This is a genomic window from uncultured Blautia sp. (assembly GCF_902497045.1).
Classification (GTDB): Bacteria; Bacillota; Clostridia; order Lachnospirales; family Lachnospiraceae; genus Blautia_A.
On the sequence record NZ_CABVDF010000005.1, the window covers coordinates 1 to 40,688 of the forward strand.

The 40,688-nt window shown below is 44.1% G+C and carries 41 protein-coding genes and 1 riboswitch; of the genes, 2 read left to right on the forward strand and 39 right to left on the reverse strand.

The window, feature by feature from the left end; all coding sequences use genetic code 11:
* Positions 1–25 precede the first annotated feature (25 nt).
* From RDS42_RS01145 to RDS42_RS01155, 3 genes are read right to left on the reverse strand one after another with little or no spacing between them, the layout of a single operon-like run.
* Complete coding sequence (locus RDS42_RS01145; RefSeq protein WP_308781980.1) at positions 26–799, reverse strand: ABC transporter permease; 774 nt, start codon at positions 797–799, stop codon at positions 26–28.
* A 1-nt stretch (position 800) separates the two neighbouring features.
* A complete protein-coding gene (locus RDS42_RS01150; protein ID WP_331682950.1) occupies positions 801–1,607 on the reverse strand; it encodes an ABC transporter permease in 807 nt (268 codons plus the stop codon).
* Entirely contained in the window at positions 1,591–2,514 is a 924-nt protein-coding gene (locus RDS42_RS01155) for an ABC transporter ATP-binding protein (RefSeq protein ID WP_308781982.1), read from the reverse strand. Before RDS42_RS01155 ends, RDS42_RS01150 begins: the two co-directional genes overlap by 17 nt.
* Before the next feature lie 171 nt (positions 2,515–2,685).
* On the opposite strand from RDS42_RS01155, the gene RDS42_RS01160 reads away from it, so the two are divergent.
* Together RDS42_RS01160 and RDS42_RS01165 are read left to right on the forward strand one after the other, a co-directional pair.
* Positions 2,686–3,381, forward strand: a complete 696-nt coding sequence (locus tag RDS42_RS01160; RefSeq protein ID WP_308781983.1) for a response regulator transcription factor — start codon at positions 2,686–2,688, stop codon at positions 3,379–3,381.
* Positions 3,378–4,757: a HAMP domain-containing sensor histidine kinase gene (locus RDS42_RS01165; RefSeq protein WP_308781984.1), complete on the forward strand. Its 1,380-nt coding sequence runs from the start codon at positions 3,378–3,380 to the stop codon at positions 4,755–4,757. Before RDS42_RS01160 ends, RDS42_RS01165 begins: the two co-directional genes overlap by 4 nt.
* A 144-nt stretch (positions 4,758–4,901) precedes the next feature.
* Here the strand turns inward: RDS42_RS01165 and RDS42_RS01170 are convergent, their stop codons facing one another.
* The 36 genes from RDS42_RS01170 to ftsE all read right to left on the reverse strand — a co-directional run bounded on the left by RDS42_RS01170 (position 4,902) and on the right by ftsE (position 40,580).
* The gene (locus RDS42_RS01170; RefSeq protein ID WP_308781985.1) at positions 4,902–6,134 is read right to left on the reverse strand and encodes an ATP-binding protein; all 1,233 of its coding nucleotides are present in this window, start codon (positions 6,132–6,134) and stop codon (positions 4,902–4,904) included.
* A gap of 220 nt (positions 6,135–6,354) precedes the next feature.
* Positions 6,355–7,557 (reverse strand): SpoIVB peptidase, encoded by a 1,203-nt coding sequence (gene spoIVB / locus RDS42_RS01175; protein ID WP_308781986.1) that lies wholly within the window; start codon positions 7,555–7,557, stop codon positions 6,355–6,357.
* Positions 7,558–7,636: 79 nt separating this feature from the next.
* Positions 7,637–9,322, reverse strand: coding sequence for a DNA repair protein RecN (gene recN / locus RDS42_RS01180; protein WP_308781987.1), 1,686 nt, complete (start codon positions 9,320–9,322; stop codon positions 7,637–7,639).
* Between the two features lie 12 nt (positions 9,323–9,334).
* Positions 9,335–9,787, reverse strand: a complete 453-nt coding sequence (argR, locus tag RDS42_RS01185; RefSeq protein ID WP_308781988.1) for an arginine repressor — start codon at positions 9,785–9,787, stop codon at positions 9,335–9,337.
* A gap of 21 nt (positions 9,788–9,808) precedes the next feature.
* A complete protein-coding gene (locus RDS42_RS01190) occupies positions 9,809–10,669 on the reverse strand; it encodes an NAD(+)/NADH kinase (protein WP_308781989.1) in 861 nt (286 codons plus the stop codon).
* 12 nt (positions 10,670–10,681) lie between these two features.
* On the reverse strand, positions 10,682–11,491 hold the full coding sequence (locus tag RDS42_RS01195; protein ID WP_308781990.1) for a TlyA family RNA methyltransferase: 810 nt from the start codon (positions 11,489–11,491) through the stop codon (positions 10,682–10,684).
* Positions 11,488–13,371 carry a 1-deoxy-D-xylulose-5-phosphate synthase gene (gene dxs / locus RDS42_RS01200; protein WP_308781991.1) on the reverse strand — a complete coding sequence of 628 codons (1,884 nt, stop codon included), beginning with the start codon at positions 13,369–13,371 and terminating at the stop codon, positions 11,488–11,490. The genes RDS42_RS01195 and dxs overlap by 4 nt, the downstream gene beginning before the upstream one ends.
* A gap of 16 nt (positions 13,372–13,387) precedes the next feature.
* Positions 13,388–14,287 (reverse strand): farnesyl diphosphate synthase, encoded by a 900-nt coding sequence (locus RDS42_RS01205; protein WP_331602350.1) that lies wholly within the window; start codon positions 14,285–14,287, stop codon positions 13,388–13,390.
* Positions 14,265–14,501 (reverse strand): exodeoxyribonuclease VII small subunit, encoded by a 237-nt coding sequence (xseB, locus tag RDS42_RS01210; protein WP_308781993.1) that lies wholly within the window; start codon positions 14,499–14,501, stop codon positions 14,265–14,267. Before xseB ends, RDS42_RS01205 begins: the two co-directional genes overlap by 23 nt.
* Positions 14,498–15,709, reverse strand: coding sequence for an exodeoxyribonuclease VII large subunit (xseA, locus tag RDS42_RS01215; RefSeq protein ID WP_308781994.1), 1,212 nt, complete (start codon positions 15,707–15,709; stop codon positions 14,498–14,500). The genes xseB and xseA overlap by 4 nt, the downstream gene beginning before the upstream one ends.
* Positions 15,710–15,711: 2 nt before the next feature.
* On the reverse strand, positions 15,712–16,233 hold the full coding sequence (gene nusB, locus RDS42_RS01220; RefSeq protein WP_308781995.1) for a transcription antitermination factor NusB: 522 nt from the start codon (positions 16,231–16,233) through the stop codon (positions 15,712–15,714).
* Positions 16,234–16,264: 31 nt separating this feature from the next.
* Complete coding sequence (locus tag RDS42_RS01225) at positions 16,265–16,651, reverse strand: Asp23/Gls24 family envelope stress response protein (protein WP_308781996.1); 387 nt, start codon at positions 16,649–16,651, stop codon at positions 16,265–16,267.
* Positions 16,652–16,808: 157 nt separating this feature from the next.
* On the reverse strand, positions 16,809–18,398 hold the full coding sequence (locus RDS42_RS01230) for a peptide chain release factor 3 (protein WP_308781997.1): 1,590 nt from the start codon (positions 18,396–18,398) through the stop codon (positions 16,809–16,811).
* 142 nt (positions 18,399–18,540) lie between these two features.
* Positions 18,541–19,266, reverse strand: coding sequence for a SpoIIIAH-like family protein (locus RDS42_RS01235; protein WP_308781998.1), 726 nt, complete (start codon positions 19,264–19,266; stop codon positions 18,541–18,543).
* A 10-nt stretch (positions 19,267–19,276) separates the two neighbouring features.
* Positions 19,277–19,552, reverse strand: a complete 276-nt coding sequence (locus tag RDS42_RS01240; protein WP_308781999.1) for a hypothetical protein — start codon at positions 19,550–19,552, stop codon at positions 19,277–19,279.
* Between the two features lie 28 nt (positions 19,553–19,580).
* Positions 19,581–20,150, reverse strand: a complete 570-nt coding sequence (locus tag RDS42_RS01245) for a stage III sporulation protein AF (protein WP_308782000.1) — start codon at positions 20,148–20,150, stop codon at positions 19,581–19,583.
* A complete protein-coding gene (locus RDS42_RS01250) occupies positions 20,147–21,325 on the reverse strand; it encodes a stage III sporulation protein AE (RefSeq protein ID WP_308782001.1) in 1,179 nt (392 codons plus the stop codon). Before RDS42_RS01250 ends, RDS42_RS01245 begins: the two co-directional genes overlap by 4 nt.
* Positions 21,322–21,708: a SpoIIIAC/SpoIIIAD family protein gene (locus tag RDS42_RS01255; protein ID WP_177276034.1), complete on the reverse strand. Its 387-nt coding sequence runs from the start codon at positions 21,706–21,708 to the stop codon at positions 21,322–21,324. The genes RDS42_RS01250 and RDS42_RS01255 overlap by 4 nt, the downstream gene beginning before the upstream one ends.
* A 47-nt stretch (positions 21,709–21,755) precedes the next feature.
* On the reverse strand, positions 21,756–21,950 hold the full coding sequence (spoIIIAC, locus tag RDS42_RS01260; RefSeq protein WP_177276035.1) for a stage III sporulation protein AC: 195 nt from the start codon (positions 21,948–21,950) through the stop codon (positions 21,756–21,758).
* A 22-nt stretch (positions 21,951–21,972) separates the two neighbouring features.
* The gene (locus RDS42_RS01265) at positions 21,973–22,491 is read right to left on the reverse strand and encodes a stage III sporulation protein AB (RefSeq protein ID WP_308782002.1); all 519 of its coding nucleotides are present in this window, start codon (positions 22,489–22,491) and stop codon (positions 21,973–21,975) included.
* Positions 22,485–23,405 (reverse strand): stage III sporulation protein AA, encoded by a 921-nt coding sequence (gene spoIIIAA / locus RDS42_RS01270; RefSeq protein ID WP_308782016.1) that lies wholly within the window; start codon positions 23,403–23,405, stop codon positions 22,485–22,487. The genes RDS42_RS01265 and spoIIIAA overlap by 7 nt, the downstream gene beginning before the upstream one ends.
* A gap of 58 nt (positions 23,406–23,463) precedes the next feature.
* A complete protein-coding gene (locus tag RDS42_RS01275; RefSeq protein ID WP_308782003.1) occupies positions 23,464–24,012 on the reverse strand; it encodes a 4'-phosphopantetheinyl transferase superfamily protein in 549 nt (182 codons plus the stop codon).
* The gene (locus tag RDS42_RS01280; RefSeq protein WP_308782004.1) at positions 24,000–25,838 is read right to left on the reverse strand and encodes an ATP-dependent helicase; all 1,839 of its coding nucleotides are present in this window, start codon (positions 25,836–25,838) and stop codon (positions 24,000–24,002) included. Before RDS42_RS01280 ends, RDS42_RS01275 begins: the two co-directional genes overlap by 13 nt.
* A 12-nt stretch (positions 25,839–25,850) precedes the next feature.
* The gene (gene gltX, locus RDS42_RS01285) at positions 25,851–27,299 is read right to left on the reverse strand and encodes a glutamate--tRNA ligase (protein ID WP_308782005.1); all 1,449 of its coding nucleotides are present in this window, start codon (positions 27,297–27,299) and stop codon (positions 25,851–25,853) included.
* A gap of 125 nt (positions 27,300–27,424) precedes the next feature.
* Positions 27,425–27,658, reverse strand: coding sequence for an acyl carrier protein (gene acpP / locus RDS42_RS01290; protein ID WP_177276040.1), 234 nt, complete (start codon positions 27,656–27,658; stop codon positions 27,425–27,427).
* A gap of 100 nt (positions 27,659–27,758) precedes the next feature.
* The gene (locus RDS42_RS01295) at positions 27,759–28,931 is read right to left on the reverse strand and encodes a putative peptidoglycan glycosyltransferase FtsW (RefSeq protein WP_308782017.1); all 1,173 of its coding nucleotides are present in this window, start codon (positions 28,929–28,931) and stop codon (positions 27,759–27,761) included.
* 197 nt (positions 28,932–29,128) lie between these two features.
* On the reverse strand, positions 29,129–30,223 hold the full coding sequence (locus RDS42_RS01300) for an ABC transporter ATP-binding protein (RefSeq protein WP_308782006.1): 1,095 nt from the start codon (positions 30,221–30,223) through the stop codon (positions 29,129–29,131).
* Positions 30,220–31,239 carry an iron ABC transporter permease gene (locus RDS42_RS01305; protein ID WP_308782007.1) on the reverse strand — a complete coding sequence of 340 codons (1,020 nt, stop codon included), beginning with the start codon at positions 31,237–31,239 and terminating at the stop codon, positions 30,220–30,222. Before RDS42_RS01305 ends, RDS42_RS01300 begins: the two co-directional genes overlap by 4 nt.
* A 25-nt stretch (positions 31,240–31,264) precedes the next feature.
* Positions 31,265–32,407, reverse strand: coding sequence for an ABC transporter substrate-binding protein (locus RDS42_RS01310; RefSeq protein WP_308782008.1), 1,143 nt, complete (start codon positions 32,405–32,407; stop codon positions 31,265–31,267).
* A 1-nt stretch (position 32,408) separates the two neighbouring features.
* Complete coding sequence (locus RDS42_RS01315; RefSeq protein WP_308782009.1) at positions 32,409–33,287, reverse strand: hypothetical protein; 879 nt, start codon at positions 33,285–33,287, stop codon at positions 32,409–32,411.
* Positions 33,288–33,409: 122 nt separating this feature from the next.
* A complete protein-coding gene (locus tag RDS42_RS01320; protein WP_308782010.1) occupies positions 33,410–34,693 on the reverse strand; it encodes a sirohydrochlorin cobaltochelatase in 1,284 nt (427 codons plus the stop codon).
* Between the two features lie 205 nt (positions 34,694–34,898).
* Positions 34,899–35,090, reverse strand: a riboswitch (cobalamin riboswitch).
* A gap of 125 nt (positions 35,091–35,215) precedes the next feature.
* A complete protein-coding gene (locus RDS42_RS01325) occupies positions 35,216–36,532 on the reverse strand; it encodes a fibronectin type III domain-containing protein (protein WP_308782011.1) in 1,317 nt (438 codons plus the stop codon).
* 179 nt (positions 36,533–36,711) lie between these two features.
* A complete protein-coding gene (locus RDS42_RS01330) occupies positions 36,712–37,581 on the reverse strand; it encodes a DegV family protein (protein ID WP_308782012.1) in 870 nt (289 codons plus the stop codon).
* A gap of 152 nt (positions 37,582–37,733) precedes the next feature.
* Complete coding sequence (locus RDS42_RS01335) at positions 37,734–38,906, reverse strand: S41 family peptidase (protein ID WP_308782013.1); 1,173 nt, start codon at positions 38,904–38,906, stop codon at positions 37,734–37,736.
* Between the two features lie 95 nt (positions 38,907–39,001).
* A complete protein-coding gene (gene ftsX, locus RDS42_RS01340; RefSeq protein ID WP_308782014.1) occupies positions 39,002–39,907 on the reverse strand; it encodes a permease-like cell division protein FtsX in 906 nt (301 codons plus the stop codon).
* Positions 39,897–40,580: a cell division ATP-binding protein FtsE gene (gene ftsE / locus RDS42_RS01345; RefSeq protein WP_308782015.1), complete on the reverse strand. Its 684-nt coding sequence runs from the start codon at positions 40,578–40,580 to the stop codon at positions 39,897–39,899. The genes ftsX and ftsE overlap by 11 nt, the downstream gene beginning before the upstream one ends.
* Positions 40,581–40,688 lie beyond the last annotated feature (108 nt).

A 40,688-nucleotide genomic window follows, 5' to 3' on the forward strand; every position in this document is an offset into this window, starting at 1 on the left:
ATAAAAATGTGGCAGGAAATTTTTCCTACCACCCCTTTTTTACAGGGGATTTCTTTCTTCCTTTTCCTGCCTCCTGTATTCCTCTGTCCTTCATGCACAAAATCATTCCTGCGGATACCGCCTGTACCGCCGCCATAGTGGCGCAGCACACAGGCAGATTCCAGTATGCATCGTAGCTTCGATAGCCAGCCATTCCAAGACTGGCAGTAATCGGATAAATCTGGGAAAGCCTGCTGCTCCCTGCCACAAAAAGTCCGGCATATCCATAGACAAACGCCACTGCCACTCCTCCAAGGAATCCATTCCTGGAGCGGCTGGTTGCAATAATGATCGGCAGTACAGAGATATAAAGGAACAGATTTACCACAACCTGCTGGTAAAGAGAAAGAATCGCCCCGTCCACGGTAAATCCGGGAATCCCTGCGGCAAAACATCCGGCAGCTGTAAATACAGCACAGACAAAGCCAAGCGCCGCAGAAAAAATCCCGGCAACAACCAGTTTTGCCGTCAGGATGGCACGAAAAGACACCGGAACCGTGAGAAGACTTTTCAGGGTATCGTTTTTTATTTCACAGTTAATGATATATCCTGTAATTAAAGTAATACACATGGGAAAAATCATAAGCATATTATTTTTGATCACCTGTTCGGAAAAAAAACTGTATGTCCAGACGGTGCCGTCTTCCGCCAGGGTGGTAAACAAAGTCAGAATTACCGTTAAAAGCATCAGCGCCACCCCTGCCCAGAGAATGTGATAGCGCTTCATTTTCATAAGCTCTGTTTTGATCAGACGTATCATATTATTCTCCCCTCCTCTGATAAAGCTTTACCATAAAAATCACAGAAATAAAAGCAACTGTAAAAAGAATTACAGCCACTTCAGCTTCAGCAGGAATCAGCGCTCTAAGAGATTCCAGATCCTTCGGATCACTGACCACCATATGCTTCTGCATGTCGTCTGCGCTCCATAAGGTTGTCAGAGGAACCGGCATCAGATATACCACAGCCTTTGGAAGCGCTCCCATTACAAAAGCTCCCGCCTCATTAAGCACGCTGTAAAAGACACACAAAAGAATAGAAAAAATATAGGATTTGCTGCAAAAAACAATCACTGCTACCAGAGGCAGAGTCCCTGCCGTAATATAAATTCCCATTTTTACCGACATCCACAGCTTATATCCAATCCCCTGTACCTCAAAGACGATCCCTCCGCAAAACACAGAAGTAATTGTAGACGCTACACAAAATACGACACTGAAAAGGAACAACAGTATCACTTTTGCAAGTACCAGCTTTGTACTTGATACCGGAATGGTTTTCAGACTTTTGAAGGTGTCATTGTCGCGTTCCATAAAAAACAGAAGCGCCGCAATGATTCCAAGAATACAGGGCATGAAAAGCTGGATTCCATATCCCAGCACTGACTGCCACATCATGTCAAATACCTCCGCCTGAGTACTGCACTTTTCCCAGATCGGATCCCAGTTCAAAAAAAAGAACGTCAGCAGAACCGGAAACAAAAATGCCGCCGCAATCACAAGCTGAACAAATCGTTTTCTCTTTAATTTCCATAATTCACATCTGAGCAGTCTAAGCAATTCCAACACCTCCGGTCACTTTTTTGAAGTAATCCTCCAGGGTATCTTCACACATATGAACATCCCTGATCTCAATTCCATTTTCTACAAAGCAACGGTTGATACACTCCACCGGAAGGGAGGTATCAAGCAGCCGCAGACTGTGGGGATCCTCTATCTGAAAATACTCTGTTCCAAAATTTTGATAGAGAAGTCCCGATGCTCTTTTTGCATCGGACAGGACAAACCGGACATACTTCCTGTTCTTTTCCTCCAGCTCCTTCAGGCTTTCTTCTTCCAGAAGCACTCCATGGTCAATAATTCCAATATCGTCCGCCAGAAGCGCTATTTCCGAAAGAATATGGCTGGAAATCAGAACCGTTTTTCCCTGTACGTCACAAAGCTCACGGATAAAAGAACGGATCTCCGCAATGCCAATAGGATCCAGACCGTTAATCGGTTCATCCAGAATCAGAAGCTCCGGATCATGCATCACTGCCAGAGCAATGGACAGCCTCTGTTTCATACCAAGAGAATACTGGGAATAAAGCTTCTTATCCCTGTATGGCAGTCCCACAAGCTCCAGAGCCTTCTGAATCGCTTTTGGATCTCTGATCCTGCGAAGCTCTGCAAAAATCTTCAGATTCTCTGTTCCTGTCAGATTCGGATAAAAGCCCGGGGCTTCAATCAGGCTGCCCACCAGAGGAAGAACCTTTTTTTCGTTGTCGTGAAACGCTTCCCCAAAGATACGGATTTTTCCTGAAGTGGGTTTTGTCAGTCCAAGAAGCATTTTCATTGTCGTTGTTTTTCCCGCGCCGTTTCTTCCCAAAAGCCCGTAGATACGTCCCCGGCGTACATGAAGACTCAGTTCGGAAACACTCTTCTGGTTCCCGTAAATTTTTGTCAGTTTTTTTGTTTCAATTATCAGATCATTCATGAAAACAGCCTCCTTTATTTTTAATATCATCTTAACTCACTTTCCTTGAGCTTTTATGGAGACTGCCTTGAGTTTACCTTGAGATTTAACAGGGAATACTATGCAGAAACTGATGGCAGATGTATAATATAAGAAGCTTTTTTAGAAATTCTAAAATCAGGAGGAACTTCTATGTATGAAAAACCAATCCTCATTGTGGATGATGAACAGGAGCTTCTGATCATGATACGCAAAATTTTTGAACGGGCAGGATTTACCCAGATCATGACTGCCGCCTCCGCTGAAGCGGCTCTGAAAATTCTTTCTGTCAAAATGCCGGCTATGGCTGTCCTTGATGTGATGATGCCGGGAATGGATGGGTTTGCGCTTTTAAAAGAAATCCGTAAAGTCAGCAGTATGCCGGTTTTAATGCTGACTGCAAAAGGCGAGCCGGAAGACCGCTGTACCGGACTGGAATTAGGTGCAGACGACTATCTGGTAAAGCCATTTTTGCCCAGAGAGCTTCTGCTTCGGGTTACCGCAATCCTGAAACGTGTCTATCCGGAAGGAAACCGTATTGTCACGCTGGCAGCCTCCCAGGTGGATCTGGACAAAGCCGAAGTACGAAAAGGAAAAGAAGTCTTTCGGCTTACTGCAAAAGAATACGCCGTATTTCTAAAGCTTGCAGAAAATGCAGATCGGATCGTTACTATTGGTTCTCTCTGCCAGACTGCCTGCGGAGAGATCTGGCAGGGCTATGAATCTACTCTGATGACCCATATCCGTCATTTGCGCGAAAAAATCGAATCCAATCCGTCTGCCCCTGTCTCTCTTATCACCATCAAAGGACTGGGCTACAAGCTCATAACCAGGGAGGAAAACCGATGAATTCCATACAGCGTTTTTTTCGTAAATATTTTCTGTCCACTATGGGACTGCTGCTGCTGTTTTTATCCATAAATATTTTTCTTGCTCTTACCGTCCTTATTATCTCCTACAAAAGCTCCTCAGCTCCGAAGCTGCCTGTTGCACAGCTTGCTGAGAGAATAACCGAAAGTAACGGAGTCATCTGCGCTGATCCTCAGGTAAAAAAAATCCTCACTGAAAATCACTGCTGGGCCATGCTTCTGGATGACAATGGTACTGTCCTGTGGGATGAGGGAATGCCAGAACCCCTTCCTCGAAGCTATACAGCCACAGAAATCGCCAAATTCAGCCGATGGTACCTGCAGGAATATCCGGTCTATGTATGGGAACATCCTCTGGGGTTATTTGTGACCGCTTATCCGAAAGGCAGTATGCAGAAATATAATTTCTCCATGGACAGCCGTTACCTTTCCTCCTGTCTTCTTGGAATTTTTGTAATTTTGTCTGCCAATCTTCTTTTCATGCTTCTTCTGTTCTGGAAAAACACTCATAACGTAGAAAAAGCCATAGGCCCCATCCTTACAGGAATCAGCGCCCTGGCTAAAGGAAAAACTGTTTCATTAGAAGAAAAGGGAGAACTTGCAGAAATCAGCGCAGAAGTAAACCGCACAGCAAAAATGCTTCAAAGCAAAGACGCATCAAGAGCCCAGTGGATCAGCGGTGTTTCCCATGATATACGAACGCCTCTTTCCGTCATTCTTGGTTACGCAGGCAGTATGGAGGATGATTCTTCTCTTTCATCTGATATCCGGAATCAGGCTGCAATAATTCGTATGCAGGGCGAAAAGCTGCGGCAGCTTATTTCGGATCTTAATCTTGCCTCCAGGCTGGAATATGCCATGCAGCCTTTAAAGAAAACTTTTATAAATCCTGTGGAACTGGTTCGCCAGTGCATCAGTGATTTTTTTAATAACGGGCTGGATCCAAAATACGGGCTGGAACTGGATATCAGAAACGCTGCAGACTCGCCACCGATTGAGGGAGATCACTCACTTCTTACGCGTATGCTTGACAATCTAATTGGAAACAGTATCCGTCACAATCCAGAGGGCTGTCAGATCCTTGTATCTGTAACAGCAGAAAAAGAAAACTGCCGGATCACCGTTGCCGACACAGGACGGAGTGCAGACGCTGCCCTCCTGAAAAAGCTGAACCATATGGAATCCATTGCCATTACCCAGAATGACAAGGGAGAAATCATTCACGGAAACGGGCTGAAGCTTGTAAAACAGATCGTGAAAGCCCATGGAGGAAAGATTTCCTTTTCCACAAACACTCCCCGGGGAATGACCGTAACCGTGGAACTGCCATTATACATTCCTGCTATTTTGGAATAATCCTGTTGCTGTACATCACGTATTATATATTTTCCCATCTCTCTCTATACCTCATTACAAATTCAGATTTTTTGCCACAATTGTATCAAGTACCTGTGCGTTTATAGCTAAAAAACAGGGGCGCTGTTCCATATTCTGCATTGCTTATTCTTGTAACAACCAATCAGCTATATCGTAAATTTCAATTCCTTCGTAGCTATATTTCGGATGCCTGGTTCTGGCAATAATCATTTTTGGATAAGCATCTCGAATCTGAAGCAGAGGCAAATATTCTCTCTCAAATGTTTTCTGCTCTGAGATATTGTCACTTACCTGAATATAAATCTTTTCACTGCCGCGCTGAGCAACAAAATCGATTTCTTTTTGATAGAGCTTGCCAACATAAACATCGTATCCACGGCGAAGAAGCTCAATACAAACCATGTTCTCGTAAACTCTGCCATAGTCCATGTTCCTGCTTCCAAGTATTGCATATCGAATGCCACTGTCACACAGATAGAATTTTTCAGAGCTTTCGAGGTACTTCTTGCCACGAATGTCATATCTCTTAACATCATAAAACACGAAGGCATTACACAAGTATTTGATGTACTTGCCAACGGTTACATGATTAGTGGGTGTTTCCTTCGCTGTTAGCAGCTGACTAACTTTATTAGGGGATGTCAGATTGCTGATATTGTCCATTAGGAACTCGCTCAAACGCTGTAAAACCAAAGTGTCAGGCAACGCGTATTTCTGTACCAGGTCCCTTGTTACAATTGTTTCATACACCTCTTTGATATAATTTCTTCTATCTTTTTCGGTTCTATATGCATAGGAACCCGCTAAGCCACCCTTGATGGAGTAATCATCGAAGAGCTTATCTTTATCGCTAACATCATCGTAATATTGGCAATACTCCTGGAAGCTGAAAGGAAACACATGAATTTCAATATAGCGTCCAGTAAACAAAGTTGCCAAATCCGCACTTAGCAGAAAAGCATTGGAGCCGGTTACATAGATGTCGTATTTTCCTTTTGCGTACAAGCTATTGATTGCCAACTCAAACCTTGGACACATCTGAATCTCATCCACAAACAGATAATTTGTTTTATCTGCCTGATAATGTTCTTCTACATAAGCGTGTAGCGCATGGTATTCTTTAATCTCTTCATAAGCCAAATCCATGAAGTCAATAAAGATAATATTGATGTTTTCAAAATGACTTCTCAGGTATTCCATATATGCCTGCATCAATTTCGATTTGCCAGAACGCCGAATACCCGTGATGATCTTAATGTCAGGAGTTCCGTTCAGTTCAATGATTCTACCAAGATATTTTGCTCTCGTAATTGTTTTCATATGAACACCCACTTTCAAAAGTTGAATTTTTTTCATTTTTTGAAATCGTTTAGATGTCTTTATTATACTGTCTGCTAATAGTATATGCAAGCTGCCACTTTCAAAAACATAAATATTTTTATTTTTTGAAAGTGGCAGCTATGTAAAAGCAATCCATATAATTCGAAGCACGAGTTTCTATTTTTTTCTCATAATTAGAATTACCAGTCAACCTCAAATCAGGCAACGCAATTTTTCCTTGCATTGCCTGACTCTATTATTCCGCCGCTTCCAGCATATTTTCAATAAAAATCCCATATCCTCTCGTGGGATCGTTAACTAAAACATGGGTTACCGCTCCCACCAGCTTCCCATCCTGAATGATCGGGCTGCCGCTCATTCCCTGGACGATGCCTCCGGTTGCTTCCAAAAGTTCCGGATCTGTTACATGGAGCACAAAGCTTTTATTTGTATCCTCGTGGTTCATATCAATCCGGGTTATCTCTGCCTGATACTCCTGTACCTTTCCATTTACACAGCATAAAAGAGAGGCCGGACCTGTTTTCAGTTCCTGTTTATATGCCACAGGCATTTTTTTCAGAAACATCCCTTCCTTTCCGGCAAATATATGTCCATAAATTCCATTTTTACTGTTTATATCAATATTTCCCAGAACTCTTCCCGGTTCATAACGTATCAGGCCGGAAAGTTCTCCCGGACTTCCGCTTTCTCCTTTTTGTATGCCCAAAACTTCTGCCTGGTAAAGAGAACCTTCACTGATATGAAGAAGCTCACCTGTATCCACATCACTGATTCCATGCCCTAAAGCACCGTAATTTCCTTCTTTATCTACAAAAGTCAGTGTACCGATCCCCTGGGTATTATCCCGTACCCAGATCCCAAGCTTATAATCTCCGTTTGTATCCTTTACCGGTGTCAGAGAGACCGGAACCTCCTGTCCCTCTCTTAATAGGTCAAGAGTCACATCATCTCCATCCAAATGAGAGATATCTTCTATCAGTTCCTGTTTACTTGTGACCTTCTGTTCATTAAATGCCACTATATAATCTCCAGGCTTTACAATGTTTTTGGCAGGATCCTGAGAGGTTCCCTGCTCTGTCATTATCTCACCGGTATCAATGATCAGGACTCCTTCTGTTTCCATATAAATCCCTACTGTATTTCCGCTTGCATAGACAGTTCCATTCTCTGCAGGCATTACCTTTATATCTTTAAAGGGAATAAATCCCAGCAGCCTGCATGGAAGAAGATAACTTCCTTCTCCGGATACAGCTATGGCGTCCTCAAATTTCAGAAGAGGATGTTCCAGAAGCTGCGCTACCTTCTGGTCTTCTCCTTCTGACACATATATTTCATCGGGAACCTTACGGTCTATATAACGATATCCCAGCCATCCCATAGCAAGGATATCCAGTCCCAGACACCACAGAAGAAATTTTCTGTACCTTCTTCTGTTCATTCTGTCACATCCTTTCCGCATAATTTAAAAGAGAGGACGACGTCTCCTGTCATCCTCTCTTATTATGCGGTGAAACATTTTATTTCAGTCTTGTATTTTTATGTACCAGTGCCAATTCTTTCATCTCTTTTGCATTGCCAAAAACAGCATCTGTGATCTCCGCTCCTCCAAGAAGCCTTGCAAGCTCCCGTACAGATTCATCACCTTCCAGAGGATGGATCTCCGTAATAGTTTCCGTCCCTTTCTGATGTTTTTCAATTTCAAAATGAGTATCTGCCATAGCAGCAATCTGAGGAAGATGTGTAATGCACAAAACCTGATGGCAGGCTCCGATCACAGCCATTTTTTCCGATACCTTCTGAGCAGTCCTTCCACTGATACCTGTATCGATCTCATCAAAAATCAGTGTCTCAATCTGATCCCGGTCTGCAAGAATGGCCTTGATGGCCAGCATGATCCTGGAAAGCTCACCTCCTGAGACGATCCTTCCCAACGGCTTTACATCCTCTCCGGGATTTGTGGAAATTTCATATTCTATCTCATCTGTTCCATTATCAGAAAATTCTTTCTTCCGTTGAAAATCAATACGGAATTTCACATCCAGGAAATTCATATCACGAAGGCCTTCTATGATTTTTTCTGTCAGTGTTTTACTATATTCTTTCCTGATTTCTGACAAAACATGTGAGGCTTTTTCAAGCTGTTCTTCTGTTTTTTTCAGATCTTTCTTTGCTTTCAGGAAATTTTCTTCATATCTGGAAAGTTCTTCCAGCTTTTTCTGCTGACCCTTCTGATAGGCGTGGATTTCCTCTATGGTACGTCCGTATTTTGCCTTCAGTCCGTTGATCAGATCAAGACGCCTTTCTGTCTCATAAAAAGTTTCATCATCAAAACTTAAATCCTCCACATAGGAAGAAATTTCTCTGTTAAAATCATTTAAAAGAGCATCTATCTCCTGCAGGGACTGTGACATAATTTCCAGCTGCGGGTCATATTCTGTTACCTTTGAAAGCTCTCTGACCGCAGTACCTGCCGCATCTCCCGCTCCCTGATCGTATCCGGTCAGGCTGTGAACAGTCTGAAGTGTCTCGAGAATCAGCTTTCCGTTATTCAGCTTACGGTACAAGTTTTCCAGTTCTTCATCTTCTCCGGATAACAGATGCGCTTTTTCAATCTCTTCTATTTCGAATTCCAGAAAAGCTTTTTCCCTGTTTCTCTGCTCTTCATCTGTATCCAGTTCTTTCAGCCGCTGCACACAGCTGCGATAGGTGCCGTAAATTTCCCTTACCTTTTCTTTCGCCGGCTGTATTTTTTCCTTTCCATATGCATCCAGGATTTCCAGCTGCTTATCCTGATATAAAAGAGACTGATGCTCATGCTGTCCATGGATATCCAGAAGACAGGAAGCCGCCGCTTTCATCTGACTTACTGTACATGTCTCTCCGTTGATCTTGTTGATACTTCTTCCATCTGTGACCTTTCGTGAAAGAAGCACCTGCCCATCCTCCAGTTCAATCCCCAGATTCTTCAGAGAAGCCTCCGCCTTTTGATTTTCCACCTGAAAAAGAAGCTCTACCAATGCATAAGGTGCTCCTGCCCGTATCATATCTTTTGCGATCCGTCCTCCCAGAATCAGCTGCATAGAGCCAAGGAGAATTGATTTTCCCGCTCCGGTTTCTCCTGTAAGGATATTCAGCCCCGGTCCAAATTCCACTTCGATGTCCTGGATCAGTGCAAGATTTTTTACATGCAGATGAACTAACATTTTACCGCCTTTCTATTTCTTCAGAATGCTCTTCAGACGCTTTACTACGCCTGATGCCTCCTCTGTTGTCCGCGCAGCACACATTACCGTATCATCACCGGCAATGCAGCCCAGGATTTCTTCCCATTCCAGGGCATCCAGCGCTGCAGCTACTCCCATAGCCATACCAGGAACTGTCCTTATGACTACAAGGTTTTGTCCCTGATCTATTGTAAGAAGTGCATCATGAAGCACTCTGGTATATTTATCACCTAATCCGGACGGCAGTTCCTGAAGAATGGCATATCGGGATTTTCCTTCACCATCTGCTACCTTTGTCATCTTCAGTGCCCGGATATCTCTTGACACAGTTGCCTGTGTTACCTTAAATCCTGCCGCATTCAGACGGGCAGCCAATTCCTCCTGCGTATCAATATCATACTGCCGGATCAGTTCCTTTATTTTTTCATGTCTTGCTACCTTCACAATAACCCCTCCGTCTGGTGCTTAATTATCGCGCATTTTCTGTCTTAGGACCTCTACAAAGCTCAAATGGTTCAGCTTCAGAATCCGGCAGCTGACCGCTGCTTTTCTTATGATGATCCTGTCTCCTGTTACCATTGGTATCACCGTATCCCCGTCAAAAGAAGCCAGCCCCTTTTCCTGATCCTGTCTTCTTCCTTCTCCAAGTTCCACCGTGATTACATCTTCTGCCGGAAATATGATGCTTCTGGTATTCATAGTATGAGGCGCCACCGGTGTCATCAAAGTCATTGCCGCATTGGGTGATATCACCGGTCCTCCACATGACAGACTGTAGCCTGTGGATCCCGTAGGTGTGGAAATAATGATTCCATCCGCATTATAAGAATTCAGATATTCATTATTCACATAATTTTTGAACCTTACCACTCTGAGAGGGCCATCTCTGGAGATTACAATGTCGTTTAAGGCAACATCTTCCCCGATCAGTGTATCTCCCCTCCACACGCTTCCGGTAAGCATCATGCGTTCTTCTATCTCATAGTCATCTGACATCAGCTGATCCAGAGACGGGTATATGGAATAGCGGTCTACCTCTGCCAAAAATCCCAGCGTGCCCAGATTCATTCCCAAAAGAGGGATTTCTCTGTGGACAACATCCCTTGCTGCCTGCAGAAGTGTTCCATCTCCTCCCAAAACCAGAATACACTGTGTTCCCTCCGGAATCAGATCCGGATTCGTATAGTGATAACTTCCCTCCAGTTTTCTCTCTGCCTGCTGGACCATACATTCTTTTCCATGGCTTCTGAGATAGGAAACGATTTCTCCCGTCAGTTTCAGTTCTTTATCCTTGGCGCTGTTTGTGATTATATAAAACCTGTCCATAACAAACCTTTCTTAATCCAGCTGTGCATGTGCATCCCGGACTATTATTTCCGGGGCTGTTTCCAGACAGGAAACCACTGCTGTACCTTCCGGTCTTTTTTTCAGATGAAGGAGATATTCAATATTTCCCTCAGGTCCTTTAATCGGTGAAAAGGAAAGATGTGCCGGTTCCAGGAAAATGGACATTGCATATTCCATAACTTTTTCTATCACCTCAAGATGTACTGCCGGATCACGGACCACACCTTTTTTTCCAACTTTTTCTCTTCCTGCTTCAAACTGAGGTTTGATCAGGCAAACGATCTCTCCTGTTTCAGTCAGAAGTTTTCTTACCGGAAGCAGAACTTTTGTAAGGGATATAAATGATACGTCTATGGAAGAAAAATCTGCCGCTTCCTGGATATCATCAGGAACCACATATCTGATATTTGTTTTTTCCATACAGATTACTCGAGGGTCGTTTCTGAGCTTCCAGTCAAGCTGACCGTATCCCACATCAATAGAGTAAACTTTCACAGCCCCATTCTGCAGCATACAGTCTGTAAATCCGCCAGTGGAAGCTCCTACATCCATACAGACTTTTCCATCCAGAGCAACTCCAAAATGATTCATTGCCTTTTCCAGCTTCAGCCCTCCGCGGCTTACATAAGGAAGGGTATTTCCCCTCACTTCAATTTTTACAGTTTCCGGAAACATAGTCCCTGCTTTATCTTCCTTCTGTCCGTCCACATAAACATCCCCGGACATAATATATGCCTTTGCTTTTTCTCTGGAGGGGGCAAGCGCCCTCTCCATCATCAAAAGATCAAGTCTTTTTTTCATTTTACTTCCTCATACCCGTTTTCTTCTGATAATTCATTGTCTATGGCACTGAGGATCTCCACAGGAGAAAGCCCCACTCTGGCTCTCAGGCTGTCTACCTCCCCGTGCTCTACAAAACGGTTCCAGATAGCAAGAGAAAGAACTCTTGTGTTAGGATGGCAGGCTTCCATATAGGATGCCACATGCTCCCCGAAACCGCCGTTCTTTACATTTTCCTCCACAGTCACAAAAAGGCTGTGGTCTTTTGCCAGCTCATCCAGAAGAGCTGTATCCAAAGGTTTTACAAATCTTACGTTTACAAATGTAGGATCGTCCCCTCTGTCCTTCATCTCATGGAAAACCTGCTCACAGACAGCAGTCATGCTCCCCACGGATAAAATCACCGTTTTGCTTCCTCTGGAAATAACCTCACTTTTTCCATACTGGATAGGTCCGTTAAATTCTTTCAGACCCTGGTATGCATTGCCTCTGGGATAACGGATCGCACATGGTCCGGCTGCACATACAGCAAATTCCAGCATTTTTTCCAGTTCCCATTGATTTTTTGGCGCCATCACCGTCATATTCGGCATCATGGTCAGATAGGAAAGGTCAAAACAGCCCTGATGAGTCTCGCCGTCAGCGCCTACCAGACCCGCCCTGTCAATGGCAAAAACCACATGAAGATTCTGCATGCATACATCATGCAGGATCTGATCGACTGCTCTCTGAAGAAAAGATGAATAAATGGCCACTACAGGGGTGACACCTCCAAGAGCAAGACCTGCCGCAAAGGATACTGCATGTTCTTCCGCAATTCCTACGTCAAACAAACGCTCCGGGAACAGCTTGCCGAATTTCTTAAGTCCTGTCCCGTCCGGCATGGCAGCTGTGATGCCTACCAGTTTCTTCTGCTCTTTTCCAAGGGCTGCCATTGTCTCTGAAAAAACATCCGTATAAGTAGGAATCTTTTTTTCTGACAATGATTTTCCCGTTTTTATATCAAAGGGACCTGTTCCATGAAATCTGTCCGGATGAACACAGGCCGGAGTATAGCCTCGTCCCTTTTCTGTCAGTACATGTACCAGAACAGGGCCTTCTACTCGTTTTGCCTCATTAAAAAGCCTCATCATCTGCCGCATATTATGGCCGTCTACCGGTCCCAGATAAGTGATTCCCATATTTTCAAAAAACATGCCCGGTATGATCAGCTGTTTGATACTGCTTTTTGTCTTTCGCATAGTATCTACAATAGCCGGTCCCACTTTCGGTATTTTTTTCAGCGCCTTCGTAGTGTTCATTTTCATCCCGGTATAGGCTTCTGCTGTCCTTAGTGCACTTAGATAAGAGGAAATGCCTCCTACATTTTTTGAAATGGACATATTATTGTCATTCAATACAATAATAAAATTCGTCTTCAGCTCTGCTGCATTATTCATAGCCTCATAGGCCATGCCTCCTGTCAGAGAACCATCTCCGATCACAGACACTACCCGGTAATTCTGGCCTTGAAGGTCTCTTGCACGTACATATCCAAGACCTGCGGAAATGGAATTTGAGCTGTGGCCTGCATCAAAGGAATCACAGTCGCTTTCCTTTCTTTTTGGAAATCCGCTCATGCCGCCTTCTTTCCGAAGATTGGCAAAGCCGTCTTTTCTTCCCGTAAGTATTTTATGTGTATATGCCTGATGCCCCACATCCCAGATAATTTTATCCTGTGGAAGATCCAGAACGTTATGAAGGGCAAGAGTCAGCTCTACAACACCCAGATTTGATGCCAGATGACCGCCTGTATGGCTTACAGACCGGATCAGAAACTGCCGGATCTCTGCTGCCAGTTCTGGAAAATCTGCCAGTGCGATCTTATGAATGTCATTTGGCTTATTGATCTTTTCCAACATCCTCCGTATTCCTCTCTTACTTCCTTCGGCCTGCCATCTCCTTTATGAGGGCCATCAGGAATTCATTTTTTCTGTTCAGCTTTTCCAGATATGCAACAGCCCGGGCAGAAAGCTCCTCTGCCTGGCGTGCCGCCTCTTCTATACCAAAAAGCGTCACATATGTAACTTTATTGTTCTTTTCATCACTGTGTACCGGCTTTCCAAGCTCCTGGCTTGTAGCTGTCACATCCAGGATATCATCACGGATCTGAAATGCCAGTCCAATATTAGAAGCTGCACTTTCTACAAGGGCAAGCTCTTCTTTTTCCGCGCCGCCCAGCACTGCCCCGGTCATCATAGATGCCTCCAGAAGAGCTGCTGTCTTATGCTCATAAATATAATCAAGCAATTCTTTTGTCAATGGTTTCCCGTCATTTTCCACATCTACGCTCTGACCACCAAGCATTCCGTATATGCCTGTTTTTTCTGCCATAATACGAACCGCCCGGATCACCCGTTCATTTCCCGGCGCCAGTTCAAACGCCCGGAACATGGTTTCGTAAGCGTAATTTAAAAGAGCCGCTCCGCCCAGAACCCCCATCGCTTCTCCATATACTTTATGAGTCGTCAGGCGTCCTCTTCTGTAGTCATCATTATCAATAGCCGGAAGATCATCATGAATCAGAGAATGGGTATGGATCATCTCTATCCCTGCCATAAATGGTTCTGCCAGCTTTTCATCTCCGCCGAAAAGACGGAGTGTTTCAAGAAGAAGAACTGGTCTCAGACGTTTGCCGCCTGCACACATGCTGTAATTCATGGCTTCTGCCATAGTCTTTGCAAATCCCTCTTCTTTTGGAAGCCATAAACGGATCACCTTTTCTGCATGATCGGTCTTTTGCTTCAGTTCTTCTTTAAAATTCCCGTAATGTTCCATCTTCATCCATCTGGAGCATCTTTTTTTCTACTGTATCCAGCTTCTGGCTGCAGTATTTCAAAAGCTCCATTCCCTTTTTATAAAAACGAAAGGAATCCTCCAGGGAAGTCTCACTGTCTTCAAGCTTCTGTGCCAGTTCCTCAAGCTTTGCAAAAGCTTCTTCCAGTGTCTGCTCCTCCTGAAGCATTCTTTCCTGATCAGCTGTGTCTGTCATATATTCCATTTTTCCTTTCTGGATCCTGTGATCCGGGCTTCGATCACCCCGTCTGTCACAGAAATATCCAGCATTTCGCCAGGTCCGGCCTGTGAAACAGACTTCACGGCACAGCCTTTTTGGTCTGAAACAAAGGCATATCCCTGATTCAGTTTTCCAAGAGGAGACAGTCCTTTATATCTCTCCAGAAAAATTCCAAGCCTGTGTCTGTTCTCCCGGATCTTCCATTCCATTGCCCCGCGGACAGCATTTTCATAATCCAGCAGCATCTGGCGCTTTTCTCTCAGACGGCTTTCCGGGCTGAGATACTGAAACCGCAGTTTTTCCTGTTCCAGCCTGAGATTGTACAGGTCGATTCTTGCCTGCATCCCTCTTCTGAGACGCTCCCGGTATCCTTCTGCCGTTTCCATTATCTTTCTGCGGTTTTCTACTGCCAGTTCCGCTGCTGCAGAAGGTGTAGGAGCCCGCAGATCGGCCACAAAATCAGCAATGGTAAAATCCGTCTCATGCCCCACTGCAGAGATCAGAGGTGTCCTGCATTCAAAAATGGCTCTGGCTACTTTCTCTTCATTAAAGGCCCAGAGATCTTCCATGGATCCGCCCCCTCGGCCCGCAATGATCACATCCACGCCATAGCGGTCAAGCATCTGTATTCCCTTTACAATACTGTCTGCAGCACCCTCTCCCTGTACCAAAGCAGGGTACAGAATGATCTGAAGATAGGGATCTCTTCTAAGGGATATGTTCCGTATATCCTGAACAGCAGCTCCTGTAGGCGCTGTCACCACTCCCAGTTTTTTTATAAATCTTGGAATGGGCTGTTTATATTCCTGGGCAAACATCCCCATTTCTTCCAGTTCGCTCTTGAGGGCAAGAAAGCGTTCATAGAGAACGCCTGATCCTTCCTGGGTAATCTCCCTGGCATAAAGCTGATAACGCCCGTCTCTTTCATAAACGTCAACAGCTCCGCCTGCCACCACCTGGTCTCCGTCTTTCATTCGAAAAGCCAGACCTCTTCTGTGCCCTGCAAACATCACACAGGAAAGAACTCCTGTTTCATCTTTCAGAGAAAAATAAATATGACCGCTGGGATGATATTTACAGTTGGACACTTCTCCCTTCACATATATCTTCTTCAGAACAAAATCCTGAACAAACATATTTTTTACATATCGGTTTACCTGTCCTACTGAATATACTGTTTTCATTTTCAGTTCTTGCTTTCTTCAGATCCCGGTGCTTCTTTTTTCTTCTGATCTTTTTTTGACAGAATAATATGCTTTGCCTGATGTGTCGGACGCTGTGGTCTTTTTACTGTACCGGGAGTTTTATTTCCACTTGCGATCCTGCCAAGTATGCCGTTTACAAACGAGCCCGAATCTTCCCCGCCAAAAAGCTTGGCGATCTCTACTGCCTCGTTGATGGCAACTCCCACCGGAATATCATCGTCGAATTTCATTTCATAAACTGCCAGACGAAGTGCCGTCAGATCCACTCTGTTCATACGGCTGGTCTTCCATCCCTGGCTGTACTCATTCAGTTCCTGATCGATCTCAGGGAGTTTTTCAAGGATATGATCGTACTTCTGCTTCATATCCGACTGCTCATCTTCAGTCATCTCCTCAAGAGTATCAAAGTAAAGTGAAAGCTGCTCCGGCATCTCTCCTTCTTCATTAAACTGTGTCATAAACAGCAGCTTAAAGATATGCTCTCTCTGTTCGTGTCTTCGCATAATTCCTCCTCATAAAGAAAAAAGGAAAGGTTTACTTTCCTTTTTCATTCTCCATATCTACGCCTGCAATGCGGATATTTACATCTGCAACTTCAAGGCCTGTCATATTTTCAATAGATGTCTTGACTTTGTCCTGAACCATTCTGCTGACATCCAGGATATTCTTTCCAAAATCAATATTCAGTGTCAGATCCACGGTAACAACACCCTCCAGGATCGTTACTTTTACGCCTTTGGACAGGTTTTTCATTCCCAGCTTGCCCACCAGTTCATTGGTGATATTGCCGCCCATGGAAGCAACGCCTTCCACCTCAGTGGCAGCCAGACCTGCAATGATCGTTACCACCTCATCTGCGATCTTCACTTCACCGATCCCTCCGACATCCTGTATTTTATAAGTTGTTCTTTTTTCTGCCATATTAACTCCTCCTAAGGATCCAGAATCTGATTCATTGTTACTGTTTACTTCATTACAGTAACGATTCGTTGCTCTTATTATGGACATTCCTGTTCTCAGAAATCCATCTACATTCATAGGATTAGTATATCAAATTTCCACAGAAAATAAAAGTATTTTATTTACTGAATTCAGTCAGCACCAGATCCGGATTACGATCCTGTGTCATGCCCACACTCCATGCGTTGACAAACAGCAGCAATGGATTTCCCTTAAGGTCTGTTACCTTCTTCATATCTGAAGTCCCTGTGATCTTAGCTACGTCCACTTCTTCTTTATTTGCGATCCAGCGGATGTGTTCATAAGGCAGATTTTCCAGACGAATCTCCACATTATATTCATTTTCCAATCGGTATTTCAGGACGTCAAACTGCAGGACACCTACAACGCCTACAATGATCTCCTCCATACCCGTATTAAATTCCTGGAAGATCTGGATGGCGCCTTCCTGTGCGATCTGGTTGATTCCTTTTACAAACTGTTTACGCTTCATGGTATCAATCTGGCGGACTCTTGCAAAATGCTCCGGCGCAAAGGTAGGGATCCCCTCAAAGGCAAATTTATTGCCTGGAGAGCAGATAGTATCTCCGATAGAAAAAATACCCGGATCGAATACACCGATAATATCTCCTGCATAAGCTTCGTCTACAACATGACGGGATTCCGCCATCATCTGCTGCGGCTGGAGAAGACGCATCTTCTTGTCTCCCTGTACATGATAAACCTCCTGTGAAGCATCAAACTTACCGGAACAGATGCGCATAAAGGCAATCCTGTCACGATGTGCTTTATTCATATTTGCCTGGATCTTAAATACAAAGGCTGAAAAATCATCAGACATAGGATCGATCTCCTGATCCTCTGCTTTTCGCGGCAAAGGGGAAGAGGTCATTGACAGAAAATGCTCCAGGAATGTTTCCACACCGAAATTGGTAAGAGCAGAACCGAAAAATACCGGTGTCAGTTCTCCTTTGCTTACCAGCTCCTGATCGAAGTCTGCGCTGGCTCCGTCCAGCAGCTCAATTTCTTCCATCAGCTGTTCTTTCTGTTCTTCATCCACGATCTCATCCAGATGTGGATCATCTATGTCGATTTCTTCTATGCTGCCTTCTTTTGTTCCTTTCTGAGTATCAGAAAAAGTAAGTACCTTATGGGTATTTCTGTCGTACACTCCACGGAATTTTTTACCGGAACCGATAGGCCAGTTGATGGGACATGTAGCAATCCCAAGCTCTTTCTCGATTTCGTCAAGAAGATCAAAAGTATCGTTTGCATCTCTGTCCATTTTGTTGATAAATGTAAAAATCGGAATATGGCGCATTACACAGACTTTAAACAGCTTCCTTGTCTGTGCCTCTACACCCTTGCTTCCGTCAATCACCATCACTGCTGAATCTGCTGCCATCAATGTACGGTAGGTATCCTCAGAGAAATCCTGATGTCCCGGAGTATCCAGAATGTTGATACAGTAACCGTCATAGTGGAACTGAAGTACAGAGGAAGTAACAGAGATACCTCTCTCCTTTTCGATCTCCATCCAGTCAGAAACCGCATGGCGGGCAGTTGCCTTTCCCTTTACACTTCCTGCCAGATTGATCGCTCCTCCATAAAGAAGGAACTTCTCTGTAAGAGTCGTCTTACCGGCATCCGGGTGGGAAATAATGGCAAAGGTTCTTCTTTTTTCTATCTCTTTCGCATACTTGGACACGTTAAAGCCTCCTGTTATTTTTTCTGTTTCATGATATTTTACGTTCTTTTGCACAACAAACACATTCTAGTATACAAAAGGAGGCAATGTCAAGAGGAGGGAGGCGAAAAACACAGCCTCCCTCCAAAAAAACACCTGTCTGTCAGTCATAAATCCCTTCTGTTTCAATCGTCGGTTCTTCTATTGTATCCGCATTCGTTTCCTCTGCCGGGGTCTCCTCCTCTGCTGTTGGTTCCTCTGCTTCGGAAATTTCTTCAGAAGATCCGTTTAACGGTGTGATCACAATATTTTCTGCCGCGATCCCTGTCTTACGTTTGACGATATCCTCAATCTGAGCCCGTCTGGAATCTTCAAGATCTGCATCCGGCACAACAACATCCGCTGTTTCTCCGGTCAGGTTCACGATCACATTTTCAAATCCTTTTGCCTCCAGAAGAAGCTCTGCCGCCGCCTCTTTTTCTGTAAGTTCTGTCATAGAAACCATGGTACTGATAGCTTCCTGCTTCTTCTCTTCACTGATATCTGCATTTCCTATGATCTCCTGAAGATCTGCCTTATTCTGAGAACGTATCTGCTCTCTTGAAAGTCTTGCCTGAGCGGCAAAATCTGTAGCCCCTGTAAGTACGGCTTCTCCTGGAGTACCTGTGGTTTCAAGCTCCTCAGCGCCATTTGCCCCGTTCTCATCCAGAAGGGCTGTTTCATCTGTAATATCGTACTCTGTCTCTTCCAGGATACTGCTGCTGTCTGTACTTGCCTCCTGATCTTTAAAGCCCAGATCCACATCTGCAAAGTTCAGATAACCTGCAACTGCGATCAGGATCGCCAGCGAGGTGATGATCACCTGATTTTTCTTCATGATCTTTTTCACTTTACTCTCCTCATTTCATTTTCATTATTTTAATTTTATGGGCTTCAATCTGAAATAATGCCATGACTGCCTGCTGAATGTTCCGTACAATAACAGGATCATCTGCTCCTTCTGCTGAAATAAGCACACCGGTTACCTCTATCTTTCCGGATCCGTAAAACCCCTGCTGCTGTCCGGTCATCAGAAGTACCTGCACCTGTCCGGCGCCTTCTGTATTTTCCAGGATGGATTCCAGCTTCGCCTCCAGTTCTGTTCGGTCTGTCATATCTTCTTCTGCCTCTTCCAATATCCCGCTCCTTGTTCTTTTTTCCTTTTTACTGTCTGATACAGGAAGAGAGATCACTGTCAGAAGAAGTCCCAGAAGAAGAAGCATCGTCCACTGCTGCCCCGTCATCCCCTTCAAAAAAGATCTGACAGTTTTCCTCTGTGATCCCGAAGTTCTCCTGGAGTCCATGGCGGATCCCTCCTTCCTGTTCCTCCGTCAGATTTATGCTTACAGTCAGTTTTAAAAATATCTGCTCTCCTTCTATATCTACGACTGCCTGTGCATGATTTATTCCTGTTTTTTTCAGATAACCGGTGATTTCTGACGACAGCGCCTTTTCATAGCCCTGTTCCAGATAAAATGCCTGTAGCTCCCTGTTTTCCATTTGTTCCATTCTTTTCTGCTCCTGCCGGAAATACTCTTCAAAACCTGCTAAAAGCTCCGTACTTTTTCCGAACACAGAAAACACAGGGACGCATATCATATAGATCAGAAGAAGCCCCATAAAAGAGCGGACATAGCGTTCATATTTTTTATCCGGTATCAAATGAAGCAATGATGTAAAGATCAGGTAGAACACAGCCAGATTTCTTGTCCACTGACAGATCTGTTCTTTCATATCCCGCCTCCCCGAGTTCCTGCCATAACGATCAAAAACGTCAGGATACAAAGGATCTCCGCTGAAAAAAGAATCTTCAGAAAAATACCATATCCCTCTCCCATAGTAGACAGGCATTCTACAATGCGCCTGTCCGACACAGGCTGAGCTGCCGCTGCCAGAAAACGATAGACAAACGACAGTATTCCATAATGGATCACAGGTCCGGCTCCTGCCATCAGCAGTACGATCAGTATTACAATACCAAGGCAGTTTCTCACAAGCACTGCACTTGCAAGAACCAGCTCCGTCACCGTATTTACTGCATTTCCTACTCCCGGCAGAGAACTGGCCGCCCTTCCGATAAATGTTCTCTTTAAAGAATCCATAGCCGGAGCCGACAGACTTTTGATGATCTGCAGACCTGCCACTGTTCCTAAAAGCGTTTTCAATCCCCAGCCTGTCATTACCGCCAGAAGGTCTGAAAGCTTCCCCAGCATCTCCTCCCTGGAAAGATGATTAACAAGACAGAGCAGCACATAAAGATCCGCCGCCGGCAAAAGAATATTGAGGAGGATCCATTGGAGCAGCCACACCAGAATAAGAACCCCCTCATAAAATACAGCGGCTGATACAGCTCCGGAAGCTGCTGCTACCGTAATAAAGTATGCCGGAGCAAGGGCTTTCATAAATTCCATCATCCAGGAGATGGTCTGATACAGTTTATTTCCCGCCTCAAAAAAAGAGTCTGCAAGAAGTGTGAATAACAGCAGATATACAATATAAAAGCTGATATCCCCTACCTGGCTGTTTTCAAAAACAGAAGAAAAATTCAGCAAAAGAGCTGCTGCAAGTATAAGGAGCAGCAGCTTTACAAACAATTCTCTCTCCTTCTGGAGGCCGGAAAAAAAGAGACTTTTCAGGAATCTCCCTACGGTCTCTTTTGATATTGCCTCTTCTCCATGGATCATTTTATTCAAAGCCTCACGAAAAGAAAAGCTGTCCTCTCCCAGTATTTCATTTACCATCTCCTGTATTTTGCTCAGATCAAGTTCCATAAGAAGATCTCCCTGTATCTTCTCCGCTGTTTCTTCTCCTTCTGATTTTCCAGATTCTGCCAGGACCGTATCGGTTCCGCTCAAAAAAACCAGAACCATACAAAGTATGATTCCTGTTTTTTTTATAAACAGACTCATACAAAAAACTTCTGGATAGTTTCCAGAAGAGCCATAAGTACCGGAAGACTCAGTACCATGATCGAAAGCCGGCAGAACAACTCGATCTGTCCGGCTGTTGCCTGATGCCCGGCATCTCTGCAGATTCCTGCAGAAAACTGTCCGATATAGGCAATTCCCAGCATTTTGACCAGAGAAGACAGATAGCTTTTTTCAAAGCCCACACTTTCTCGAAGTTCTTCCATAACTTCATAGATATACCTGATTTTTCCCACAGCCAGTCCCAGGATCACAACGCCTATACCCATTGTCACAAAAGCTGCATATTCCGGTTTTGTTCCTTTTAATAAAAAACCAAGGATCACTCCGCAGATCCCCAGAAGAGAAATTTTTATGATATCCATATCATCCTCCGGTCTCCCCCAGTATAACAAAAACTCCAATCAGCAGACTACATAACAAAAAGCGACTGTATACTCTCAAAAAGATCATAGATATAAGGAACGATCCAGAACAGTACGATCAGAAGCCCTGCCAGGCTTACAAGAAATGCCTGCTCGTCCCTTCCGCTGTGCTTCAGTATCTGGGAAAGAACGGAGACCAGGATTCCCACTGCCGCGATCTTAAATATTATACTGACCTCCAATTCCTCCCCCTTTCCGGTATCTTTACCATAACAGCACTCCCAGAAGGATACCGCCCAGGATTCCCATACTCCTGCACAGTTTTTTCTTTTCCGGAAGCTCTTTTTTCAGATTCTCCAGCTCTTCTGACAATTCCGTCTCAAATACTTCTATCTGACGGATCTGCATTTCCCTGTCCAGATAACCAAGACGGCCGCCAAAAGAAAAGGCTGTTTCCTTTTCTTCTGCAGAAAGAGCTGTCTCGGTCAGGATTTTTTCCGCACAGTCCCGAAATATACTTCCAAAAGGTCTGCCCTGAGCGTCTTTCATAGAAGCGGACACACACATAAGAAAATCCCTGTAGGCGCCTTCCATTTTACCGGCGGTTTCCAGAAAAGCCTCCGGAAGAGACGAATTTCCACATCTTACAGCTCCCTTCAGATATGCTGCAATCTGAAGAAAAATCCTCAATTCCTGCTCTCTTCTTGTAAACTCCATGCTTTTTGAAAAACCAATGCCTGTTCCTGCCAGAAAAATCAAAAAAATCCCTGCCGCCTTCAGCATGGATTTCCTCTTTCGTCATAAATTCCCCGGATGATCCCGGCTCTCTGCTCTTTTCCAAGAAGGATATACCTTTCAAACACTTTCATCTTTCTGAGACGTCCAAAAAAAGGAGTAGAAAAAATCTCCTCCAGGCTTGCCCCATGAGCAGTGGCAATCAGCTTACATCCGCTGTAGATCACAGATTCCACCGCCTTAAAATCCTCTTCCCTTCCAAGTTCATCCACTGCGACTACAGAAGGGGACATAGAGCGGATCAGCATCTGCATCCCATGAGCTTTTGGGCATCCGTCCAGCACGTCTGTCCGGATTCCAAGATCATTCTGGGGTATTCCCTGATAACAGCCTGCAAGCTCGCTTCGCTCATCCACCACTCCTACCGTTACTCCCGGAATCTTTCCGGATCCGTTGCTGAGCTGGCGGATCATATCTCTGAGCAAAGTAGTTTTCCCACATCTTGGCGGAGAGATCAAAAGTGTATGGGCTGTCCAGTTTTCTTTCCGGATGTGTTCCATGACCGGATCTGCACATCCTTGTATTTCATGAGCCAGCCGGAGATTGATGCAGGATATATATTTCATTCCCCTGATTCTGTCTCCATCCAGGATCACCTTTCCGGTAACGCCGACCCTGTGTCCTCCCTGTACGCTCATATAGCCCTGGCGGAGCTCATCTTCATAAGCATACAGGGAATATCCGCTGACATACTCCAGCGTTTCTTTCAGATCCTCTCTGGTAACCAGATACGGTTCCCGTCCTCTGGTACGCAGAAAGCATTCTCCTCCATCGTAGATCAGAAACATCGGACGTCCTGCCCGCAGACGGATCTCGTACAGCTTTTCATAATCCAGATCCGCCTGAAGAAGAAGCCTTCGGATATTTCCGGAAAACAGATTCTGAATCTGGTTTGCCTCTATGGTCCTCACCCCTCTTTACACATAATATATGTGGGCGTTCCCATTTTAGTACAAGTTTTTATGGAAGACTGATCTCAACTTTTTCCCAGCGGATATCCAGAGGATCTGCAGACCACAGCGCCCCGCTGTAGCCCGTCTCCATATCCAAAATCACATGATGTCCTTTTTCCATAGGTATTTTTCGGAAATCTTTATAAAATCCCTCTCCGGTCCATTTCGTGTAAGCTTCTCTCAGAACCCACTGTTCAAAAAAGGCAGCTGAAACATCCTCTGCTGCGATTATTTCCGAAACCATCTCAGAAGGAACAAGTTTCTGCAGCATTTTTTCAAAATTAACCTGTTTATGCTGCTGGATATCGATTCCAACCTCCTGATCCGCCATAACGCACACCACATATTTTCCTGAATGACTGATATTATAATGAAGTTTCGGACGCAATGTAAAAAACGGTTTCCCATGCTCTCCCTTTGCTCTTGGTTCAAAAGACAGCTTCAGACCATACTCTCTGTACAGAGCCTCCTCCAGAAGTTTCTCACCTGTCATATGCTCCATATTTTTTTTCTCATACTGCCCTGGTATTTCTGTTATGTAGATCACTGCTTCCATCTTCCTGCCTCCTTTAAAAATCTTGATGCTTCCCTTTCTTTTTCGTATTGCTGCTTCATCCAGCAGAGAGTCAGCTGCTTTCTTGCCCGTGTCATTCCCACGTAAAACAGTCTTCGCTCTTCTTCAATGGCTGATTCCAGAACAGCTTTTTTATAGGGAATGCTTCCCTCATTTATATTCAGGATATAAACCTTATCATACTCCAGGCCTTTTACTCCGTGCATGGTAGAGATCAGAACTCCCTCCTGCTCTCTGGACTGTTTTTTTGCCTGTTCACTGAGTTTTCTTGTGTAATCTTCTATATGATCTTCCCATTCCTTCAGACTGTTCATGCCCCTGGCACTTTCTGACAGCCGGTCCAGGATCTCCAGCAGTTCTTCTGGTTTTATTTTACGATACTGCGCATATTCATGCAAGTATTCTTCATACCCCATACCTTTCCTGATAAAATTTATGGCAGCAAAAGGAGGCAGACCTTTCAGTATCCTTAAATGTGTTTCCAGTGTGGTGATACGGTCGCACATCCAGTCTTTGTCCTTATAGAACTCTTTCAGCTGAGAAAAAGACAGTTCATAGGAGACTGCAAGAGCATCCCGGGAAATATATCGGTTCGGCCGGTTCATGATCTCAAGAAAGTTTTTCCTGCTGTTCTCTCCTGCTGCCAGCTTCATATAGGCGATCATGTTTCTGCAGATCCAGTGCCTGAAAAGATTGGGAAGAGTCTCTTTCATGGTAAAAGGCACCTGTCTTTCCATCAGTGCTCCCACCAGTCCTTCCGCCTCCTGATTTGTCCGGAGCAGTATCGCCGTATCCCGGATATCCTCTCCTCTGTCCATCCTGTCCTTCAGCTCTCCGGCAATGGTCATATATTCTTCTCTGGGATTGGGAAATTCCTGAAACTTTACCGGAGTCCCTTCTTCGTTTGGAGTAGAAAGATCTTTTTGAAAACGGGTCTTATTGTTTTCTATGACTTTTATAGCAGACGCCAGGATCCGCTTCGTACAGCGATAATTCATATTCAGCACCACTGTTTCTGCTTTTGGATAATCCTTTGTAAAATTCAGCATGATCTCCGGCCTGGCTCCCCGGAAATGATAAATAGACTGATCGTCATCCCCCACAATAAAAAGATTGTCTTCCGGCTTTGCCAGCAGTTTTACAATATCATATTGAAGCTGATTGATGTCCTGAAACTCATCCACCAGGATATAACGGAATTTTTTCTGCCAGGCCGCCAGGATATCCGGTCTTTTTATAAAAAGATCGTAGCAGTACAGGATCATATCATCAAAATCCAGCTTTCTCCTTGCAGTGCAGATGCTCCGATATCCCTGATAAATACGCCGGAATATTTCATCCGGACAGCAGGAAGAATAATAGTGCTCCAGCGAGATCCGATTTCCCTTTACCACACTGATCTCTTTGGCGATCTCTTCCGAAAAATCACCTTCCTCTGCCAGTTCCCCTCCATGCTCCAGGAGCAGTTCCTTCAGAATTCCGTATTTTTCCTCATCAGAAAGAATATTCTCTGCCGTAAATCCATACGCCTGCTTCAAAATACCATAAAACACACCATGGAAAGTACCAAATGTCACTGGCGTCCGTTCCTGTCCGGTAAATTTCAAAAATCTTTCTTTCATTTCCCGGGCTGCTGCTCTGGAAAAAGTCACAACAAGAACAGAGGCCGGTGAGATCCCGCCTTCTCCTGTCATATATGCAGTTCTTTCTACGATTACTGAGGTTTTCCCCGAGCCGGGGCCTGCCAGAACCATCATCGGTCCTGACAGGTGGGCGATCGCCCGTTTTTGAGATGGGTTACGTTCCATATAAGTCCGTTCTTAACTGAGTTTTTCGATTGCTGCTTTTACGCGTTTAATAGTTTCTTCTTTGCCAATGATCTCCATGATCTCTGTCGCACCGGCAGGTGTCATCTGTTTGCCGGATACTGCAGTACGCAGCGGCCACATCACATAACCGTTTTTATATCCTTTTTCTTTCACAAAAGCGCTTAAAGACTCAAAAAGAGGATCATTCTTATAGTCTTCCTGGGCTTCCAGAACAGGAAGCACTTCTTTCAGAACTGCAAGCGCAGTTTCCTCTGTTGTTTTCATTTTCTTATGGCAGTACATAGAAGCATCATACTCCGGAACCTCTTCAAAGAAATCAATCAGGGCCGGAATGTCCGGGAATACTTCGATCCTGGTCTGTACCATTCCTGCGATCTTACGGAAGTCATACTCTTTTTTCAGAACTTCCTTCATATAAGGCAGAGCCTTTTCATAAAAAGCTTCCGGATCCATTTTTTTGATATACTCTCCATTCATCCAGCGAAGCTTCTGAATATCAAAGACTGCCGGAGATTTGCTGATATGATGATAATCAAATGCTTCAACCAGCTCCTCAAGAGAAAAGATTTCTCTGTTTTCCTGGGGACTCCATCCCAGAAGCGCCACAAAGTTTACAATAGCTTCTGTCAGAAATCCCTGATCCAGAAGATCTTCATAGGAAGAATGTCCGGAACGTTTGCTGAGCTTCTGATGATCCTCATTGGTGATCAGAGGACAATGTACATACACCGGGATATCCCAGCCAAATGCCTCATAAATGCGGTTGTATTTCGGTGCGGAGGAAAGATACTCGTTTCCACGTACCACATGGGTAATTCCCATCAGATGATCGTCTACCACATTAGCAAAATTATATGTTGGATATCCATCAGATTTGATCAGGATCAGGTCTTCCATCTCCTCATTATTTACCGTAATATCTCCATAGATCACATCATGGAAAGTTGTGGTTCCTTCTGTAGGCATATTGAATCGGATCACATGAGGTTCTCCTGCAGCAAGCCGTCTCTCGACTTCTTCTTTCGGAAGATTCAGACAACGTTTGTCATAAATAGAAATTTCCTTTCCTGCAACCACTCTCTTCATGGATTCCAGCTCTTCCTGACCGCAGAAGCAATAATAAGCATCTCCCTGCTGGATCAGCTGCTGTGCATATTTCAGGTAAATTCCGGATGCCTGACGTTCACTCTGTACATAAGGGCCTACTCCGCCGTCCTTGTCCGGTCCCTCGTCGTGAAGCAGCCCTGTTTTTTCCATGGTGCGGTAAATAATATCTACTGCCTCCTCCATGTAGCGTTCCTGGTCTGTATCCTCAATACGAAGGATAAAATCTCCGCCTTCATGCTTGGTGATCAAATATGCATAAAGAGCTGTACGCAGATTTCCTACATGCATCCTGCCTGTTGGGCTGGGTGCAAATCTTGTTCTTAATTTAGTCATGCTATCTCTCCTGTTCCCATTTTTTATTACAGCAGCTGCTCAAAAATTTTGCCGCAGCCGCTATGTAATTACGTCTTATCAATGAAAGACCCTGAGACATCTCTGCCTCAGGGAATTTTTCTCAATTATGCTTCGATGCCACGGTTTTTCAGATATTCGATCACATCGCCAACGGTAGCCAGATCTGCAAGCTCTTCTGCCGGGATTTCAATATTGTACTCATCCTCCAGAGCCATTACCAGCTCAAAAAGATCCAGGGAATCTGCTCCCAGATCATCTTTAAAAGAAGTATCTGCTGTAATTTCATTTTCATCACAGCTTAACTGCTCTGCGATCATTTTTCTCATTTCTTCTAACATTGCTCTCTTCTCCTTTTATCAAACATGATACTTTGATGTGGAAAGTATATATTCTACAGAACTTTTTGTCAATAGATTTCAGGGATTTTCTCCCCAGGCTTCATACATCCTGAAACCGTATCTGCCGGGCGACGCTCAAGGCAAGTCCCATCTCTGCCATCAAAAACATGATGGACGTACCTCCATAACTGATAAACGGCAGGGTGACACCCGTATTAGGCATCATATTTACCACGACCGCAATATTAAAGATCACCTGCAGTGAAATATGAATAAATACTCCGCTTACCATCAGCGATCCAAACATATCCGGCGCATTCTGTGCAATAAAAAACAGTCTGTAAAGAAGATAGGAAAACAAAAGCAGCACCATAATTCCACCTGCAATTCCAAGCTCTTCACATACAATGGAAAAGATCATATCGTTCTGTGCTTCCGGAACGCTGCCCAGTTTCTGGATACTGTTTCCCAGACCTCTTCCCAGAAAACCTCCGGATCCAATGGCATAAAGAGCCTGAAGAGTCTGGTATCCGTCTCCATCAGCAAAGTCCTCCGGATGCAGCCATACAAGAATACGGCCAATACGGAAGTTTTCATTGGTTTCCGGATCTACCGTTGCATACAAAAACAGCACCAGTCCCAGTATCAGCACGACTCCCACTGCACCTATAAGCAGAAAAGGCTTTACTTTGGGATGTGATACAAAGATCAGCCCTGCCGTAATGCCAAAGATAATGATAGCGGTACTCAGGTTGTCGGTGAAGACATAAGCGCCTCCTGCCAGAACAAGTCCTGCCAGTCCCAGTATCATACATGCCTTCAGTGTCTGGACCTGCCTTCCCATCTTTATGATCATATAAGGCAGACAGACAATCACCGCGATCTTGGCGATTTCCGAGGGCTGAAACTGGATTCCGATCTTCAGCCACCTTTTTGCACCGTTTACCACAACCCCCAGAGGAGTAAAACGTACCAGCGCCATCAGAATAAAAGCCGCTCCATACAGAACTGTTACAAATTTTGTAAGAATATGATAATCTATCTTGGATATGAGGATCATAACTACAATACATCCTGCACTGATAAATGCCTGCTTCTTGAAAAAATACATATCGTCCCCATACCTTACTTCAGCCATATAAGCGCTGGTACTGTAAAGCATGATAAGACCGAAGCAGGTCAGAAGGATCACCACTGCCAGAAGGCTGTAATCATAATAATCTGCTTTTTTTCTGCTTACGGGTTTCTTTTTTCTTTTTTTCTGTTCAGCCAGCTTTTTCCGCTGTACTGTATCTGCCATGAAAACACCTGTTTCTTTCTAAAAAACTCTTTCTGCTGCCTGATTCCTGGTAAAAAAAACAGAAGCTCCTGTTTTTCTTTACCTTCTGATTTTTCATTATAACAAAATCCCCTGCACTGTACAAGTCTGTGAGAAATTGTTCACAGATTTGTAAAAAGCAGGGATTTTTCTTATACCAGTTTTCCGGAAGCTTCTGCAATCTCCAGCAGCTGCCGGTTTTTTTCATTTGCAGGGCCAAATATATCTACGCAGCAGATTACACGGCTGCAGGTTTCCATTAATTTCTTAGCTTTCTGAAAATTTTCCTCACTGATCACAGAAAACGGCTCTTCCTCCACTACTTCTGCTGCCAGAACCTTTGCCACCTGGTGATCCAGGTCATTTTTATGAAGAACTCCTGCCGCAAAAGGAATTCCGGCACGCTGCAGTTTCCGGTAGACAGGAATCCCTTTTCCGTTGCCTCCGATCACAAAAATATCCGGTTTTCCATTAGGCGGCTCCATTTCCAGGCAGCCAAATGAAGCATTGTAGCTTCCTGCTGTGATCCCATACAGATGATGGATATATTCTGAAGTAAAAATATCTTCCGGAGTGCCATATTTTTCGATCTGGTCTCCATGAACACAGATCACCGAATCTGATATCTTCTGTGCCAGATCCAGTTCGTGCAGAGACATCAGGACTGCTGTATTTTTCTTTACTACCATATCCTTAAGGATCGTCAAAAGCTCCAGCTTATGACGGATATCCAGAAAAGACGTGGGTTCATCAAGAACAATGATTTCCGGTTCCTGGCAGATTGCCCGGGCCAGAAGGATTCTCTGTCTCTGGCCATCACTGACAGCTGTAAAATCCCGGTCTTTAAAATCAGCGGCATGGACTAATGCCATAGCCTCATGAACCTTTTCCCAGTCTCTTTCACTGAGGATTCCCAGCGTTCCTGTATATGGATAACGGCCGGTGGCTACAATATCCTCACAGGTCATAAGTTCCGGACGCAGTCTCTCCGTCATAACTACTGCCAGCTTCTTTGCAACTTCTTTGCCTGACATACGGTTCATCTGTTCACCGCCCAGGTATACGGTTCCGCCCACCAGCTTCAGCTGTTTTGTCATACTTTTCAGAATTGTAGATTTTCCTGCGCCGTTTGGACCGATCAATGTAAGGATCTCGCCTCGTTTCAGACGGATTTCTATATTCCGGATCAAAGGCTTTCCGTCATATCCCACTGTCATCTGTTCTGTCTGTACATAAAATTCATTCATTGCGCTGTCCTCTTTCTTCGGATCATGATATAAATGACAACCGGCGCCCCAAACACTGCAGTCACCGAACTGATGCTGAGCTCTGTAGGGGCAAATGCAGTTCTGGCGATCAGATCACAGAAAAGACAGAATACGGCTCCTCCCAGGAAGCATGCCGGGATCACCAGAAGAGGCCTGGCTGTTTTTAAAAGGCTTTTTACCAGATGGGGAACCGCGATTCCTACAAAAGAGATCGGACCTGCAAAGGCCGTTACACAGGCAGACAGGATACTGGATAACAGGATCAGAGCCACCCGGAACACCTTAATATTCACTCCCATATTCTGTGCATAGCTTTCTCCCAGCTGATAAGCCCCGATAGGCTTTGACATGAGAAATACCACTGCCGAGGCAGTCAGTACCACCACAGACATCACTCTTACGTTCTCCCAGTCCATTCCGGAAAAGCTTCCCAGTGACCAGTTATGGAGGTTTACAATATTTGAGTCATCAGCAAAAGTGATCACAAAATCTGTGATTGCCGAACAAATGTACCCGATCATGATGCCGCTGATAATAAGAGCTGACATCTGCTTTACTTTTTTTGCCACAAGAAGCACAAAACCCATAGAGATCATAGAACCGGCAAAAGCCGCCAGAATCAGAACTGCCGAAGAAGCCACCATCGATCTTCCTAACAGGAATATCATCACAAGAGATACCACCAGCTTTGCTCCGGAAGAAATTCCAAGTACAAAAGGGCTGGCAATGGGATTTCCAAAAAAAGTCTGAAGAAGAAATCCTGATACAGACAATGCACCTCCAAGGATCACCGCAGAAATAATTCTTGGAAGACGAATCTCCCACACAATATTCCGTGCTGTTTCCTCTCCCCCTCTCATAAACAGAATATCAATGATTTCTCTTACAGAAATGGGGATGCTGCCGGAATTGATGTTCCATATGATAAATAAGATCAGCAGCAAAAACAGAAAGCCAAAGGCCGCCCAGTATCTGAAATGTAGCTTTTTACGCATGATTTTGTCCTTCCTGTATCAATATTTATTTCAGCTTATGCATAAAGGTCAGAGAATCCAACGTTTCATCCTCAGACGTCAGCATAGTATGAATATCCTCGATCATCGTTCCCAGCTCCAGTGTTTCCTGGAACAGATTCTGCTCCGTACACCATACGTTTCCATCCTTTACAGCTTTAAAATCTCCCAGAAGAGAGCTTTTCGCCAGCAGTTGGGAAATATCCGTCAGCTCTCCGTCGATGGTACTGTTATAGATTATGTAATCTGCATCTTTTGCAGAGGCATAGAATTCCTCCATCTGCATATTCATAGTGGAAAGTGCATTATCTTTTTCTCCAAGATCCCGAAAAATATATTCTCCTCCCGCCAGATCGATCATTTTTGCCACATAATCATTAGATTTACGCACATTGGCAGCGCCTACCGAGTTAATATAAAAAAATGCAACCGTCTTTCCTGTATTCCGGCTGTCCTGAATCTTTTCCAGCTTCTCTGCCTGCTGCTGAAAAAGCTGCTCCGCTTCTTTTTCTTTGTCCAGAAGCACGGCATAAAGTTTCAGCCATTCCGTCCGTCCCAGCGGGTGTGATTCATAGCTGGAGTGTTCTACAAGGACCGGGATCCCAAACTGTTCCAGTTTCTCTTTTACCTCCGGTGTATGATAGATCATGGTGGATTCTACTGCCAGACTGCACTTTTTGTCCAGGATCAGCTCATAATCCGGGGCACTGTATTTTCCTGCAAAGGAAATGCTGCCGTTCTCCAGGGCTTTTTTTGCTTCCTCAATATACCAGCCGTCAGCATCTGTTCCGGACAGACTGATATGGTCCAGTGCATCCAGTGCACAAAAAAGATTCATGGCAGAAGTTGCTACCAGGTAAATATTTTCTACAGGTTTTTGGATCACAGCGATTTTCGGGTCCAGATCTTCTGGGGCTTCTTTTCCCTCCGGCACTACCAGAAACTGTCCTTCCTCCGCTATGGTGATCAGGGCATATCCATCCTTATAGTAATCTACAGAAAACTGTTCCGCATAAGTAAGCTCCATGCTGTGGTCAAAGGTAAGACCTTTGATTTCCGTATGAGTATTTTCCTTTTCTGCAGCCTGCACCGGACAGACAAATGTCAGCAGAATCACACTGGTTATAAGACAGATAAGAAATTTTTTCATATTATTTTGCCTTTTCTATGGATTCAGAATCAAACTGCAAAGTATAATCGATCTCATGAGGTTCACTCATTGCCACCGTATCTGCTTTTACTTCTAACACTGTATCGAAGGCAGATACCGGGATTTCAAATGTAGAATTTCCCTCTGTATTGGTCATTTCGTATTTTTCACCGTCTACTATCATATAATCATAGTTCGGACTGCTCCAGATCAGCTCTGCAGTTACCTTTCCATCCTTAATTTCCAGTTTTGCCGGACTTTCCACAGAAGCCTTGCCTGATCCGCCTTCCAGAACAACCTCCGCCGTATAATTTCCATCTTCCAGTTTCAGATCCTCCACAGTGTTTCCTTCTGCCGCTTCCTGCTTTCCTGCCTCTGGTGCCGGTATCGGATCCGAGACACTTACCTTATGATCATACCATTTTCCTTTTTTTCCAAGAAGGGCACAGTCAAACTCTTCATCCAAAGCAGGCACAGGAATGTCAAATCCAAATACCTCCTCCTTGTATCCATCACTGTAGGTCACCTCATCTGTAGTAGGTTCCAGAATTTCTGCCCCTTCCTTCTGCGCGTCCTCTGCTGTTCCCACAAACAGATTTACGATGCTTTTGGATACAAGACTTACATGAATGGTCATCTTTCCATCCTCTACAGTCAAAGTCCCTTTTCCATCATTTGCCTCATTTACATGAAACATATTGCTGTCTGTTTCAAATTCTGCTGTATAAACGCCGTCCTCAAGAGCCGCATCTGCTTTTTCTTCTGCTCCTCCGTTTTCTTCAGTTACAGCTTCCGTTTTTTCTCCCGCCATGGTCAGACTGCTCCCGGCTAAGGAAAGCACACCTGCCGCACATAATACCATTACAATTTTTCGTTTCATAATAAAATCTCCTTTCCTGGTCTTTCCTGATAAAGTAAAAACTGCTGCAAAGCCACTGCTTCTGCAGTCCGCTTTGCAGCAGTCTATATTATCTCATCCTGCAAAATATGCAGCTTTTATTTTTATTCTTCTGCTGTTTCTGCAGTTTCTTCCCCTGCTTCTTCTGTACCTTCTGCCCCAAGAGAATCCATTGCTGCCTTTGTATGTTCTACATAAAGTTCTTTTACTGCATCGATTCTTCCCAGACCTGCGATCTGGGCATCAACAGAGTCAAAAGCACCGGATGCTTCCATCATACTCTTCCAGGAATCCTCTTCACTGCCTGCCATGTCATTATTTGCATGATCTCCGGCAACCACCATCAGAGGACGAAGAATAACTTTCTTATATCCGGCTTCTTTTACCTTCTCGATCACAGCCTCACATGCTGTGTCTTCCGGTTCCCCTTCTACTGTTCCAATAAATGCATTTGCAAATCCAAGCTCTTCCATCTGTGTCTGCATCTGGCTGTAGCTTACCTTTGCTGTATGAGAAGTGCCATGTCCCAAAAATACAAAAGCTGTGCCGTCTTCTGCCGCTGCTTCCATACTTTCAAATCCGGCATCTGCAACAGCTGCATCTGTAACTGCCTTGGCAACTGCCTCCTTATCCGCATTGATCACAGTGGCATCATCTCCTACATCACCAAGCATTGGCTCTGCAATGGCAACTGACTCAAATTTATCCTGATATTCTTCCAGTGCCTCCGTCATTTCATCATACTCTGCACCGTGCATCAGATGAGTTGGCTGTACTACAAGATTTTTGACTCCGTTCTCTACAGCACGATCCAGCGCCTGCTGCATATTATCGATTACTTCTCCGTCTCTTGCCTGTACATGGTTAATGATGATCTGTGCAGTAAAAGCTCTTCTGACTGCCCAGTCCGGATAAGCTTCCTGAAGCGCGTCCTCAATTCCTTTGATATCCTCTGCGCGGCTGTCATTATAAGAAGTACCAAAGCTTACCACCAAAAGTTCGTTTTCACCTATCTCATCTCCATTACGGGCATCATCAGCTGCTGCATCCCCTGTATCCAGTCCAAAGTAGTCCGGGCTTGCGAATTCTCCCTCTACCAGTTCTTTCTGCGCATCTGTCAGAGCATCCCATGCTTCTTTTGCAGCCTTACAGTCTTCGTCTGTAGTTTCTGTTCTTTCCTGAACGTAGATCTTATCAATAAGAGCTGCTGCATTATCAGCTGCTGCCTGATCTGCGTCTCCAGATTCATCTTCTGCAGTTTCCTCTGCTGTGGCTTCTACCGCTGCATCTGCTTCTGTTTCAGAAGCATAAATGCTTGCAGATCCCATCATAGTTACAGTTGTTACAGTCATAAGAAGTGCCAGTGCTTTTACAGTTTTGTTTTTCATGATTTTCCTCCTTTATCTTTACACTGTCTGAACAGTTCTGCCTGTCTGCAGACTGCCCTAAACTGAATAAAAATGTACGGAGAAAACTTTTCCGGCCTGCGGAAGTTTTATTTTAACAATAAAAAAAACCTTTATCTTTATAATAAGGGTAAAAGGCCTGCGGAAAATGCGCGGTACAACCAATTACTCGTGATCCGGGACATGAGTCCCCGTACCAACAGCAGGCAGGTTTCCTGACTTATAGATCATCATATGAAGCAGCCTTCCCGGTTTCCCAGTGACTGTATGTAACATACTCAGCTCCATACTCCTTAAATACAGTGACGAGATCGTACAGGATTCACACCTGTTTCCCTATTATCCGTTTTAATCCGGCACCTGTTGTTATTCTTATTCAATTTATTAAATCATATCACTTTTCTGCTGTAAATACAATAGTTTTAGACAAAATAAGACTGATGATGATCGTCACCTTATTTTCACAGGATATGATCGCCATCAGTCTCATCCGATTTCTTTATTCTATTTCATATAAGTTTTAAGCCAGGTGTAAACACATTTCTGTCTGCTCTTATAAGCCCCTACCTGGTTTCCGGTATCTGTCTGCAGTGCTTTGTAGATATTATCAAGAGTTACCGGACGTTTTGTCTTATTAAGGACACGAGTCACTGCACCATAACCGCCCTGGTGGCGGATATTGATAAACATTCCCACTGCCTTTGGTTCTGTAATGCCAAGCTTACGGATCTCTTTCTGCATCTCATCGATCTGCTCATACATCAGCTGATCCTGGCACTTGATGCCGTCAGGTGAGCCGATCAGATTCACAATAATCTTTGCTCTTCCTGACTTCTTACTTATTCTGTATGTAGACCAGTTTTTATTAACCACATCATTCCATACATAATTCTTCGGATCATATTTCTTCCAGGTAGCAGGATATTTCGTATGGATCAGCTTCAGAAGTCTCTGTGCTTCTGTGGCATACCACTGTCCTGCGCCAATGGTAATTGCACGTTCAGCACTGCTGTTGGTACCTGCTTCTGTAAAATCCTTATAATCCTGTCTGCCGTAAACCTGTCCGCCAGTCTCCACTGCATAAAGGATTTTTTTCATAACATCCTTCTGGGTCTGGGTAAATACTGGATAAGAAGTGTTTCCAGATACATTTTCCGGTGTATGGATCAGGCTGCTCTGTTTAAAGGATGCCATATATTTTACATTTCCAGCTTTTTTATAAGGGCGTACCGCATAAACATATTTCGTATCTGCATTTACCTTCTTGTCTGAATAAGCACTGTTTTTACTGGCAAGATCTGCGATCAGAACCCACTTTTCTCCTGCAGCTCTTCTGTAAATACAGTATCCGCTGCTTCTGAGATTTTTATTCCAGGATACGTCCACTCTGCTGCTGGAAACTGCCTTTACCTTTACTGTAGTCTGCTGAGGGCGGGTTGCTCCAAGAGCCGGAACGTATTTGCTGTATACATTCTTTTTGTTTTCTTTTCGATAAGCTCTTACTGCATACTGATAAGGCTTGCTGCTGGTCAGATTCCTGTCCAGGTAAGAAGCTGCATTCTTGCTTACTACCTTTAATCTCTTAAATGGTTTGTTAAGAGATTCTCTTCTGTAGATTACATATCCGTCTGCCATAGAGGTACGGTTCCAGCTGATCCTGAGGGCATTGGTAGATGATGCCTGTATATTTGTTTTTACACTGATATTCTTCACAGACGCAGCAGCACTTACCGGAACTTCCGAGCCAAAAGTCACTGCAAGCATTGCCAAAACTGCCATAAAAAATACGGTTATTCTTTTTCTTCTTCCAACTTTCTGCATTCGATCCTTCCTTTCATCTGAACACGTTTGTTTCATATGGACTGCCCTTTTATAGCCATGTACGGCAGCCCTTTCCTTTTTATCATACGAAAAGTTCAGAAAGAATGCAAGAGTTTTTTTACAAAATATTATTATTTTGTTACATTTATATTACCTTTTAACGCTTTGCAGTAACAAATTCACCTTAAATCTCCTACAAAAAACAAAGCCAGTGTGCCTGGACCGGAGTGAGCGCCGATCACTGACCCTACATAATTTATGATCTCTGTATTAATCTGATACCGTGCCTTTATCTTCTCAGCCAGGATTTTTGCATCTTCCAGACAGTCTCCATGACTGATAAAGATCGTATCACAGGTGTCTTTATGACTTCCCAGTTTTTCGTCCATAAGAGAAGCCAGTTCCAGAATTGATTTTTTACGTCCCCTGACTTTGCCGATGGGGATCAGTTTTCCCTCGTCGTCCACATGAAGGATAGGTTTAATATTCAGCATTCCGCCAAGAACTGCTGTCGTTTTTGAAACACGTCCCCCTCTGTAAAGATGATTCAGATCATCTACGGTAAAAAGATGTACGATATTTTTGCGATGGTTCTCTGCCCATTCTGCAACCGTCTGCATATCTGCACCATCTTCTTTCATTTTCTGTGCCAGATAAACCAGCAGCCCCTGCCCCAAAGACGCTGCAAGGGAATCTATAATAGTAATGATCCGATCCGGATATTTTTCCCTAAGTTCCTCCACCGCAATCCGGCAGCTGTTATAGGTTCCGCTTAATCCGGAGGAAAACGCAATATGCAGGATATCTTTGCCCTCTTTCAGATACGGTTCAAATAAAAGTCTGGCTTCTTCCGGGTTCACCTGTGCTGTAGTAGGCATGGAACCGGCTCTCATCTTTCCGTAAAACTCACCTTCCGGCATATAGGATCCCTGTTTATAAAGTACATCGTCCATAGTGTAGCTGAAATACATACAGCCTACATTATGTTCTTTGTAGTATTCCACCGGAAGATCCGCATTGTTATCCGTTGTGATCACATACTCTCTCATACGTTATCCTTTCCCAACATGCTATAAGACCATGCTGCAGCAAACTTTTTTGTTCTTATCATAACATCACAGTTCGTCTCATGCAACATAAACAATAATGAATTTTTCGACTTATTGTGAAAGTCGTAAACAATCCACACATTTCTGCCCGGTTACTTTTCCAGTACTTTCAATGCCTCCTGCAGCTGATTGTCCTCTTCATGCGTAATCTCCTCCTGGTTCAAAAGCTCCGGATCCAGTTTTACCTCCACATCCGGTTTGATTCCTGTATGATTAATTGAATTCCCCTTTGGTGTATAATAATCAGAGATCGTTAGTTTTACAGCGCTGCCATCCTTTAACGGAAGAAGCTCCTGTACCACTCCTTTGCCATAAGTAGTCGTTCCTACGATTGTTCCGATTCCATGATCCTGAACTGCTCCTGCAAAAATTTCAGAAGCGCTGGCACTGTTTTCATTGACCAAAACTGCAAATGGCATATCCAATGGTGTTTTTCCTTCTGATTTCTGCTCCTGGCGCTCCCCATATTTATCTTCTGTATATACGATCAGCCCTTCCGGAAGAATCTCATTTAAAATACTGCACACAGAAGTCAGAAGTCCCCCCGGATTTCCTCTGAGATCAACAATCAGTTTTTCCATTCCCTGCTTTTTCAGACTGGAAAAGGCTTCCCTGAACTGATCCGGTGTTACATCTGTAAATTCTGATATCCTGATATATCCCACCTGTTCCTTAAGCATTTCTTCAAAAACAGAAGGCAGTGTTACATCCGTGATCTCTACAGTCAGTTTCAGAGGCGTTTCCTCATTCTGCCTGTGTATGGTCAAAACTGCCTGCTTTTTTTTACCATCCCGTATCATATCTGCAACCTCTGACACCTCCATATCTGTAATGTCAGTATCATCAATTGCACTGATAATATCCCCTGTCTTCACACCGGCATTACTGGCAGGTCCTCCTTCGTAACATTCTACGATCTCCACACCGCCTTCCAGGTTTTTCTGCATAGTCACGCCAATTCCCACATAGGCTCCCATTGTAGCTGAATTTTCCTGTTTGTATTCTTCTGCCGTATAATATCTGGAGTAAGGATCTCCCAGCCCGCCTATCAGTCCTGCATACAGCCCTTCTGCAAGCTGGTTCTCATCTATTTCTCCCAGATAATCCCGCTGGATCAAAGCCTCCAGCGCACGAATCTTCTGGACATGTTCCGAATCGGACAGAACACCTCTGTCCCTGATCTGATATCCTGCATATCCTCCAGCGGCAACGGCAAGTGAAATTGTAATTCCTGCCGCGATCCCTTTGATAAACTCTTTCTTCATATTATAAATGCCTCCCAAAACAGATAAACGGCACAATGTCCTGACTTTTTCAGCCAGAACTTTATGCCGTATCTGCTCTCAGTTATTATTTTTCATCAGACTCTCAGATGCTTTCTTGTTGTCCAGAAGCTTCCGATCAGACCGATTCCTATACCCAGGGCAAGTCCCAATGGCAGTAATGTCTGATAAATTTCAGAAACAGGAATAAAAGCAACTACTCCTGTCAGAACATTAAACTTTGTCAGAACATATTCTACTGCAGTATTATACAGGAAATATAAAACAGTCAGAGGAATCGCCGCACCGATCACACCCAGTACGATTCCTTCCATTACAAAAGGCGCCCTTACAAATCCGTCTGTCGCACCGATATACTTCATAATACCAATCTCTTCCTTACGAACAGAAACACCTACAGAAATAGTATTATGTATCAGGAAAATAGAAATCAGTACCAGAAGTCCGATTACCACCATCGAAGCCACAGATACCAGACGGTTAAAGCTTCCCAGAGTCTTTGCAGCCTGTTCAGACTGCTCTACTTCACGTACATGCTCCAGACTCTGGATATAGGATACCAGATCTGACTGCATTTCAATCTGATTCATATAAACCTGATAGTTTGCAGAATTCACAAGAGGATTATCATCTTTAAATCCTTCTGCAGCTTCAGATCCCTGGAAATACTGATCTTTAAAGTCATTCCATGCTTCCTCGGCAGACTTAAACACAATATTTTCCACTTCCGGACGCTGCCTGATCTGTTCTCCGATCATATCGATCTGTTCCTGAGTTGTTCCTTCCTCAAAAAACACTGTAACAGGAACTTCCTGCTCTACCTTATGGGCAATATTATCTACATTATTCACAATAGAATAAAACACCCCAACCAGAAATATACATGCAGCCATCGTCAGGATAGATGCAAGAGAAAACATCCAGTTTCTTTTAATATTTTTTACACCCTGTTTCAGAGTAAACCATATCGTACTAGGCCTCATGATATCCTCCTTCTTTCTCGTCGCTGACAATGACGCCTTCATGCATGGTAACCACTCTTTTTTTCATTGCGTTTACAATATCCTTATTATGTGTTACCACAAGCACTGTTGTTCCACGCTCATTGATCTCCTCTATCAGCCTCATGATCTCTTCCGCTGTCTGAGGATCCAGGTTTCCTGTAGGTTCGTCTGCAAGAAGGATGTCCGGACGGTTTACAAGGGCTCTTGCAAGAGCAACTCTCTGCTGCTCACCACCGGAAAGCTCATCCGGATAAGATTTGTCTTTTCCGGCAAGTCCAACCTCCTGAAGCACCTCAGGAACACGTCTGCGGATCACCTTTCCCGGTCTGCCGATAACCCTCTGGGCAAAGGCAACGTTTTCATATACATTACGATCTTTGAGAAGACGGAAATCCTGGAATACAACGCCTAGCTTTCTGCGGTATTTTGCAACCCGGCGATGTTTCATTGTTTCCAGTCGCTCACCGCTTACGATCAGCTGTCCTCCAGTAGTATCAAGCTCCTTCATCAGAAGTTTGATCAGGGTAGACTTACCTGAACCACTGCTTCCTACTACAAATACAAATTCACCTTTATCTACATGTAAGTTTGCATGATTTACAGCCAGATTGCCTTTATCATATGATTTACTTACATCGATCAAATCTATCATTATGTTCCTCCTTCTCATACAGAATAAACATTTTAACGCTTTTGTAACAATGTTGTAACATAGTTCTCTATGAATTTCAAGTGTTTTTTGAGAATCCAGAAAAATTTC

What these genes read in the sequence shown, in the direction of transcription:
- RDS42_RS01145 (WP_308781980.1), bottom strand. Translation starts at nt 799, where the DNA reads ATGATACGTCTGATCAAAACAGAGCTTATGAAAATGAAGCGCTATCAC.
- RDS42_RS01155 (WP_308781982.1), bottom strand. Translation starts at nt 2,514, where the DNA reads ATGAATGATCTGATAATTGAAACAAAAAAACTGACAAAAATTTACGGG.
- RDS42_RS01160 (WP_308781983.1), top strand. Translation starts at nt 2,686, where the DNA reads ATGTATGAAAAACCAATCCTCATTGTGGATGATGAACAGGAGCTTCTG.
- RDS42_RS01165 (WP_308781984.1), top strand. Translation starts at nt 3,378, where the DNA reads ATGAATTCCATACAGCGTTTTTTTCGTAAATATTTTCTGTCCACTATG.
- RDS42_RS01170 (WP_308781985.1), bottom strand. Translation starts at nt 6,134, where the DNA reads ATGAAAAAAATTCAACTTTTGAAAGTGGGTGTTCATATGAAAACAATT.
- spoIVB (WP_308781986.1), bottom strand. Translation starts at nt 7,557, where the DNA reads ATGAACAGAAGAAGGTACAGAAAATTTCTTCTGTGGTGTCTGGGACTG.
- recN (WP_308781987.1), bottom strand. Translation starts at nt 9,322, where the DNA reads ATGTTAGTTCATCTGCATGTAAAAAATCTTGCACTGATCCAGGACATC.
- RDS42_RS01190 (WP_308781989.1), bottom strand. Translation starts at nt 10,669, where the DNA reads ATGGACAGGTTTTATATAATCACAAACAGCGCCAAGGATAAAGAACTG.
- RDS42_RS01195 (WP_308781990.1), bottom strand. Translation starts at nt 11,491, where the DNA reads ATGAAAAAAAGACTTGATCTTTTGATGATGGAGAGGGCGCTTGCCCCC.
- dxs (WP_308781991.1), bottom strand. Translation starts at nt 13,371, where the DNA reads ATGTTGGAAAAGATCAATAAGCCAAATGACATTCATAAGATCGCACTG.
- RDS42_RS01205 (WP_331602350.1), bottom strand. Translation starts at nt 14,287, where the DNA reads ATGGAACATTACGGGAATTTTAAAGAAGAACTGAAGCAAAAGACCGAT.
- xseB (WP_308781993.1), bottom strand. Translation starts at nt 14,501, where the DNA reads ATGACAGACACAGCTGATCAGGAAAGAATGCTTCAGGAGGAGCAGACA.
- xseA (WP_308781994.1), bottom strand. Translation starts at nt 15,709, where the DNA reads ATGAAAACAGTATATTCAGTAGGACAGGTAAACCGATATGTAAAAAAT.
- nusB (WP_308781995.1), bottom strand. Translation starts at nt 16,233, where the DNA reads ATGCGAAGACACGAACAGAGAGAGCATATCTTTAAGCTGCTGTTTATG.
- RDS42_RS01225 (WP_308781996.1), bottom strand. Translation starts at nt 16,651, where the DNA reads ATGGCAGAAAAAAGAACAACTTATAAAATACAGGATGTCGGAGGGATC.
- RDS42_RS01245 (WP_308782000.1), bottom strand. Translation starts at nt 20,150, where the DNA reads ATGAAAGAACAGATCTGTCAGTGGACAAGAAATCTGGCTGTGTTCTAC.
- RDS42_RS01250 (WP_308782001.1), bottom strand. Translation starts at nt 21,325, where the DNA reads ATGAGTCTGTTTATAAAAAAAACAGGAATCATACTTTGTATGGTTCTG.
- RDS42_RS01255 (WP_177276034.1), bottom strand. Translation starts at nt 21,708, where the DNA reads ATGGATATCATAAAAATTTCTCTTCTGGGGATCTGCGGAGTGATCCTT.
- RDS42_RS01265 (WP_308782002.1), bottom strand. Translation starts at nt 22,491, where the DNA reads ATGCTGAAGGCGGCAGGGATTTTTTTGATTTTTCTGGCAGGAACAGGC.
- RDS42_RS01275 (WP_308782003.1), bottom strand. Translation starts at nt 24,012, where the DNA reads ATGGAAGCAGTGATCTACATAACAGAAATACCAGGGCAGTATGAGAAA.
- RDS42_RS01280 (WP_308782004.1), bottom strand. Translation starts at nt 25,838, where the DNA reads ATGGAACGTAACCCATCTCAAAAACGGGCGATCGCCCACCTGTCAGGA.
- gltX (WP_308782005.1), bottom strand. Translation starts at nt 27,299, where the DNA reads ATGACTAAATTAAGAACAAGATTTGCACCCAGCCCAACAGGCAGGATG.
- acpP (WP_177276040.1), bottom strand. Translation starts at nt 27,658, where the DNA reads ATGTTAGAAGAAATGAGAAAAATGATCGCAGAGCAGTTAAGCTGTGAT.
- RDS42_RS01300 (WP_308782006.1), bottom strand. Translation starts at nt 30,223, where the DNA reads ATGAATGAATTTTATGTACAGACAGAACAGATGACAGTGGGATATGAC.
- RDS42_RS01305 (WP_308782007.1), bottom strand. Translation starts at nt 31,239, where the DNA reads ATGCGTAAAAAGCTACATTTCAGATACTGGGCGGCCTTTGGCTTTCTG.
- RDS42_RS01310 (WP_308782008.1), bottom strand. Translation starts at nt 32,407, where the DNA reads ATGAAAAAATTTCTTATCTGTCTTATAACCAGTGTGATTCTGCTGACA.
- RDS42_RS01315 (WP_308782009.1), bottom strand. Translation starts at nt 33,287, where the DNA reads ATGAAACGAAAAATTGTAATGGTATTATGTGCGGCAGGTGTGCTTTCC.
- RDS42_RS01320 (WP_308782010.1), bottom strand. Translation starts at nt 34,693, where the DNA reads ATGAAAAACAAAACTGTAAAAGCACTGGCACTTCTTATGACTGTAACA.
- RDS42_RS01325 (WP_308782011.1), bottom strand. Translation starts at nt 36,532, where the DNA reads ATGCAGAAAGTTGGAAGAAGAAAAAGAATAACCGTATTTTTTATGGCA.
- RDS42_RS01330 (WP_308782012.1), bottom strand. Translation starts at nt 37,581, where the DNA reads ATGAGAGAGTATGTGATCACAACGGATAACAATGCGGATCTTCCGGTG.
- RDS42_RS01335 (WP_308782013.1), bottom strand. Translation starts at nt 38,906, where the DNA reads ATGAAGAAAGAGTTTATCAAAGGGATCGCGGCAGGAATTACAATTTCA.
- ftsX (WP_308782014.1), bottom strand. Translation starts at nt 39,907, where the DNA reads ATGAGGCCTAGTACGATATGGTTTACTCTGAAACAGGGTGTAAAAAAT.
- ftsE (WP_308782015.1), bottom strand. Translation starts at nt 40,580, where the DNA reads ATGATAGATTTGATCGATGTAAGTAAATCATATGATAAAGGCAATCTG.